A 47679-nucleotide genomic window follows, 5' to 3' on the forward strand; every position below is an offset into this window, starting at 1 on the left:
GCGTATGCGTGCGATGCTGGCGGATGCGGGCGATGTCGTCGTCATAAATTCTTGCGCGGTCACGTCAGAAGCCGTCCGTCAGACCCGCCAGGTTATTCGCAAGGCTCGCCGGTCGCGTCCAGAGGCGCGTCTCATCGTCACTGGCTGTGCTGCCGACATCGAACGCAATCAGATTGCGGAAATGGCCGAAGTCGACGGCTTGATCGCAAATAGGTCCAAACTCGACCCCAGAGCGTGGAATGTGCCGGCCGACGCAGCTCCGCTCGCACCGACCAAGACCCGCGCCTTCATCGCGGTGCAGAACGGCTGCGATCACGACTGCACTTTCTGCATCATTCCGCAGGGCCGCGGTAAAAGCCGCTCGCTCTCTGTTGCCGACGCTCTGAAGGAGATTGAGCAGCATCTCGATCTTGGCGCGAAGGAGGTGGTGCTGACCGGCGTCGACCTCACGTCCTGGGGTCACGATCTACCGAACACCCCCCAGCTCGGCGCACTCGTTGCTGCTATACTGGACGCGTTTCCCGCGCTCACCCGCCTGCGCCTTTCTTCGCTGGATGGAGTCGAAATCGACGAAGAACTGTCCGAGCTCTTCGCCAGCGACACGCGTGTCATGCCGCATCTGCATCTATCGCTTCAGCACGGCGCTGACCTCATCCTCAAGCGCATGAAGCGCCGCCACCGGCGCACCGATGCCGTCGACCTGGTCCGCGGCCTGAAAGCGCGCCGTCCAGACATCGCCGTCGGTGCAGACCTGATGGCGGGTTTCCCAACCGAAACCACCGGACATCACGCCGAGAACGTCTCGATTATTCGCGAGCTCGAAATCGTCCATGGTCATATTTTCCCCTTCTCCCCGCGCCCTGGCACACCGGCTGCACGTATGCCCCCGCATGACCGCGGATTGATCAAGGCCCGTGCCGCCGAATTGCGCCATGCCGTGAGCGAAGTTCGCGCGGAGTGGCTTGGCAGCCTCGTCGGACAAAAGCTGCCCATTCTGGCCGAGCGCGACGGTACCGGTTATTCGCCAAGCTATGCTCGCGCTACTGTGCCAGAGGGGGTAGAGGCAGGCGAAATAGTGAACATGAGGGTGCGCGGCATCCAAGAAGGGCAACTGCTATGAGCGATGCAGGATGGAGCGAGAAGCTGCTCGGCGGCTTCCGCAAAACGTCTGACCGCTTGTCCGAGAACCTCACCGGCATCACCGGAGGAGGAAAGCTCGACGACGCGACGCTTGACGAAATTGAAGATGCGCTCATCATCTCGGACCTTGGACCGTCGGCGGCGTCACGCATACGCGGGCGTCTGGCGGAGAAGCGGCTTGGAGCGCAGATAACCCAGATCGGGCTGAAAGAGGCTGTAGCCGAGGAAATCGCGGACATCCTGCGCCCGGTCGCGAAACCTTTAGAAGTGACGGCGTTCCCTCGTCCTCAGGTCATCCTTGTGATCGGGGTCAACGGATCCGGCAAAACGACCACGATCGCGAAACTCGCGCATCTTTTCACGGAAGATGACTACGGAGTGCTGTTGGCAGCGGGCGACACCTTCCGCGCCGCGGCCATCGGCCAGCTCGCGACATGGGCGGAGCGCGCGGGCGTCGATCTTGTCCGCGGTCCCGAAGGCGGCGATCCGGCAAGTATCGTTTTCGATGCGGTAAAGCAGGCAACCGACACGGGCATCGACGCGCTGATCGTCGACACCGCAGGACGCCTTCAAAACAAGCGTGAGCTGATGGACGAGCTTCAAAAAATCCGCCGCGTCCTTGGTCGCCTCAATCCCGAAGCACCGCATGATGTCGTACTGGTGCTGGATGCGACCAATGGGCAGAATGCGCTGTCGCAGATCGATGTTTTTAAAGAGGTCGCGGGCGTAACCGGCCTCATAATGACCAAGCTTGATGGAACAGCGCGCGGCGGCGTGCTTGTCGCGGCGGCCGAGCAATACGGCCTCCCGATCCACGCAATCGGCGTGGGCGAGAAAATGGAAGACTTGCGGGCCTTCGATCCAGATCTTGTGGCGCGTGTGATAGCAGGGGTGGCCTGATGGCAGATAGCGAAGCGAAAAAGGCCGGTTCGAGCTGGCTGAATGTAGCGGTCGATTACGGCCCGCTGCTGGTCTTCCTGGCTGTGTATCGCCTCAATGCGCCCGACAATCCCAATCCTGCAGGTGAGCTACTCGCCATCATGTATGGCACCGGTGCGTTCATGGTTGCCGCGGTCAGTGCGCTGATCATTTCGAAGTGGCGGCTGGGCAAGATTTCGCCAATGCTCTGGTTCTCGACCGCGTTAATCTTGGGCTTTGGCGCGCTGACGATATTCTTTGGCGATCCGCGCTTCGTGCAATTGAAGCCGACGATTATCTATGCGGTCTTTGGCGTCGCTCTTCTGGTCGGCTTCTTCGTGGGGCGTCCGCTGTTGAAAATCCTGCTTGAGGCAGCTTTCGAGGGGCTTTCTGACGCAGGCTGGCTCAAACTCTCGCGCAATTGGGGCGTATTTTTCCTGATCCTTGCAGGGTTGAACGAGGCCTTGGTCGCCAACATGACCTTCGAAGGCTGGCTTTGGGCCAAGCTATGGGTGTTTCTTCCGCTCACATTCCTCTTCACGTTCTCCCAGCTACCCATGCTGCTCAAACACGGTTTGGATGTCGGACAGGAGGAAGACGTGGTGAAGGACGAACCTCCAACAGCTTAGACGCGCTTAGTGGGCGACGATTTCCCAGCCGAGAGGTGCGCGGTCGCAATCGGCATAAAGAGCGCGGCGAGCGCGTTCCTGCAGCATCGCGGAAACCACCAGTTCCTGATTGTCTACTGTGCGGCAAGTACCCACGGGAGTCAGATAGCTGCGATGGCCATTGCTCTGCTCGGCGGGGCCTTGGGCGAATACTCGGAAAGAAGTCATTGCATAATCCCTCGTCACTAGGTTTCCGCTCCAAAAGGGAAAGGAGACCGATGCGAGGTGTTACGTTCCAAGTCGGGAATACGTTACAAATCGGGTATTTGCAGGACGGCGAAGCACAGGCCATGGTGGCGCGACCAGGCTTGCACCAGATCGGAGCGTGGTCAGAAGGCCGAGAGAAATTCGGCCGTGTTTTGCCCCAGCGTCTCGAGATCGTAACCACCCTCCATCACGATCACACTCGGCAGACCCAGCGCCGCAATATCGCTCCCGATCAAGCTGTAGTCGCCGGCTTGCAGCTCGAAGTGCGAAATCGGGTCCTGCGAAAATGTATCAGCGCCAAAACTGATGAGCAGCATCTCGGGCTTGAATTGCTCGATCCTTTCCAGCGCTTTACGCAAAGCTTCTTGATAGCCAGCGATTTTCGTCCCGCGTGGAAGGGGATAGTTCATCGTCGAGCCCGCACCCGCGCCCTCACCTTGTTCATCGGCATGACCCCAATAGAACGGGAAGTCGGTTGCTGGATCTGCGTGTAGCGAGGCGAACAGGACATCGCCCCTGTCCCAGAAGATGTCCTGCGTTCCGTTGCCGTGGTGGTAATCCACATCGAGGATCGCGACCCGCTTTCGCCCGTTATCCAGCGCGTGCTGGGCGGCAATCGCGACATTGTTGAGGTAGCAATACCCGCCGAGGTAGTCGCGCCCGGCATGGTGACCTGGCGGACGGCACAGTGCGAAAGCGGACTTGTCACCGGAAAGAACCGTGTTGGCGGCAGCAATCGCGCATTGCGCGTTCCAATACGCTGCTTCCCAAGTGCCCTCGGTGAGCGGTGTCGAGGCGTCCATGCTGTATTGCCCGAGATCAGCATCGATGCGCCCGAACTGGAGCGCGCGGCGCCGCACGACGGGCCAGACATACCCAATGGCATCGCCGCTCCGCCCGGCTTCGCGCCAGCGTGTCATGGCTGTCTTCAGGAATTGGATGTATTCTGGTGAATGCACGGACGCTATAGGTGCCTCACCGAAATCGCCAGGCGCGTCGGCCTTGCCAACAGTCGAGCCGATGGCGCGTGCCCGAGATGCGGATTCGAAATAATCGGTCCAATCGCCATTGTGGAGCTCGCGCTTGGGATCATGAAGGCACTGACGGTCGTCGAAAAAAATCTGCATCGGTCCAAACCAGGTTGCGCTGCTATCGGGCTAAATCTCGACCTGGCTACCCAGCTCCACAACACGGTTCGTCGGCAATTTGAAGAAATCCATCGCGCTTGCAGAGTTTCTGAGTAGCCACGCAAAAATCTTCTCTCGCCAGATGGGCATGCCCGGTTTGTCGCTGGCCAGCAGCGTCTGGCGCGAGAGGAAGAAACTGGTGTGCATCATGTCGAACTCACCGCCGCAGCGCTCCATTTTCTTGAGGCCGATGGGAACGTTGGTTTCCTCCATGAAGCCATAATGCAGCACAGCCCGGTAAAACCCGTCGCCCATGTCGGTATACTCACATCGCATGTCGGGATCGACGTACGGCACGTCCTGAATATCGACGGTTAAGATGACAACACGTTCATGCAGCACTTTGTTGTGCTTGATATTGTGAAGCAGCGCCGACGGAACACCCGAGCTGCTCGACGCCATGAAAATTGCGGTTCCGGGGACGCGGAGCGCGGAATTCTTGGCCGATTTCGCGAAAATTTCCATCGGCAGCGCGTGTTCGCTCATCCGTTCGCGCATCAACTTGCGTCCACGCGCCCAGGTTGTCAGCAACAGGAAGGCGACAAAGCCGACCATCAACGGGAACCACCCGCCTTGCGGCACCTTGGTCAGGTTTGCCGCGAAATATGCCCCATCGACGATCAGGAATACCAGCACGACCGGCAGCGCGTACCACCACTTCCACTTCCAGACACCGACGAACAGGACCGCCATCAATAACGTGTCGATCGTTACCGCTCCGGTCACGGCAATGCCGTATGCGCTCGCAAGGTTGGACGAATTCTGGAAAGTCAGGACGAGGATGATGACCGCAACCATCAGCGCCCAGTTGACTGCGGGGATGTAAATCTGGCCGCCCTCGGTCTCGCTCGTATGGCGGATATTGAGACGCGGTATATAACCCATCTGGATGGCCTGATGCGTGATCGAGAACGCACCGGAAATCACCGCCTGGCTTGCGATAAAAGTCGCCACGGTGGCCAGGAATACAAGCGGAAGGCGGTATTCCTCCGACGCCAGGAAGAAGAAGGGGCTCTGGATTGCCTCTGCCGCCTGCTCCGGCGGAAGGCTGATAATCATCGCTCCCTGCCCGAAATAATTGAGGAGCAGGCATGGCATGACGAAACCAAACCATGAAAGCCGCATCGGTCCGCGTCCAAAATGCCCCATGTCGGAATAAAGCGCCTCGGAACCTGTCACTGCAAGCACGACCGACCCGAGCGCGAGGAAAGCCAGCCAGCCATCGAGGAAGAAGAAGTTGATCGCGTAATAGGGATTAAGCGCCCACAGGATTTCCGGCATGTTGACGATCTGCCAAAGGCCCATGCCGGCGATGACCGTGAAGTAGATAATCATCACAGGCGCGAACAGCGCGCCGACTTTCGCCGTCCCGCGTCTTTGCAGGACAAAGAGGAACACCAGCAGCCCGAGTGCGATCGGGATCACGAACCGCTGCAGACCCGGATCGACAACCGTCAGTCCCTCGACCGCGGACAAGACCGAAATCGCAGGCGTAATCATGCTATCGCCATAAAAAAGCGATGTCGCGAACACCCCGAGGAGGATCGCGACCCAGCCGTATTTGGATTTTGAAATGCTGCGCGAAATCAGTGCGACAAGCGCGAGCGAGCCTCCCTGCCCCTTGTTGTCGGCGCGCATCAATATCGACACATACTGGATCGAAACGACAAGCGTCATCGACCAGAAAATGAGACTGATTACGCCGAGCACATGCGGAGTATCAAGCGCGAGAGGGTGCGGCCCGACAAACGTTTCGCGAAACGCGTAGAGCGGGCTGGTACCGATATCACCGAAGACAACGCCGATTGCGCCAACGGCCAATGCCTTCTTCGAAGCATTGTGGCTGTGCCCCCCTGTCGGAGGTTGATGGGCCGGGGACGCCGACGGTAATGCTGGTGTATCACTCATTCTATCTGGATTTCCCGAACCCGGTACTGCCCCTACGCGCCGCTATTGCCCGATGGCGCGCCATTCGAAATGCGGTGTTCCGCAAGGTGGCGGCCCCTAGCACCGCCTTTTCGCGCTCGCAACAATTCGCCTGCCCCCGACTGTGACACTATTGCAGCATCGGTGCGTTGGCGATCATCTGGTCGAGTTGTTCTACACGCGCCGCAAGGTCTGGGCGCCAAGGCGCATCTTCAGGTGATCTTTCCAGCAGATCGGACCAGACACTGCGCGCCTGACGAATCTGACCGCTCTGCAAATATGCAAAGCCTAGGAAAAAATCACTCGCGGGGTTCGCAGGATCAATCGCCCGCGCCCGATCATAAGCGTGCTCTGCGGCAGGAGTGATCGTTCCATCGGCATGACCGGTTAGCGCCATGGCGAGCGCTAGCCACCCTTCGAGATGATCGGGGTTTTCGGTGAGGCCGCGGCGGAGCATTCCGGCCGCATCATCGAACTGGCCGCGCCGTGCAAATGCATCAGAGGTTAAAAGGTAATTCGGTGTCCGCGCGTCGTCACCAAACAGGGTGCGTCGCGCTTCGACCATGCCTTCGCCTGAGCGCGGCTCCTGAACCTGTGCGGCTTTCGGACTGCCGGGCTGCTCGGGCGAGCCTTGCCACGCATAGCCGGCAAGGCCGAAAAGCAGGACAGAACCGAACAGCGCGTATCCCTCTCGGGGCAACCGCAAGGCTGTGGCAGCGAGCGTGAATGCAGCCAGTGCAAGCGCGAGAACGGCGATCCAGCCAGCCATTAGGCATCACCGTTCTTGTGCCGCCGACCCAGTCGGCCGAACAGCACCAAGAGTGCGAGCAGGATTAGCGCGATCGGAACAGCGAATAACGGCCAAGTCGTCGAGCTGACCTCGGGCTGATAGCTGACATAATCCCCGTAGCGCTCGATCAGCCACACGCGTACATCCTCGGGGTCTTCCCCCGCAAGAATGCGCGAGCGAACCTGATGCCGCATGTCACCCGCCATTGGCGCGTCGCTGTCGTTAATGCTCTGCGATTGGCACCTCAGGCAGCGGAGCGTCTCCATGAGAGCGGTTGCCTTCGCCTCAAGAGCAGGATCGTCCAGCTGCTTGTAAGCATAAGGGGCCGGCGGTAGGGCATCCTGCGCGAGAGCCGGGATCGCCTGCATTGCAAACAGAAATGCGATCAGCCATCGCATCAGCGCACGTCCTCCAGGATTTGCAGCAGCTTTGGCACATCGTTTTCGCGAATGTCGCCAATGTGTTGGTACCGGATGTTGCCGTCGCCATCGATCACGAAGGTTTCCGGCACACCCGCGGCGCCGATCTCTATCTGCAGCGCCGAAATATCATCCGCACCGATCCGGGTATAGGGATTGCCGTGGCGCGCGAGGAAATTCGCCACGTCCTCCGGCTTGTCGCGGATGGCGATGCCGATGATCTCCACTCCCCGCTCCTTGAGTGTCTCCAATTGCGGGGCCTCCGCGATGCAGGGCAGACACCAGCTGGCCCAAACGTTGAGCAACTTTGGCTCCCCGCCGATAAAGTCTCTCCGAGAGGCACCGGGGAGCCCATCATATGCAGGCTCCAGATTGAATTCGGGAAGTGACTTGTCGATCATCGCAGACGCGACTGTCTGGTCCTTTTCCTGCGTCAGCATGTATCCCGCTAGTCCCGCGAAGAACAGGAACAGCGCCAACGGGATGAAGAAAATGGTTCTCATCAGACAGGCTCCGGTTCTGCTTTGGGCGGAGAGGCAGTCTCTTCGAGCGCAGCCTGGTCAGCGCGGCGCTCGTTGCCCAGCTGCACGGCCCTGCGCCTTCGCAGATCGACGCGAACGCGGCCAATGATCGCCAATATACCGCCCAGCGAAATCAGCAGCCCACCATACCAGATGAATGTCACGAACGGTTTCCACCAGATACGCAGCTGCCAGCGCTGGTTACCCTCCGCATCGATGCCAGCTGTATCGCCGATGACCGCATAGAGCTGCCCGTCCCACCGAGTGATCAATGCGCTCTCGCTGGTGGCCTGGGAGGGTGCCCAGAAATTGCGCGCCTGCGGGGTAAGGCTAATCGCCTCTCCACCGTTTCTGCTGGCGGACAAGCGCGCTTCGATTGCAGTCCAATTCGGCCCAGCGACCGGATCCACGCTGTCGAGAGTGACCGTCCAGCCGGCGATTTCTTCAGTGGTCCCGGGCGCCACAGCTGCCAGGCGTTCCTGTGTGAATGCACTTTCGCTGGCCATGCCGAACAGCGACACCGCGACGCCGAGATGTGCCATTATCATGCCCCAGGTGGACAAAGGTGTTCGTCCTATCTTCCGGCCTCGCAGCGGCAGGAAGGCTGCCGCGCCGAGCGCAACGGACAGCGCGAGACCGAGGACCGCCAGGACTGAGTAATCACCAAGTACCGCAATGAGCACGACTGCTCCGATGAGGATGGAGGCAATGAGAACAAGCTCAACCTTGATGCGCGCAGGCTTGTCGTTTTTCCAACGCAGCAGCGGTCCGACGGCCATGACGAGAAACATCGGGACCGCGAAAATTGCACCTGCAGGGTTGAAATAGGGCGGGCCGACCGAAACCCGCACATCGAACGCTTCCGTTAGGAGCGGATAAAGTGTTCCGAGCAGGACGATGGCGAGGATAGCGGAAAGCATGACATTGTTGAACACGAGCGCGCCTTCACGGCTTGTCGCGGAAAATCGTTTACCTTCGGCAATCGAGCTCGCGCGCACGGCGAAGATTGCGAGGCTCCCGCCGATATAGAGCCCGAGCAGGACGAGAATGAATGTCCCACGCTCAGGATCGACGGCGAAAGCATGAACGCTGGTGAGAACGCCTGAGCGAACGAGAAACGTCCCGAGCATGCTCATCGAGAACGCCAGCACCCCAAGCATGATCGTCCATGTCCGCAAGGCATCGCGCGCCGCCAGAACGCTTACCGAATGGAGCAGCGCGGTAGCCGCCAGCCACGGCATGAGCGAGGCGTTTTCGACCGGGTCCCAGAACCACCAGCCGCCCCAGCCAAGCTCGTAATAGGCCCAGTATGACCCCGCCGTAATACCGAGCGTCAGGAAGACCCAAGCAAACAGCACCCAAGGCCGCATGACTTTGGCGAAATCGGGCGTCACCTGTTTTGTGGTCAATGCTCCCATGGCAAGACTGAATGCAACAGACAGACCGACATAGCCGACGTAAAGCGTGGGCGGATGGATGGCGAGGCCGATGTCCTGCAACAGCGGGTTGAGGCCCGACCCCTCGAATGCCGGTATCGGGAGCCGCTCGAATGGGTTCGATGAAAGCAAAAGAAACGCATAAAAACCCAGCGCGACGAAGCCCTGCACCGCGAGCGTCGCACTCATCGTGCGTTCTTGCAGACGGCGCTCCAACCCCGCTAGCAAACCGCCGGATAGGGCGAGGACCGCAACCCACAGCAGCATCGAACCTTCATGATTGCCCCAAGTTCCGGTGAGCTTGTAAATCAACGGCTTCATCGAATGCGAGTTGGTCGCGACCAATTTGATCGACAGGTCCGTGATCGCAAAAGCCCAGAGCAAGAGGCCGAACGACAGCACAGCGAGAAATGCCTGCACGACAGCCGCCTGGCGAGCATAAGTTGAAAACGCCGCCATTCGCGCATCGCTGGTTTTCAGGCCCAGAACACCCGCCACCAACTGCAGGATGGCAAGTGCGGTTGCGAGCCACAATGCGGCGAGGCCAACTTCGGCGATCATTGGCCGTCGGAACCTCTAATCGATGCCAACAGTGGTATCAGAGGCATAATCAGCAGCCTGATGACCTTCGAGACCTTCCAGCTCACGCGGAACGTAGTTCTCATCGTGCTTCGCCAGCAGATTGGTCGCTTGAAATACACCGTCCGGGCCAAGGCTGCCCTCGGCCACGACGCCCGATCCTTCAACAAACAGATCTGGGAGGATGCCGCTGTAGCGTACGGGGACCGAGCTTTCGGTGTTGCCAGTCACCGTGAAGTTGACCGTTATGCCATCCGGCAGGGTAGCAATCGATCCCGGCTGGACCATTCCGCCAAGACGGACTGCTTGGCCAACAGCAGGCGGCTGGGCCGTCATCTGTGCGGGAAGGTAGAAATAGTTCGCTTGATTCCGCAGCGTCCAGGCCGCCAACAATCCGGCCGCCACGATGGCGACCAAAGCGAAAACCACGAGGGTCATTCTCTGATGCTTAGCCTTCACCGCTGAGTCCTTTGACGCTTGGTTTCGTCGCGGCGCCGTTCGGCGCGCCGCATCGCCTGCCAGCTCCATGCAATCAGCAATCCGAGTGCGCCAACTCCGATTGCGTAGGCGGCGATCACGAAATCCCAATGATCCAGAGCTTCACGCATTTCGCACACCCATCATGAATTGACCATCGCTGGCGTGCCAGCATCGGGGACATCATCGGCGAGTGCACGGCGCCGAAGGCGGGCCTCGACCTGCTGTTCCGCTATTAATGCACGCATCCTCATCAGCACGATTCCGCCGAACAACAGCGAGAAGCCGACGACCGCGGCGAGCAGCGGCCACAGAAACACCCCGTCGATCGCGCTGTTTCCAGCAGTGATACTCGGGGGCTGGTGCAGAGAATTCCACCATACCACCGAGCGGTTGATGATGGGGATGTTCACGGCACCCACCAGACCGAAAATAGCGGCAATCTTTGCCGAGCCACCCTCGCGGACCGTAGCCTGGGCAAGCGCGATATAGCCAGCGTACAGGAACAACAGGACGAGCATCGACGTCAACCTGCCGTCCCATACCCACCATGTTCCCCAGGTAGGCCGCCCCCATATCGATCCGGTGATCAGACAAATGGCAGTAAAGGTCATTCCAGGCAACGCGATTGCTCTTGCGGCGATGCTTGCGAGGGGATGCTTCCAGATCAGCAGCATGGCGCTGGAAAGGGCGATCCCGGTCCACCCGCCCATGCCGAGCCAGGCGGCAGGCACGTGGATGAAGAGGATGCGGACGCTTTCACCCATTAGGCGGTCCGGAGGGACCATGAACATGCCCCACGCGATAGCAACGCCCGACAGCAGCAAGCCGCTCCAAAAAAGGAGCGGCAGCAGCCACTTTGCCAGCGACAGGAAGCGTTTGGGATTGGCGTAGATGTGCATGCGTTGGATCCCTGGGACTGTATTAGCCCGCCAGCCGCTCCCCGCAAGGTCGCAAATAATGCAATGACCTATCGCTTCGTTGCAATCGACGGCGCCAACCTCGCCAGATCAACCTCGACCGATCAGGTCCTGAGCCATCCTGTCAGCGACGATATCGGGCGGAGTGTTCGTGGAGTCGCTCGCGTCCCAGATCTGCTCCAGCCTTGCCGGAATTGTCGCAATCCGATCGTGAACCGCCTGCACGTTGGCCTCCTTGCCATCGCGGCGCGCGAGATATTCGGTAGCGACCGAGATGATCCCGCCGGCATTGATAACGTAGTCAGGCGCGAACAGAATGCCGCGATCGAACAGCGTCTTTCCGTGGTGCGCGCGCGCAAGCTGATTGTTGGCGCCGCCCGCAACGATGGCGGTGTCGAGTTTTGCGATGCTGTTCTCGTCAAGGATCGCGCCGAGAGCATTGGGACTCAGCACATCGCACGGTGTCGAGAGGATGGCGTCGGCATCAACCGAGCGTCCGCCGAGCTCTTCAGCGAGCGCAACAGCCCGGCTCTGGTCGATATCAGCAACAGTCAGTTTGGCACCGTCCTTGGCCAGCAGCTTCGCAACGCCGCCCCCGACACTCCCGATGCCCTGAACGGCAACATGGACACCCTCAACGCTATCCTTGCCAAGTTTGTGGCGCACAGCAGCTTTGATCCCGAGATAAATACCCATCGCCGTGAAGGGACCGGGATCACCGCCAGCGGCATCATCGCCAGTGACCGGAAGCCCGGACACATGGGCAGTACGCTTCGATACGGCCACCATGTCAGCTTCGCTGATCCCGACATCTTCGGCGGTCACGTATTTTCCGCCTAAACCTTCGACAGCGTCGCCAAATGCGGCGAGCAATTCCGGCGTTTTCGTCCGCTTATCGTCAGCAAGGATGACCGCCTTGCCTCCGCCGAGGGGCAGTCCGGCCATCGCATTCTTGTAACTCATCCCGCGAGACAGACGAAGGGCATCGCGCAGACCGTCTTTCGGATCGGGATAATGCCAAAACCGCGTTCCGCCAGCGCCCGGGCCGAGGTGCGAGGAATGAACCGCGATGATCGCCATCAGCCCGCGCTTGCGATCGCGCACGACATGGACGATCTCATGGTCGTCGTAATCAGGCTCGGTCCAGAATGCGGTCATATGCGAAAAATCCCCAACCTTCTGCGCATAAGGCGCTTTGCGAGCGGATGCCCGGCACACATCGAGAGACGGGGGAGATGGGGCGATCGAGGGGTCTCGAACCCCCGACCTCCGGTACCACAAACCGGCGCTCTAACCAACTGAGCTACGATCGCCACAAGCCCTTCTCAACGCAACCGTTCGGCCATTGCCAAGTCCGCGCAGGAGGGGCGGTTTACGCGTGTTGCGCCGCCGGTCAAGGCTACGCGAACGCGGCGCGAGCCTGTTGCACAAAGTGCCTCCCATTGGAAGCGAAAACTGTTTCTGCAGATCGATGACGCAACATTATTTCTCGCAGTGTCTCGTACCTTGGCCACGAAGTGGCGAGACGGTATCTCACTTTCATGGTCGGTCCCGGCGAATCCTCAATAGATTTCCTGCACGCGCAAGACGGCGTAAAACGAGTGCCGTCGTCCAAGGTCGAAATGATCGTTAAGTCGGATTTCCTTACCCCGGAACACTGCGAGGAGCTGGTCGAGCTGATCGATTTGGATCGGCGGCCATCCACCCTTGCCGATGCCAACGGCGATGCGGCATTCCGCACGAGCGAGACGTGCGACCTAAAACCAAGCGACGTCGCGGTGCGAAGGCTAGAAGAAAGGCTCCAACAATTCACGGGCATCGATCCTGTCTACGGCGAACCGTTGCAAGGGCAGCGATACGAGGTGGGACAGGAATTCAAGGATCATACCGACTGGTTCAATCCAGGAGGAGAGGATTGGGAAAAATACTGCGCCAAATCAGGTCAGCGCACGTGGACCTTCATGATCTACCTGAACGAAGTCGGCGCCGGAGGCGCAACGCGGTTCAAAGTCATCAACAAGAAGGTCCAGCCGGAGCTCGGAAAAATAATCGGTTGGAACAATCGCACTCCGGACGGCGGGGGCAACGTTTCGACCCTCCATCACGCGATGAAGGTGCGAAAAGGCACGAAATACGTCATCACCAAATGGTATCGCGAGAAGCCGTGGCGCGGATAAGCGTGCTGCGCGGCTGGGATGAGCCGCTCACTCAGCAGAACTAGGCTGATGACTGCGACGTCAGGTTGAGACCGACCGCCCCGATCAAGATCATTGCGATAAACACGAATTGCAGTCCGCTCAGACGCTCATCGAAGGCGTACAATCCGATGATGCTGGCTGCCACGATCCCGACGCCGGACCACACCGCGTAGACGATCCCGACCGGCAGCACTTTCATCGCCGGGGCAAGCACCCAGAAACACGCCGAGTAACAGGCAATCGACAACGCGCCCCAATGCCATTTCTCGAATCCGTCGGACAACTTGAGCAAGAATGTGCCGACAACTTCAAGAGCTATGGCAATGGCGAGATAGATCCAGGCGTTCATGCGAACAGGAATACGCTCACAATCGAAGGAAACAAAGAAAAAGGCGGCCCCGTCGGACCGCCCTTCCCTAGCAGCCCGAAGGCTGCAAACTGGTGTTTCGCTTACTTCTTGAGCGAAAGTCCGCCAAAGCGCTTGTTGAACGCGGCAACGCGGCCACCTTCCTGAAGCTGCTGCTTGCCACCGGTCCATGCCGGATGGCTGGTCGGGTCGATATCAAGCGACAGGGTGTCGCCTTCACTGCCCCAGGTCGAGCGGGTTTCAAACTCTGTACCATCGGTCATCTTGACCTTGATGGTGTGGTATTCGGGATGCCCTTCGGCTTTCATGACTAATTCCTTTGAAGCTTTCGCCGGTTCCGACCGGCGGCGCTATAAAATCCGGAAGCGGCGCAAATAGCGTCGTCGCAGCAAAATGCAAGCGATCTTCCGCTCAATTGTCCGGAGGATCGGCGATCATCGCGGTGAATTCAACCTCGCATGAAGTCTTGCCCTCGACGCTCGCTTTGCCTTTGAACTTATAGACCCGGCGGCGCTGCTGGAGAAACTCCACTTCGAGATCGAGCAGGCAGCCGGGCGTGACCTGACTGCGGAACTTCGCGTTGTCGATGCCCATGAAGATCACGAGCTTGCCTGTGCCCGCAAGCTCCAGCGTCTCGATCCCTAGGATAGCCGCGGCCTGCGCGAGCGCCTCGATCTGCAAGACGCCGGGCATTATGGGCGCTCCGGGGAAGTGACCCTGGAAGAATTCCTCATTCATGCTGACCGCTTTTACGGCGTGGATACGGTCACCCAGATGGATCGCTTTCACCCGGTCGACCAGCAACAATGGGTATCGGTGAGGCAGGGCATTGAGCACCTTGTGGATGTCGTAATCCACGATGGGTTCCGAAGATTTCGGTTCGTCGCTCATACCCTGCCTCTCTTACGGTTTACCGAACGACCTCAGCGGCCCTCTGGTGCCTGCGTGCTGCCCTGCTCTTGCTGAGCTTGTTGTTGCTGGCGCAGCTGAGCCGCGATCAGGGTCTGCTGGATTTCCTGAAATATCTGGGCGCCATTGCGGGTCGGGCGGTACCCATTCGGCGGGACGATGCCCACGGTCGGCACCTTGGTATTCAGCGATGTGGTGATTTGCGGCGTGATATCCGCGCCTTCACCTGCGTACTGGATCGCTTCGGGTTGAAACACCACCGCGATTTGTTGAGCGGCCGCAACTTCCTGAAGCGCGGTCGGGTACTGTGCAAGAATCTGCTCGACCGCAAAAATGCGGGCATTGTTCACCTGACCGTTGATCGTGGCAATCTCGCCTTCGAGCGTCTGAATTTGCGTGAAGCTCGGCGAGTTCTGCACCGCCGGCAGTTCCGCGTCGTCGAGCTGGCCGTTGCCGTTCTGGTCGAACGGCTGAAGCAGCGTCGCGAGCTCCTGCTGCTTCGTCGTGCGGGTTTCGATCTGGGCGGCGTACGTCGTGTTGACCTGCTGATAGGCAGTTTGCAGGGCGGTAGTACCGAGGATTGCGCGTGCGATGTTGGCCGTACCGATGCCGCCCTGGACCTGTGCAGTGGCCGGAACGGTGGCAGCGACCGCGGCGAGCGCGAGGCCTGCGGGTGCGAGGATTTTCATGATATTTTTCATTAGAACTGAGTTCCTACGTTGAACGTGAAGGTTCGGTCGTCATCTCCCTCGACCTTTCGGATCGTCTGGGAGAAATCGATACGGAACGGCCCGAATGGCGAGTTCCAGTTGACCCCGATGCCTGCGGTAATACGCGGGCTGGGTGTATCCCCGAGGAAGACCTCTCGGATGGCGCTGCCATTACGGATGCTGGGAATATTTGCCGTAACGCCATCGGCAGCGATGGGATTGATCGTTGCAATTTGTGTGGCGGTCACCGAACCGTCCGCATTGGTGACGAAAACAGTCTCGACAAAGAGCGGATTACCGCTCGCATCGAGGTTTTGAATTCCGTTGGGATTGTCCTGCAGAATCGGTTGCTCGACGCCCCAGAGCGCACCGACATCGACCCAGATCGACGGACGCAGACCAAGCTCGCGAGCCCCCGTTCCCAGAGGAATTTCGAGTTCGGCTCGCGCGAGGTAGTAATTGCGGCCGCCAAGAGCATCGTCGCGCACCGAATCGCGGTCGGTAATCACGATTGGATTCCCGTTCTCATCGAGATCGGTCATGCCCGTCGCCGGATTGAAGCTGAATGGCTGCGTCAGGATGCGCGGTCCGACCCCGCGAAGATCAAAGCCGCGGAATTGCGGTTCGCCGAGGAAGAAGCGGTCTGTGAGGAGAACGTCATCGACGCCTTCCCCTTCGCGCTCACGCAGCGGTATGATCGTGCCGCCTTCCGCAGAGACCGAGAAGATGAAGCCGCTATTGGCGACGTTCCAGAATTGCTGTGCACGCCCGCGGAACCTGAGGTATCGCTGATCGCCGCCCAGCCCTGCAAATTCTGTGCTGAGGGAGACGTTGCGGCCGCGCGTCGGGCGCAAGCGAGAATTGAGCGTATTGTAGCTCAAGCTCAGGCCAAGGATCGAACTGAGTCGATCGCCCAGAGCATCGCAGAGGAAACGGCCCGCAAGCAAGGGATCGCACTCGGCAATCCCATCCCCGTTGATGTCGGAGAAGAACAGGTTCTCATCGAGGCTGACCTGTTCGTAATTCAGCGTGTAGCTGCCGACGAGGGACATGAATTCAGTGAGCGGCACGCCAACCCGGACAGCACCGCCTGTCGTCGCCTGTTCGAAAGTCGTATTACGATCACCGCCGAAGCGGTTGAAGCTGTTGAAGTCGCGCCGATAAATATCGATGCCGGACGAAATATTGCGGTCGAACAGGTACGGTTCGGTGAAGCTGACCTGCGCGGACCGCGAGAATTGCGAATAGTTCAGGCTGAGGCCAATCGTCTGGCCGCGTCCGCGAAAGTTCCGTTGCCGGATGCTCCCCGCAAGAATGAATTGCTCGATCGAGGAGAAACCTGCCGAGAACTGCAATTCGCCGGTCGGTTGCTCTTCCACGTTAGCTTCGAGAACGATCCGGTCGGGCGCGCTGCCTTCGACCTGGTTGACCTCGAAATTCTCCTGGAAGTAGCCGAGCGAATTGATACGCGCGGTCGTCCGCTGAACACCCAGTGAGTTGAACGCATCGCCTTCGCTGATGCGGAATTCACGGCGAATGACCTTGTCCTGCGTCAGCGTGTTGCCATTCACGTCTACGCGCTCAACATACACGCGCGGCGCCTGGCGAAGGATGAATGTGATATCCATCGTCAGGTCGTCTTTGTTGCGATTGAAACGCGGCTGCACGTCGGCAAACGCATAACCGAAACGCCCGGCCAGCTCGGTCAGCTGCTCGACCGTATCTTCCACGGCTTTCGCGTCGTAGTAATCGCCGGTCTGCATCGCGAGATTGCCGCTCATGACATCGCTGTCGAAATCGCGGAGCTGGCTTTCGACGATCACATCGCCGAATTTGTAGCGCTCGCCTTCTTCCACCACGTAGGTGATGATGAAATCTTCCTGATCCGGCGTCAGCTCGGCAACGGCCGAAACCACGCGGAAATCGGCGTAACCTTCAGTCAGGTAAAACTGCCGAAGCTTCTGTTGGTCGAACGCCAAACGATCGGGGTCGTAGCTCGTATTGGAGCTGAAAAAGCGGTAGAAGCGCGATTGCTTCGTAACCATTTCGCCGCGAAGCTCACCGTCGGAAAACTTCTCATTCCCGATGATGTTGATCTGACGAACTTTGGATTTGGGCCCCTCGGTGATCTCGAATACGACATCGACACGGTTCTGCGGAAGTTGAACCATCTGCGGCTCTACTGTCGCAGCGAAACGGCCCTGACGCTTGTACAGCTCGATAATTCGAGCGACATCGGCGCGGACTTTCGACCGCGTGAAGATCTGTCGCGGCGACAGTTTGATCTCGGGCAGGATCTTGTCGGCATCGAGTCGCTTGTTGCCCTCCAGCACGATGCGGTTGATTACCGGGTTTTCGGTGACCGAGATAACGACATTGCCATCGTCATTTCGGATCGAGAAACTGGAAAACAATTCCGTCGCGCCAAGATCCTTGAGAGCCTCGTCAGCTGCGGCGGAGGTGTATTCATCTCCGACCCTCAAGCGAATGTAGCTCAGAATGGTGGTCGGCTCGAGGCGTTCCGATCCCGACACACTGATCGTGCGAATGACATCGGCACTCTGGGCCGGCGCTGGCGCAGCGGCCGGCTCCGTAGCAGGCTGGGTTTCTGTAACAGGCTGTGCGTCCACCGCTGGATCGGTTTCCGGTTCCGCATCTTGAGCGGAAGCGGCGAAGGGAACACCGGCCAGCATTGTCGCACCGGACAGCGCAATAGCCAGCCGCCCCGTGCGGGAAATAACCTTTGGAGTGACAGTAACACTGCCCGTCTCGCTGCATCGATTCATGGAGTAAAAAATCCCGTTCAACCCGTCTTTGCCACGCCCGAAAATTATGGGCACGCCATCCCCTTGGCGCTTAACTGGCGGTCCCAATCGGTCCGCATTCGCCTCTGCCCCATGCAGCCTTTGCAATCAAGCCGACTCCCCGGACAATCCCGGTTCGTCCGTTCCCTTTCCCCGGCTAACTGCCGAACAGCGATCCGAAGAACGCCAAAGAGGTGACATCGTTGACCGTCACGACGACCATAAACACCAGAACAACAGCGATGCCGGTGCGGTAAGCCCACTCTGTCGCGACAGGACCCACCGGCTTCCTGCGGACCGCTTCGGCTGCATAGAATGCCAGATGACCACCATCGAGAGCGGGGATTGGCAAGAAGTTGATGAATGCCAAGTTAAGCGAGATCAGTGCGGCAAAATTGACGAACGCCACCAGCCCCAAACTCATCTGTTCTCCGGAATATTTGGCAATCTTTACAGGGCCACCGAGCTCTTTGATCGAACGCTCCCCGGTCACGACCTGCTTTAGCCCCGTCAGCATCATCTCCAGCACGTCCCAGCTGTGAGCGAGCGCAAGCGGAACCGACTCAAACACGCCAACCGGTTCGATTACGTATTCACCGTCGGACGGTCCGACGCCAATCTGGCCGATAACGCTGGTGTTTCCGAAACTGTCGCTGACTTCGACGCGTTCGGTAGTCATGCTGAATTCGCGTTCGACACCGTCGCGCATCGCTGTGACGATTAAGTCCTTGGAGGGGTAGAGAGCGATCTCGCCCCTGATTTCGTCAAAATCCTCGACAGGCACACCGTCGATGGCGATGATCCTGTCACCAATCTCCATTCCGGCTGAGGCTGCGACGGAAGTTTCGGAGAACTGTCCAATGATCCGCGAATCTTCTGCTGCGACAATGGACGGCTTCCCATAGATAGCAAACAGCGACGCGAAGATCGCTATTGTAATCAAAAGGTTCGCAACCGGCCCTGCCGCGACGATGAGCGCACGTTTCCATAGCGCAGCGTCTTGGAAACTGCCGTGTTCCACCGATGCATTCGGGTCGGGGATCGATGCGGGATTCATATCTCCGCGAAATTGGACGTATCCTCCCAAAGGGAGCGCAGACAATTTCCAGCGAGTGCCGTGACGATCCGTGTATCCGGCAATTTCTTTCCCGAATCCGACCGAGAATGCCTCGGAGCGCACACCGAACCAGCGGGCGACCAGGTAATGACCAAGTTCATGGAGGGTAACGAGAGGCCCCAGCAACAGCAGGAACCCGACGAGATACATCCAGAAAGGGGGAGATTCAAACAAGAGCGCGGCTTTCCAGGGATTGTTTCGCGCGCATGCGGGCTTGCGCGTCGATGTGCAGCACGTCGTCTAACGTGCCGGGAGCTTTCGCAGCATATGTGCTTAGGGTGCTTTCCACCACTGCCGTGATGTCCATGAACCCAATCTGACCATTCAGAAACGCTGCGACCGCAATTTCGTTCGCAGCATTCAGGATTGCCGGGGCCGAACCGCCAGCTTCGATCGCTTCGCGGCAAATGCGCGTCGCCGGGAACAAGTCTTCATTTGTAGGTTCAAACGTCAGCTGGCCGATTTCCGCCAGATTCAATGGCTTAAGGTCGGTCTCCATCCGCTCGGGCCATGCAAGGCACGATGCGATCGGCACCCGCATATCCGAAGGGCCGAGTTGGGCGAGCGTCGAGCGATCGCGATATTCGACCATCGAATGGACGATGCTTTGCGGGTGGACCACGATCTCTATCCTGTCGAGACCGACCGGGAACAGATGATGTGCTTCGATGAATTCGAGGCCCTTGTTCATCATTGTTGCCGAATCAATAGTGATTTTCGCGCCCATGTCCCAGTTCGGATGCTTAAGAGCCTGCTCGCGAGTCACAGTCTTCAGCTGCTCTGCGCCAAACGTCCGGAATGGGCCGCCACTCGCCGTCAGGATGATACGCCGAACGTTCTCGATGCTATCGCCTGCAAGGCACTGAAAGATCGCGTTGTGCTCAGAATCAGTGGGTAGCAACGTCGCACCCGAGCGTTCCACCGCCGATTTGAGTATCTCGCCCGAGGAAACAAGTGCCTCCTTGTTCGCCAGCGCTATCGTTCCGCCGCGCTCGACAGCAGCCATAACAGGTTCGAGACCTGCGCAGCCGACAATGGCTGCAACAGTGACGTCCACCGGAATACGTGCCGCATCGCATAATGCCTGCGAACCGCCCGCTGCCTCAATTGCCGTGCCAGCGAGCGCTGCCTTCAGGTCTCCGAGGCAAGCCTCATCGCCGACGACCGCAAGCTTTGCGTCGAATTCCCGCGCGAGCCTGGCCAGGTCACCGGCAGAGCAATTGGCTGTCACTGCCTCCACGCGCCAGAGGTCCGGGTTGCTCCTGACCAGATCAAGAGTTGATGCTCCGATCGATCCGGTCGCGCCGAGTATGGTGATCGAACGGGTCATGTCACAGTCCCAGCGACGCGGGCACGACCGCGATCAAAAACACAACGAAATAGACTGCAAGGAAGCCATCGGCACGGTCGAACACACCGCCATGGCCCGGGATCAGATTGCTTGAATCCTTTACCCCGGCGCGCCGTTTCATCCAGCTTTCGAAGAAGTCGCCCGATTGCGCGAGTACTGCGACCAAAGCGCCTGCGGCGATTGCGGTCACAACGTTCAGCCAGGCGAAGCCTTCGAACGCCGCGGGACCGAAATCGGTAAGGTCGATACCGATACCAACAGCGCCGGCGGCGAGCGCGCCGCCAATTAGCCCGGCCCATGTCTTTGAAGGGCTTATCGATGGAGCGATCTTCGGTCCACCCACTGCGCGCCCCATGAAATATGCTCCGACATCGACTGCGACTACGGGCGCAAGGAAAACAAGCAGAACCTCCAACGGTCCGTAGCTCATGCGCACTTGCATCAAGGCATAGGCAGCGGCGCTGACATATGCCGCGCCGAAGAATGACCACGCCACCTCGCCAAGCGCGGTCAAACCGAAAGCGCGCACAAGCCTGTTCCATTCCCACAGCACGAGCCCCGCCAGCAAAGCCACGAAACCGACCCACCACCAGCCGCCCAGCCAAAGCGCTACGCTGACGATTCCTACCATCACGATGCCCGAAACAAACCGAACCGGAAGATCGGCCAAGCCCTTTACGGTATCCTTGGCACGCTGCCGTTTCGACATCGCCTTATCGTCCGCCATAGCGACGCTCCCGGCGGGCAAAGTCATCAAGTGCCTGTGCAAGGTGTTCCGGCTTGAAATCCGGCCAAAGGGTGTCAACGAAAAGCATTTCGGCATAGGCCGCCTGCCATAGCAGGAAGTTCGATAGGCGTATCTCTCCGCTTGTGCGGATGAGCAGGTCCAGCGGAGGCAAATCGCTGGTGTCCAGCTGCGCCTCGATCGTCGCGGCGGAAATTTCTCCCTTGGCGGCCGCCTTCGCTGCGGCGCGGGCGATTTCGTGCTGCGCTCCGTAATTCAGCGCTACAGCCAGTTTCTTTGTGCCATTCGCCGTCTGCGCAAGCGCATCCTCAAGCATGTCGACGATATCGGGCGCCAGCGACTGCCAATCGCCGATGATATGGAGCTTCACATCATTGGCGACGAATTCGGGCAAGTCGGATTTGATGAATTTGCGCATCAGGTTCATCAGATCGTCGACTTCGTCCTCCGAACGTTTCCAGTTCTCTGACGAAAAAGCGTACAGCGTCAGGCAGTCGAGATTGAGAGGTCCCAAGCCGCGCACGAGCCGACGCACGGCCTCTACACCGCGCTGGTGACCGACCGAGCGAGGCAAGCCGCGCTTTTTCGCCCAGCGACCATTGCCATCCATGATGATGGCTACGTGACGGGCGCCCGGACCATTGTCCTTGAGATGGGCGTGACCATCAGACTGAGCGGGCATATCGCCCATTGGCTGTCCCCCGCCCTACGCAAATCACTGCGTAAGGATTTCCTGTTCTTTCTTGGCTGCCGCGTCGTCGGCTTCGGCGACGTATTTGTCGGTCAGCTTCTGAACTTCGTCCTCCATTCGCTTGCGATCGTCTTCGGAGATGTCCTTTTTCTTCTCATCCGTCTTCAGGTCTTCCATGCCGTCCCGCCGCACGTTGCGGATGGCGATCTTGGCTTTCTCGGCATATTGCCCGGCGAGCTTCGCAAGTTCCTTGCGCCGTTCTTCCGTAAGGTCAGGCATTGGCAATCGCACCGTCTGGCCGTCCGTCATCGGGTTGAGACCGAGGTTCGCTTTGGTGATTCCCTTTTCGACCGCCGCCACGTTTGACTTGTCCCAAACCTGTACAGCCAACATGCGGGGCTCCGGAGCGTTCACTGTCGCGACCTGGTTGAGCGGCATCATCGCACCGTAAACCTCGACCTGAACCGGGTCGAGCAAGCTCGTATTGGCCCGTCCGGTGCGCAGGCCCGACAGGTCGCTTTTCAGCGCGTCGACCGCGCCGCTCATTCGGCGCTCGATATCTGCCTTGTCATATTGCGGCATGGATTACGCTTCCTTCTGTACTATCGTTTGCGTGCCCTTGCCCGAAAGGACAGTGGCGACGTTGCCTTTTTCACGGATCGAGAACACCACTATCGGAATGTCGTTCTCACGGCAAAGCGCTACCGCTGTCGCATCCATCACTTTAAGATTGGCGGACAGAACTTGGTCGTAGCTTATCGTATCGAATCGCGTCGCATCAGGGTTGTATTTCGGATCGCTGTCATACACCCCATCGACACTCGTACCCTTGAGCAAGGCGTCGCAGTTCATCTCGGCTGCCCGCAAAGCGGCGCCGGTATCGGTGGTGAAGAAAGGATTGCCGGTGCCGGCCGCGAAGATGACAATCCGGCCCTTTTCCAGATGACGCTCCGCTCGGCGGCGGATGTAGGGCTCGCATACGCTGCTCATCGGAATGGCCGATTGGACCCGCGTTGGGACACCCTGCTGCTCAAGCGCGTCCTGCATCGCGAGCGCGTTCATCACCGTGGCCAGCATGCCCATGTAGTCGCCGGTTGTTCGGTCGAGACCGCGCGCCGCCCCTGCAACCCCGCGAAATATGTTGCCCCCGCCGATGACGAGGCACACCTGAAGCCCTGTTTCCTGCGCGGCCTTCACTTCTTCGGCAAGGCGCGCCACGTAAGCTGGATCGATCCCGTATTCCTGCTCGCCCATAAGCACCTCGCCTGAAAGCTTCAGGAGGACGCGCTTGATTTCGGGTAAGGCCATGATCGGGAGTGTCTTTCGCTGAGAGACGGGACTGCGTTGCCCTTATCCGTGAGGGGCCGTGCTGCCAAGAGGGATAGCGCGCTCAGGGGAGAGATCATCGGCCCTCGCATGGTTATGGGTTGCTCCTACCAAACGCCCCATCTGGCCATTCAAGCGCGCATTTTCATCGATGGTTTTCAGACCGTTGGCTGCACATGGTTCACGCCGATCCAAAAGTCCTACACATCCAAAAACGGCCGCCGCAGCGTGTTTCGCTGCGGCGGCCGAGTGTTTCGAGTGAAGTCGGAAGACGCTTAGCCGCCGACCGCTGCTGCGACCTCTGCTGCAAAGTCGCTTTCTTCCTTTTCGATGCCTTCGCCGAGCTGGTAGCGAACATAATCCACCAGCTTGATCGACGCGCCAGCTTCGTTGGCGGTGCGCGCGACATATTCCTCGACAGTTGCCTTGCCGTCTTTCACGAAGATCTGGCTGAGCAGAGCGTTTTCCTTGGCGTACTTCTTGACGGCACCTTCGACCATCTTTTCCTGGACGTTTTCAGGCTTGCCGCTTTCGGCTGCCTTTTCCTGCGCGATGGCGCGTTCGCGCGCAATCACGTCAGCGTCGAGGCCATCGGCGTTGAGAGCCTGCGGGAACATCGCTGCTGCGTGCTGCGCGATATCTTTGCCCAGAGCGGCCAGAACATCCTCGCTTGCATCGCCTTCGAGAGCGACGATCACGCCGATCTTGCCAAGGCCATCCGCTGCGGCGTTGTGCACGTAAGGCACGACCGCACCTTTCTCTACCGACACGATCCGCATGCGGCGGATTTGCTGGTTTTCTCCGATGGTCGCGACATTTTCGGTCAGCTTGTCAGCAACAGTGCCGCCATCGGGATAGCCTGCGCTCTTGAGCGCATCGACATCATCATTGTCCAGTGTCAGGGCAACTTGTGTGGTCTTGCGTACGAAGTCTTGGAACTGGTCGTTCTTGGCGACAAAGTCGGTTTCCGAATTCACTTCGACGGCGACGCCCTTCGTGCCTTGAACGGCAACACCAACGAGGCCTTCGGCTGCGGTCCGGCTCGATTTCTTCTGAGCTGTGGCGAGGCCTTTCGCGCGGAGCGCGTCGACAGCGGCTTCGATATCGCCGCCCGCTTCGGTCAGCGCTTTCTTCGCGTCCATCATGCCTGCGCCGGTTTTTTCGCGCAGCGTTTTCACGTCGGCGACGGTGAAATCAGCCATTCTTGAATTCCTTTAAGGATTTGGGCGCCGGGCTCATAAGCGATGCCCGGCGCGATAGTATCGAATTGTGACGCGCATTGGAAACGCGTCGCTAAGGGGTGAAGTTTAGGCTTCGGCAGCCGCTTCGACGGGAGGTTCCGCCATCGCGCCAACGTCTTCGCCCGAATCCGCCTGCGCACCGCCCTTACCGGCATTCGCCGCATCGCTGATTGCCTGGCAATAAAGCCGGACAGCACGGCTCGCATCGTCATTGCCCGGAACGGGAAATGCGATGCCGCTGGGATCGACATTGGTGTCGAGCACGGCGATCACCGGAATACCGAGCACTGCGGCCTCCTTGATGGCGAGGTCTTCCTTGTTGGCGTCGATCACGAACATCACGTCGGGAATGCCGCCCATATCGCGAATGCCGCCAAGCGACATTTCAAGCTTGTCGCGCTCACGCGTGAGCTGAAGGACCTCCTTCTTGGTGAAGCCGCTGGTGTCACCCGAAAGCTGCTCTTCAAGGGTCTTGAGACGCTTGATCGAGCCGCTGATGGTCTTCCAGTTGGTGAGCATGCCGCCCAGCCAACGGTGGTTGACGAAGTGCTGGCCCGACTGGCGGGCTGCTTCTGCGATAGGCTCCTGTGCCTGGCGCTTGGTGCCGACGAACAGAACCTTGCCGCCGGACCGGACAGTTTGCTCGACGAAATCCAGAGCGCGCGCGAAGAGCGGCACAGTCTGTGACAGGTCGATGATGTGAACACCGTTGCGGTTGCCGAAGATATACGGCTTCATCCGCGGGTTCCAGCGGTGGGTCTGGTGGCCGAAATCCGCGCCGGCCTCGATCAATTGCTGCATTGTGACGGTGGTGCCCGCCATAAATAATTCCTTTCCGGTTGGTCCTCTGGAAGGCTTGGAACCGCTGGCGGAGATCCCGCTTGCGGCACCGGTATGAAGCGCCTTCCATGTGAATTTCGCCGATTCGCCAAGGCCAGGTGCCCGTAGAGAACAGCGAGGCCGCGCACTTAGCGATGCCTCGTCCAGAAATCCAGTCTTTTTCGGAAATTCGCCCCTGCGCCAATTTTTCTCTTGACCGAACGGAACAAATACGGAACATAGCCGTGAGAACAAAGATGGTACGCAATTCTACCGATATGGTCCACCTGTTTCGCGGTTCCGTGTCGTCAGCATGAGGGGAATGACCATGATTGCAGCAACGCTTTCCGTATTGATAACCGTGGTTGTCATTGCCACGATGCTTGCTCTGGCCGACTTCTGGCTGCGCGCCAGCAGCGCTTATGCTTCGCTTAAACGGCAGAGTGATCTGGTGAAAGCAGGGTTCGTTCCGCAGGTAGAGGCGCAAATAATAAGGCTTCGCCCTGTCGCACCCCGAACGTCACCTTCCGCTACGCGCCCGTTTGCTACGCGCCTTCCGCGCCGCGAGATGACGTCTTCTCGTTTGCACGGCGCCGCTTGATCCTGCCATATTTGATCAGCGCATATGGCATCAGCGCGAGATAGACTGCACTGATCGCAGTGAGTGACCACCATGGCTCCAGCAGCAACGCAGCGAAAGCCAGTGTCATCAACGCGATTAGCCAGAGCCTGATACCGCGACGCGGACGAATGGCAGCCCAGCTTAACGTGGCCATGTTGGAAATCAGCAGAACCGCCATCAGGCTGATCCAGATCGAAAGAATGATCGGATCGCGGAAGAATTCTATCCCTGTTTCCTGCCAGAGATAAAATGGAGCGAACGCGAGTCCTGCCCCCACAGGTGCCGGAACTCCGGTGAGGAAGCCTGCCGATTTGTGCGGTTGCTCATCGACATCGATCTGTGCGTTGAAACGAGCTAGGCGCAACGCACAGCAGATCGCAAATGCCAGCGCGGCAAACCAGCCGAAGCGGTCAAGTTCCTGCAGCGACCACATGTAGAGAATGAGCGCGGGGGCCATTCCGAAAGAGAGCGAATCCGCAAGGCTGTCCAACTCGGCCCCGAACCGGGATTGTGCGTTCAGCAATCGGGCAATGCGGCCGTCGAGACCATCGAGGACTCCGGCCAGAATGACTGCCAGAATTGCAAAGGACCATTGCCCTTCGACGGCGAACCGGATGCCTGTAAGCCCGGAGGACAGTGCCGCCGCAGTGATCGCGTTGGGTAGCATGGCACGCAAACTAAGAGGACGAGCCTCCCCGATGCGTTCCGCATCGTCGTCCTCTGCGGCTTTCGGGCCGAGCCTGGCGCCGGATTGAAGATTGTTTGCTCTGGCAGGCGGTTTGGTCAAGTCACATTCCCGGAAGGATGCGTCACTGCGAAATGCCTTCGAGCAAGCCTTGCGTTCCGAGCTCTGCCAAGATCGTTTCACCGGCGATGCAGCGCTGGCCGAGCAGGATTTTCGGATCTGTTCCTGCGGGAAGATACACATCGACACGGCTGCCGAACCGGATCAGGCCGACGCGCTGTCCCTTGGCCACGGTATCCCCCGGCTTCACCGAGGGAACGATGCGCCGTGCAATAAGACCCGCAATCTGCGTAAACCCGATCGCGATCCCGTCATTGCGCTCGACCAGGATGTGCTGGCGCTCATTTTCTTCGCTGGCCTTGTCCAGATCGGCGTTGACGAACTTGCCTGGAATGTAAACGAGCCGCCGGATCGTCCCGGCAATCGGCGCGCGGTTTATGTGAACATCGAATACACTCATGAAAATGGAGATGCGCGTAACCGGACCTTCGGGAAGACCTGCGTGACCCGATCCGTCATCGATCCGAAGCTCGGGCGGAGGCTCCACAGTCGTAATGAGCGATACGATCCCGTCCGCTGGCGCGACAATCGCGTTGTCAGCTTGCGGAACCACGCGCTCAGGATCCCTGAAGAACGCGAATACGCCCGCCGACAGCATCAGGAGCGGCCAGCCGATTATCTCCCAATCGAGAATCAGAAGCGGGACGAGACTGATTGCCACGGCGATCACGCCATATTTGCGGCCTTCGGGATGGATCGGCGGCCAGCTCCAGCCAGCATCGCCGCGACCTTGATTATCGAGAATTTCACCTGCCATGGCTTGCCAGATAGGCGGACCGGCCCAACCTCGCAAGCGATCTGAGCCTGAGTTTTCGGTCCGCGTCCGGTCAACCCACTGATTTTTTAGGGCTGAGCTCCGTCACGTTCACCGTGTGAGCATCGCAAATCGTCAATCAGGCAACTTTACGCACGAACACAGTTCCTGCTGAGTAACCAGCACCGAAACTGCAGATCAGGCCGGTATCCCCCTCTTTCAGGTCATCGCTATTCGAATGAAACGCGATAATCGAACCCGCGCTTGAGGTATTGCCATAGGTGTCGAGCACAGTCGGGCTTTCGTCATCATCCGCTTCGTGCCCCAGAACACGCTGCGCGATCAGTCTGTTCATCCCTGCATTAGCCTGGTGCAGCCAAAGCCGCCGAAGGGTCGTCGGGTCCATCTGCAGCTTCTCCGCCTCGTCGATGATCATTTGCGCGACCATGGGTACGACTTCCTTGAAGACCTTGCGGCCCTCCTGAACGAAAAGCTTGTCGGCCTTATCGGAAGTTTCGGGGTGCGCCCGATTGAGAAAGCCGAAATTGTTTCGAATGTTGTTGGAAAAGACGGTCTTGAGCTTGGTGCTTAGAATGTCCCAGTGCTGCGCCGGCGCTATCGCCGCGTCTTCAACCAGCACCGCTGTTGCCACGTCGCCGAAAATGAAATGACTGTCACGGTCGCGCCAGTTTAGGTGCCCGGACGTGATCTCCGGGCTCACGACCAGAACGCTTTTCGCATTGCCGGCGCGCACATAATCGGCGGCCGTCTGAATTCCGAATGTTGCAGAGGAACACGCGACATTCATATCGAAGCCGAAGCCGTCGATCCCCAGCGCTTGCTGGATCTCGATCGCCATCGCCGGATAGGCACGCTGCATGTTCGAGGCCGCACACAGCACTGCGTCCACATCCTTCGCGTCGCGCCCCGCTCGCTCAAGCGCCTCGCGAGCTGCGATCACGCCAATCTCAGCCATGATCGATAGCTCGTCATTGGTGCGCTCATCCCAACGCGGGCTCATGACGTCAGGATCGAGCACCGGCTCTTTCGCCAGCACGTGCCGCGATTTGATACCGCTCGCTTTCTCAATGAATTCGACCGAGGATTGCTGCAGCGGTTCGACATCGCCCGCTGCTATCGCATCGGAATTCTGCCGGTTGTAGCGATCAACATATTCGTTGAAGCTTTCGACAAGCTCCTCGTTCGAAATGGAGGCCTCAGGCGTAAACAGGCCGGTCGCGGAAATTACGGGACGATGGGTAAGCTGCACGTTCTGCCTGACCTTTTCTTATCGGGGGGTGCGGGCAATAATGCCCTGCCCCCCTGCTAGCAAGAGCGAGTGCATAAGCAGCCTGCCGATTGACAATGAAGGGCGGTGGTGGCAGGGCTTGAATCGAACCGGAAAAATAACGCTTTGATATCAATCCTGTTCTTGGAACAAAGACAGACTCTCCCCCACACTCTCCCCCACATTTTCGTTCATTTAACGGTGGTTTGGTTCAACGTTTTGGCCGAAAAGCTGAATAAATGGGCGGTTCGCGGAGCGCCTGATCGCAACATAATAGCACGTTCTGACACTGTCCAATTGCGGGTTAGCGGCCTAGTCAGTTCAATGCCCGATGCCGCTCAACCAGCCTATGCAAACTAGCGGTCGTGATGCGCGTTGCCTTGCCGATCTTGATCGTTTCGAGTTCGCCCCTGGAGATCAACTCGTAGAGCTTTGTGCGCCCGACGCCGATCATGCGTGCAGCATCATTCACCCTGACGCAGATCGGCTCGACGGATTGTTGATCACTCATTCCGCCGCTTCCTCTTCACGATAGTGAGCGGGATCAGCGATCCAGCGATTGATGGCTGATTCATGCCATCCTGCGCCATGTACGCTGATCTTTACCTGTGACGGGAAAGTGCCCTCGGCGATCTTGCGGTAGATGGTGGAGCGGGAAAGACCGGTGCGGTCGAGCACTGTCTTCAGTCGGATGATACGTTCGGTATTGGACATTGGGCGTTCCCTTTTCTGACACTAGCAGCCCCTCCGGGGAACATAATGAGAACTTTTCTGTAGCGCGCAAGGGCCAGATTCAGTTGAAACTCGGAGAATTCTTCAACGATTTGCACGATTTGAACCGTCTATGGACGGTTAGAGACTTTTGCGGACAAGCCGCTCCGATGCCCTCGGCGCGGAAGATTTTTTTGCTCCACCCGATTTTGCGGCAGACATGCGCTAATTTGAAGCGGCGAAGACGGATTTCCGCGCCAACGTTGCTCGATTCTGCGCGATTCCGGTTGAATATGTGCCGCTAGCCCGATCCTTGCTGATTTTCTAATTTGCATGGGCGAAAGAATTCTCTGCTGTCGAACCTAGCCGCGCGCAATGACGGAAATTGGGCCGAAAGCGGACGGTCGGATCTTGGTGCTGCGACCACAGAAGCGGACATACGACTTCGACCCAAGTGTGGACGCGAACCACTAACTCACTTGCGCTGAATAGAGACACCGAGCGCAAGCAGTCATTCAACAGGTGGCTGTTCGGCAAGCAGTGCCTCCTGACGCGCCATCGAGTCGTCTAGCAGCAGTCTTTTCGCTACGATTTGCACGTCCTCCACGGACGCCTGGGCCAAACTCGCACTAGCAGGCAATTTCAACTCACGCTTCATCGCGGCGATGACCCGCCGATTGGCAAAACTATGCGCATCGGACGGGTCGTCGCTCTGGTTGGCTTCGAAACGCGCTATTAAACGGTCACGGCTCTCGTACGCTATATTGAGCTCCACGAGCTTGGCTCGGTATTCAAGCTCCCAACCCATCAAGTCTGGAAACATCCTATAGTCGCGGAAATGCTGGCTTTCATGCGCCAGAAAGCTGACTTGGAAGCGTTCGTCTTCCAAGCTTTCCCAGCGAGGTACGACAACATAGAGAGCGTCTGGTTTGGCCCAGCCGCCCGTGCCAGCGCGATTGCAAGTGAAGTAGCTGCTCCAGCCACCGCTGACGAAGTCATCGAGATAGACTACACGCGTTGTCACCTGCCCCTCTGGCAGATCGACAGTGTGGGTCCGTTCCGCTTGGGAGCGCCAAATCATCAGCTCACGCAGTTTGCCCGTTCTTCCTTGGAGCGAGTGAAACCCTTCGGCAGTCAAGTGCGCTGCGATAGCTTCTTCAAGCATCACGATGTCATCGGGAGCCGTCAGGTTAAGGGTGCGAGAAACACTTTCAATCAGGCGCTCTCGTGCGTCATCTATAGGCATCGCGTGATTTAGGCTGTTCTTCCAGTATGCACGATAGTCGGCAAGAAGTGAGCGAACGAGTGGACTTGCTACTTCACGTGGGAATGACGATGGATTGCGCGATCTGAGTTTGTCGAGCGCACATGTTGCGAAAGCCTGATCATCTGCTGATAGATCCTCTAGCTCTAGGCCTGAGAGGATTCGAATTGCCTCGCCGCCATCGGCGCGAAGGATGGCCCCTCGCGCGCTCGACAAAGCGCGCTCTGCCTCCATATTTGTTTCGTCATGTGGTGCTGTTTGGAGACCAAGCAGCAGTGTTGCGGGCACAGCCCAGTCGAACGAATAGATCACGATACAGCACTCACCTTTGATCTGCCGAGGTGAGGTGATCTAGCTATGCTGCAGAAAGACGATCTTGAACGGTTTTGATTTTCCGCCATTTGCCCGGCGTGCGTCCGGTAAGCGCGGTAACGGCGCGAGACATATGAGCCTGATCCGAAAAGCCGGTCAGATAGGCTATGTCTGCCAGGCTCTCGTGACCGTTCAAGATGATACGCAGCGCCGAACGTGTTTGCGCCTCGCGCCGATAACGAGCTGGTGTCGTACCATACACCCTGCGAAACCCGCGGCTTACCGTTTCGAGTCTCAGGCCGGCTTTCTCGGCCCAATCCCCCAAATGGATCGGCGCGTTGAGCAGGTCATGGGCCAGCAAATCCGGCCAGTCTGTGATAAGTTGCTGTTTGATCTCGCTAGGAATGAGATGGCGCGCGATCGCTTCGCCATCGTTTGCCGCCGCCTTCAAAAGTTCGTCGGGTCTGTTGATCTTGAAAACCGCTGGAAGAGACAGATGCTGCGGAACATCAATGTTTATGATTGCGCATTCGGAGCCAATGAAGTTGCGATGCGCTTCGAACGCGGAATGGTACACGACATCACCCTCTTGGACTTGCCAATGACCGGCATCGCCTATTTCCTCATACTTGCCTGACAGTATGAAGGCCGCGTAGCCGATCTTATGCCGATGTCTCGGTCGCGCGCCACGCTCCAGATATTGATGCCACATGGAGAACGGCATATCATTGGATTAGAGGGCTGTCTGTATCGTGAAACGGACTCGCCCAGCGGCCTGACCTCTCCATCTCATTCTCGATCCTTGAGCATTCGCTGAAGTTGGGCCGTAAGCGGTCGGTCGGCTATTTGGCTATTGCTTATATGGAGCGGACATTCGGCTGGCTAATGAGACGCCAGACGTTGCCTTCACCGGTTTTGATGTTAGCTTCTGATAATGGAAAGCCTTCAAGCCGCGATTGAATTTGTCGGTGGACCCGGGACGCTCTGGGTTCTCGCCGGAGTCTATTTCGGGAGCGTCATCCTTGAACGCCTCTGGGCGATCCGGGGCAATCCCGAATATGATAACGCCGACGCGCTTTGCTCGATTGGGCTGAACCTCATTTCGAGCGTTCTCAATCTCGTGATCGCGATTCTGGTCCCGCTGGCGCTGTACGTACTGGTGTTCGACAACTTGCGGTTGGTAGGCGACCTTTCGCTGTGGCTAGCGATCCCGCTCGCCTTCATCATTCACGAGCTCGCGTATTATTGGGACCACCGCCTCGGCCATCGCGTTGGGCTGCTGTGGGCGTTTCACGCGATCCACCATTCTTCCAATGAATTCAATCATTCGACCGCGGCGCGCGGCTTCTTCCTCGATGGCCAGCTCAAGGGCCTGTTCGCGCTGCCTGCCGCCTTCATCGGCGTCGATCCGGTTGTCTTTATCGCGGTAAGCGTCCTCACAAATTCCTACGGTATCTGGAACCATGCGAGCTATGTACCGCGTCTGGGCTGGGTCGACCGAACCCTAATGACGCCTAAGATGCATAAGGTCCATCACGCCAATCAGCCGCAATATATCGATCGCAATTACAGCCAGGTGACGCTCATCTTCGACCGGTTGTTCGGAAGCATAGCGCATATCGAGGAAGAGCCTGATCCCGGCCTCGTCAAGCGCGTCTACGACAACAATCCGTTCACCGCGCAATTTGCCGGTCTCAAGCAGCTGAAAGACCGCATGGACACGGCCGGAGATTGGCGCGACAAACTCGCCTATCTATGGCGTCCGCCCGAATGGTCGCATGACGGCATTTGTCGATCAGACTGCGCCAAGTATGGGAACGTATCGCCTGCTTAAACCCTGTCGCAGGCTTCAAGATCCGCATTGGGGCGAGCACGCCGCACAAGTGGACGCGGCGCTTACCCGGTTGAAGCCTCTTTGGCTTCCGCGAGTTCGAACGCGCCCTCGATACCGACGCCGAAGTATCGCGCGGTCGTTTCTATGTTCGTTTGCCCCAACAAAATATGCACCACCCACAAATGACCGATCCCCTTTCTATATCTGCGCAGTTTTGGTCCACCTCAGATAGTGCTTGCCATAGTCTCACGGTCGCAGTCCTATGGCACTGACCCACTCATCAACGAGGCCCACGTACTGGCGCGGGCTTAGCGGCGAGAATGGTCGACACGGGTCGGGTAGCGTACTCGTCGACGCTACCTCCGCGCTCCTCCAGCCAATATTCGGGGCGCATAGTCAATCTGAGCCCAGCGACGGTTGACGCAATTCACGCACTTGTTGATCTCGCCTGGTCTCGCTTCATCAAAGAAAACGGGATCGGCAGGCCGGTCGATATCGCTCGAGGCGACTGTGTGACGGCAGGCGATCTCCCGGAGTGGCTTCGCGCGAATGGTCGATTGCAGGGCACCCACCAAGCGCACATTCGTTCTGACATCAGCTAGAAAACAAGCTCTAGTTTCGGCGACGGCGGGCGACATTTTTCACCAAATGGATGAAAAATCATCCGTTTGGATCGAAAATGATAGTTTCGGATAAACTCAACTAACCTAACATCAGTCCTGCACCACAAGGCGCGCCGGGGAAGCGGCTGTCTTTGCCCCTTCCTTAGAGCGCGCAGTGTGCAACCAAGGGAGAGGGCCATGGGTAAAATTAATACTTGCGCGAGGTCGCTGTATCGCGCTTCGCTACTTGTCACGGGGGCAGTGCTCGCATCGGTGATAGGCGCGGGTACAGCGCACGCTCAAAACCAGGAAATCATCGTTACAGCGCGTAAGGTCGATGAGAACATCCAGGACGTGCCGATTTCGATCACCGCGATCACCGGCGAGACATTCGAAGAAGCGGGCCTCACCGAATTCGCCGACATCGCACAGCTCACTCCGAACTTCGACGTCCGCCCGAATGGCGCAACAGGCGCGCTGTTTGCGACCTTACAGATCCGCGGTCAGGTCGGAGGCTTCCTGACGCTGAACGCCGACCAGGCCGTCGGCATCAATGTCAACGGCGCGCCCATCACGCGCGGCACCAGCCTCTTCACCAATCTGTTCGATATCGAGCGGATCGAAGTGCTTAAAGGTCCGCAAGGTACGCTGTTCGGCAAGAACACGACCGGCGGCGTGGTCAGCGTGGTGACGCGCGCTCCCGAGCTTAACGAATTCGGCGGCTATGCCGAGTTTACCTATGGCTCGTTCGAGCGCACCGATGCCGAATTCGTCGCCAATATCCCACTGGTCGACGATATCGCCGCTTTGCGTCTTGGCGCGGCCCTCACCCACCGCGACGGTTTCGGTGAAGGCGGACAGGGATCGACCTTCCTGACAGGTAACGAACTTGCAGATGACAACGAGGTGTTCCTGCGTGGATCGCTGCTGATAGAGCCAACGGGTAATGTCCGGATCAGGATCAACGCGGATTACCATGATGTCGACGAGACCGGTTCGATCTTCCGTTCGCTGCGTTCAGCAGGCGGCGGCTTCATCGCGCTCGAATCGACCAATCCCGATATCTTCGTCGGCAACGTCTTCCGCGATGAAGCCCCGTTCACCGTGGCCGAGGAATACAACATCAACGCTACGATCGAGATCGATTTCGACGCGGCCACGCTGACGTCGATCACGAGCTACCGTGACCAGAACAGCTTTACGCTGGTTCAGAGCGCGCCGAGTACGGCCATCGAGCTGGGCCAGGACGCGGATATTTTCGGGCAAGAAGTGCGCCTTAGCGGATTGACGCTTGGTGAGCGACTGCAATGGCAGGTCGGCGGGTTCTACTCGGAAGAGGAAGGCATCGATATCGATAGATTGCCAGGCTTCTTCCTCGACACCAGCACCTTCGCGCGTAACGAGACGATTTCCATCTTCGGACAGGCGACCTTTGCGCTGACCGAGCAGGTCTCTCTGACTGGCGGCATCCGCTATACCGATGAAAACCGCGAGGTTTCATCGCTGGTATTTCCGCTCGCGAACGAAGCCGAATTCGACGGTGTGTCCTGGCTTGCGAGCGTCGATTACCGTCCTTCCGATCTCGTACTTCTATATGCCAGCGTCTCACGCGGGTTCCGCAGCGGGGCGATCGACCAGGACAACATAATGACGGTTGTGGAGCCTGAATTTGTCACAAACTACGAAGTAGGTTTTAAAGCGGATGTATGGGACGATCGAATCCGCTGGAATTCCGCTTTCTTCTTCAGCGACTACACCGATATTCAACGTACCGCATTCGATCCGGATGCGCCGCTGCCCGTCACGGTGCTGCGCAACGCTGCAGAGGCGACAATCTGGGGCTTCGAAAGCGAGCTGCAGATTAATCCGGTCGAAGGCCTCTCTTTCGGCGGCACCATCGGTTATACCAATGGCGAATTCGACGAATTCCTCGATCAGGATGCCGCCGGCAATGTTATAGACCGGAGCGATGAGCCGCTGGCCGAACCTGAATTGCAAATCAGCATTAACGGCCGGTACGAGCGCGATTTCAGCGACAATCTGACAGTCGGCGCGCAGGCCAATTACTACTATGTGGGCGAGCAATTGCTCGTTGATCCTGCCTTTGCTGCGATACTCGGTCCTGGTGAGGACGTGGTCGATGCCTATGGCGTGCTTAACGCCCAGATCGATTTCGACATCCGCGATCTAGGCGGGAATCTAGGCGGGCTCAACGTCGCGCTGTTCGGCACGAACATCACCGATAACGAATATTTCGTCGGGGGTATCGTGCTGGGGCTGTTCGGCGGCGTCTCCAACCGTATTGTCGGGGAACCCCGGCAATGGGGCATCCGTGTAACCAAGGAGTTCTAGGGCCGCGATCGGCGGTTCCGCGAACTCCCATTATAAGGCTGAATTGATGACACCCGATCTCCAACTCGACACGCGATCAAAGCTGCTAAAAGCGGCGGTCACGGTGTTCGGCAAGAACGGCTTCGAGGCATCTTCGGTGCGTCAAATCGCCGATCTTGCAGGCGTCAATCATGGATCGATCAAGTATCACTATTCATCGAAAGGCGATCTGTGGCGGGCGAGCGTGTCTTACCTTTTCAGCCAGATGGAACAGGCGGTCCACACCAATGAGGCCGCCTGGTCAAAAATGACATCGCGCGAACGGCTCAAAGATAGCATCCGCTCATTCGTGCGCTATCATGCTGCGCACCCTGAACTGAACCGCATCCTGACGATCGAGGCTATCGCCGGAGGTGAACGTCACCAGTGGGTAACCGACAATTACACTCGGCCATTCGCCGATCGCGCCGTCGCCGGGATCGCGCTGGCTCAGGAAGATGGCATCTATCCCAAAGAATTGCCCGCGATGAACCTGCATTACATGCATGTCGCATCGGGTAGGATCATCTTTCTGATGGCGCAGGAAATCCAATCGATATTTGGTGTCGACGTGTTCGCCGCGGAAGAGGTCGAACGCCATATCGATACGATACTGACGCTGTTCATGGGCGCCAGCGATCTGAAGCCAGGGAGCGCCAAAGAAAGATCAGGCGAGCGCTTGGAAAACTAGGCAATCGCGCAGCGCTACAATTACAGTTTTATGAAGGGTTGGACAATGTTGGACGTGGTCATCAAGGGAGGAAAGCTGGTCGACGGTTTGGGCGGCAAGCCCTATGCCAGCGATATCGGCATAAAGGACGGTATGATCGCGGAAATTGCGGCAAATATCACGTCCGCTGCGCAGCAGAGCATCGATGCCAGTGGCGCCATTGTGACGCCGGGCTATGTCGATATTCACACGCATTATGATGGGCAAGTCTGCTGGGATGACACGCTCGACCCTTCTGCAAGCCATGGTGTCACGACGGTGATCATGGGCAATTGCGGTGTCGGTTTCGCTCCGGTTCCGCCGAGCGGGGAAAGCGATCTCATCAGCGTCATGGAAGGGGTCGAGGATATTCCCGGTACCGCCCTTTACGAAGGGATCGATTGGGGGCGCTGGGAGACCTTCCCGGAGTATCTCGACTATCTTGGTAGCCGCGAATACGCGCTCGATATCGGCGCACAGGTTCCGCACGCGGCGCTTCGCAATTACGTGATGGGCGAGCGCGGCCGTTCCAACGAGCCGGCTACCGAAGAGGACATGGCCGCCATGGCACGGCTCGTCGAGGAAAGCTTCGAGGCCGGTGCGGTCGGGTTCTCGACCTCGCGCACGATCGGGCACCGCGCGATGGATGGACAACCGATCCCCGGAACTTATGCCGCCGATGACGAAATCATGCATTTCGCCGAAGTTATGCGCAAAGCCGGAAAAGGTGTCTTCGAGCTGATCCCGGCTGGTTGCATCGGCGAACTCGAGGCGCTTGGCGGTGAGATCAACACTCCCGAGCAGGAAATCGCATTGATGGACCGGATAGCCCGGACCAGCGGGCAGCCCGTTACCTTCACCACCTTGCAGCACCGTGAGGAACCCGACGCCTGGAAAACGGTGCTGGCGAAATCCGCAGAGCTTAATGCGAGCGGCAGCCAGCTGTATCCGCAGGTTGCCTCGCGGCCCATCGGACTCGTCACGAGCCTTAAAACCTATCACATGTTCGAGCGGCGGGAGACGTTTCTCAAGCTTGCAGATTTGCCATTCGAGCAGATCGTCGCAGAGATGGAGAAACCCGAGGTGCGTAGCGCGATTCTCTCCGATCGCGACATCCCGTCGGGCCAAGCAGGTATGATGGGCAATGCGCACCTCATGTTCACTGGCGCTGCGCCGCTTCTGTTCGAACTGGAACAGCCGATCAATTACGAACCTAAGCCGGAAGAAAGCTTCTCCGCGCAGGCGCAGGCGAAAGGGCAGAGCGATGAGGAGTTCATGTACGATTTCCTCGTATCGAAAGGCGGCTCGCGGTTCGCCATCCTGCTCGGCAGCAATTTTGCCGATCACGATTTCAGCGCTATCCGCGACATGTTGATGCACCCCGAGACAGTTATCGGCCTCAGCGATGCAGGCGCACACGTAAATCTGATCTTCGACGGCGTCGCGCCAACTTACCAGATGACGCACTGGGGCAGGGACAGGACGCGCGGGGACAAAATCCCGATCGAATTCCTTGTGGCCAAACAGACGAAACGGAACGCCGATCTCTACGGCCTTTGCGATCGCGGCTCCCTGGAAGTGGGCAAACGCGCCGATATCAACGTCATCGATTTTGCCAACCTACACCTTGGCAACCTTGAGGTGCGGGACGATCTGCCCGCCGGCGGGCAACGCATCCTCCAGCCCGCGCGAGGCTATATCGCCACCTTCGTCAAAGGTGTGCAGACGCGCAGTAATGACCGCGATACCGGGCGCCGCCCCGGCCGATTGATCCGGGCCTGATGCTTAAATTCAGTCCCCTGCAATTGATCGGTCTGCTGGCCGTGATGCTCTCGTGTTTCACCGTCTCGATCACAGTTGCCTACAATATCGGCGCAATCGTATCGGGTTACGGCGCGTCTCCAGCGCAAGCCGGATTGGTAGCGACCGCCCAAGGCCTGGCCACCGCCGTTGCAGCGGTACTTGCATCTCGGTTTGCAGGCAACGTCGGCTCGCGTTGGTTCTTCCTAGCTGGGCTAGGAGTCCTGGTGATCGGCAACGGATTCTCGGCGCTTGCACCAAATGTCCAGCAACTGACGGCGTACCAAGCGCTCGGAGGTTTTGGAACCGGACTTGTGCTCTCGACCGTGATGTCGACTGCCGCTCGCACCGCCAATCCGGAAATGACCTACGGCATCATCAATGCCAGTATGGGCGGTTATATCGTGGCGCTCGGATTTCTTGTCCCGCGTGTCATTCTGGCGGGCGGGGTCGAGCAGCTGTTTTTGGTCTATGCCGCGATCGCAGCCGCCGGGTTCATTGCAGCTTTCGCCGCGCCAAACAGCAAGGCACCCGAAGACGCCGCCGCATGTGCGCAGCATGCTGGCGAAGGAGGCGATCAGGCCGACAAAACGAGGCGACAAGCAAAGCTCGTCGCTTTCATCGCACTTACCGGCTTCGGCGTGTTCTTCTTCGCACAAGCGGGCCTCGGCGCATTCGTCGAGCGGATCGGGGTCGGATCGGGCGTCCCGCTCACCGCGGTCGGGTACGTGTTTGCGCTCGGCGGAGTGCTTACCATTATCGGACCCTTGATCGCCGGGTGGATCGGCGCGCGTTTCGGCGCGACGCTGCCGCTTATAGTGGTAACGGCGGCGCTCGGCTGCGTGGTCTTCGCACTCGCAGTGATCGCGTCTCCCACGACGTTTTACACCGCGACACCGCTCTATACGGTGCTTCCGGCAATGCTCATGCCGTCTTTCCTCGGTGCGCTCGCAGTTGTCGACCCCAGTGGCAAAGCCGCCGGACTCCAGCCCGCGTTCGCGACGTTGGGCGGAGCTCTCGGTCCGGCAGCATCCGGCGTCATAGTACAGCAAAACGGATATGGCGCACTGGGCTGGTACGCCATTGCAGTGTTTGTCACAGGCGCAGCCTTGATGGCGGCTGCGACCATCGCGGCTGACCGCAAGCGTAAGGGTGCAACCGCGACAGCAAGCGCGAACGCTCTGCATGAAGGGATCGCGGCACCAGCAGCGCCCACAATTGCCGTGCCACCGTCGGCAGGCAGATAACCAGAAGAGGGGAATCGAGTTGGCAGGAACACTTGAAGGTAAGGTCGCGTTCGTCGCTGGCGGATCGAGCGGTATCAATCTTGGCGTCGCCCACGGGTTTGCCGAACAGGGCGCAAAGGTTGCGCTGATCAGTCGCTCGGAAGAACGGATCAGTGCAGCGGCAGTGGAGCTAACCGATCGCGGCTTCGATGCGATCGGCATGGCCGCCGATGTCCGGGATTACGCGGCAGTCGAACGAACGCTGGCGCAAACCGCCGAGAAATGGGGTCCGATCGACATCGTCCTATCGGGGGCGGCGGGAAACTTCCTGTGCGATGCAAAGGATCTGTCGGCCAATGGTTTCAAGACTGTGGTCGATATCGACCTGCTGGGCACGTTCAACGTGTTTCGGGCGAGTTACGACCATGTTCGCAAGCCCGGCGCATCGCTGATCGCGGTCACCGCTGGTCAGGGCGACCGCCAGATGAAGCAACAGATCCACGCCTGCGCAGCAAAAGCGGGCGTCAACATGGTGACGCGCTGCCTCGCGCTGGAATGGGGCAATAAAGGCATTCGCGTGAATGGCATTTCACCCGGACCGATCGCCAACACCGAAGGCGTGAAGCGCCTGACCACCCCCGAAGACCGAGAGGTAGACCATAGCCGGTTCATCCCGCTCGGTCGTTTCGGGGAGAAGCGAGAGATCGCGGACCTTGCCGTGTTCCTGTCCTCCCGCGGTGCAAAGTACATAACCGGCGCGATCGTCGAGTGCGATGGCGGAACCGGGCTGACCTGATGGGTCCTGCCGTATCTCGGATCAGGCGCGTGGCGGCACCATGCTAGACCTTGGCGGCGGGCTTATCCGTTATCCGATCCAGCAATACGGCTATGTCGTGAATGACCTCGAACAGGCAGCGGGCTATTGGACCAAATTCTTCAACGCCGGGCCGTTTCTCATCTCGAAGCATCACAAGTCCAAAGACGTGCGTTACCGGGGTGCGCCCTGCGACGCCGATCTCAGCTACGCTTTCGGACAGGCGGGACCAGCGCATATCCAGCTGATTCACCAGCACTGCGACACCCCATCCGTGTACCGCGATATCTTCGCGCCCGGCCAGCAGGGGTTTCATCATGTCGCGCTGTTGACCCCCCAATGGGAGGAAGAACGCGCCCGCTTCGAAGCGGAGGGTTGCCCTTCGGTCATGGAGTTGGTGTCAGGCGCGCGTGTTGCCTATATGGACGCGCGCGGCGCCATCGGCTGTTTCGTCGAGCTTTATGAAGACAGGGGGCTGGTGCAGGGTATTTTCGATGACTGGAAAGCCCTCCACGAAGGCTGGGACGGCCAGACCGATCCGCTTCGCCCGCTTTGAAAGGCCAGGGAGTAATCGAGCAGGAGACAGAATTCGAAGCTCTTGCGGGTACTGTCGGTGTGACGGGAACTCCTCCTCGTTCCCGCGAGGCCTGGAGTCCTTGTTCTGGTTCAGGCCATCAAGCATCGCCGCTCCATCAGAGCGGCGGAAAGGGCTTCGTACATCTGTCCATCGGTCAAATTGCGATTGAAGCTGAAGCGCTGCAGCACCTTGTTGCTTGTTCGCATGGGCAAGTGCGAGTTCACCACCCCGTTGTTGGCTCAGCAACCAATCTCATGCCGACCCCTGCCATTAAGCTCATCGTTTACAGTTTTCTAGCAAGTCAGCCGAATGGCCGGTTTCAGGCGTTTCAGAGGTGGCTGCGAATGACCGAAATTGGGCCGAAAGCGGTCCGTCCGGTTGTGGTCAGGTAAGAGTAAACCGGACATTTAGATCGCACTATACGGAACCGGACGAGTGGTAAGCGATAGCTGAATTGCCCTACCCCGACATCTTAAATCCGCAAAAGGTACAGTTAATCTGAAAATCCCATTTGTCGGATCACCTCGGGCGATGAATTGGAACGTTTGAAGCGGTTGACTGGTTTCGCTCGTGACCTGCGGCTCATACTTCGCCGCTGGCAGCGATCGGCCTCGCTTGCCATATTAGTCTGACAACACTCGGCCGACAATTAATCTCCAACTAGCGCAATAACTTCTCGCCGATGCACTTGGTCGAAGATTTGAGAGATTTAGTGGGGCCAGTTGGCTTGGCGCTCGACTTGCGGCTCATGAACTGCCGCAAGCAGCCGCTCGCGATATTGGTCTGACAAGTTCGTCTATTGTTGCTACAGTCCTCACAGATGAAAACGTCGACTTTGATGTACAGCAACTCCATTGCACTTACCCACCCTTAACCATCGTTCGCTATGAGTGCTCAATGATTAATGACATGACGATAGCGTCAGCGGAACGGCTTTGGGAATCTTCTGTTTCCACGGAACGCACCATCGCGGACGACTATCTAAGGCAACTTGGCGCGTCGCAGAACGTCAATTCCGTTCGATTCAATATCGCTTGCCAACCAACCAATTTTGCACGCGGGCGGAAATTTCCTGCTGCATTGTTCGGTTTCCGAAACATCAGAGGGGACCTACTGGGTGTCGAAAGGCATTTTCTCGATCCCGATACCGGGGAGGTTTTATCTCGTGATTATATCGGCCGAAGTTCCTTTGCATACTGGTTTACGGCGAGATTCGATGAGCCGCAGGGCTTTCCGTTTGTGGGAACGATGTGCGTTACTCAAGGCATCGAGCGCGCTCTCGAGCTTTCGAACCAAACGGGCTGCATTTGCGGAGCCGTCCTTGACATACCACTCTTGAACGACATGACAGCGCCGGCCGACATATATGAGGTGTGCTTCGACGATGAGAATATTGAGTCAGCTCTCTTGGCCAAGATCATGTTAGCGTTCCGCGGTCGGGCCTATGTTACGTCGACGATCAGTGAGCGCTTCTCTCAAGAGGCTCCGGCTGTCGCTTAATGCGAACGTCAAACCATCATTAACCACTATTTAGCGGAAGTCTGCGAGTTTTTCACAACGAGTTCGGGTGAAAAGCAAATGCGCTTAGATTTCTGGAACAGCAGCATAGTTCGGCGCATCCGCTACGTCTTTGTAGCTGGTGCGCTAGCGCTATTCGTTTCAGTTGGGAACTTGCTGAGCCCGATTGACCTCGTGTCATGGACTTTCCAGGCGAAAGTTGGCGATCACCCATTGTCAGGCGATATCGTTTTTGTCGAGGTGCCAGAGACTGTTCTAGAAGATCCTATAGAGAGCGATACGCTGCGTCGCTCGATCGACGCTCTCGATGATGCCGGCGCAGACGCAATCTACCTCGATTTGGCGAGGTTGGAGCCAAATACTCCGCACGTTTCCGAGCAGCTGATCGAGCGCATTTCTGCGAGTGATCGCGTTTTCTCCGTCGGTCGTCACTTCATAGACAGAAATCGGGACAGGATCATTTTCCCTTCGCGGAGCGTCTTGGGTGATGCAAAGCGAGTCGTTGCCGTTCACGAGCCTGATTTCCTGGGGTTTGTTTGGCGTGTTCCGACGTCAGTCATTGTTAACGGCGTAGAGTACGATTCCTTTTCGAGGAGTCTTGCGGGTCTCGAAAGCGAAGACTCAATTGAAATCGATTACCATTTCGATGCGAGTGACGTTCCTGTTTTGACAGCCGAGACGGTTCAGGATGCGTTGGAGACTGAAGGCTATGCTGTAGGGAAGGCCTTTGTTTTTGGGTATCCTCCTGGCGCCTCTGATGTTGCCATCGACTTGCCAGGATCGCTTGCAGCACCGCAAAGTTACGTGGCAATTTTTGCCGCAGAGACACTGAAAAGAGGTGGTATGTTGAGGGTGGGAGCGCACCTTCGGGACTACGTGCCGTTTTTATGTTTTTGCATAATCACGATATTGATCAGCATCCCTTTCGGCAAACGCTCACGGCGCATCGGTTATGCAATGGCTTTGGCTGGATCAATTTTTGTCGTCGTCGGTCCGATCTTTCTTCCATTCCGAACCGGTGGAGCGGCAGGTTACTTCTTTCTGTCCGCATATGCGCTTCAGTGCGCGATCCATAGTTGGCGGTCTCGCCTCAACCTTCAATCCGCTGAAACGGGTTTGCCTACGTTGCAGCGTTTGGAGAAAGATATCGAAGCGCTACCTCGAGCGTCTAGGAAGGTTCTGGTTGCTGCCAAGCTCCATAACTTTTCCGAGGTGATGGCGACGCTGCCTGCCTCGTCCAAGGTTGAGTATTTTCACACGGTCGTAAAGCGTCTTCGCGTTGCGGACACCAGTCTGACTGTCTATTCAAACGGTTCAGACAGGTTGCTTTGGCTGCAGGAATTTGAAACTCAGGAAACGGTCCGGTCGCACCTGGTTGCCCTCCTTTCAATCTTCAAAAGCCCTCTGAGGCTAGATGGGAAACCGATCGACATCTCGATCACCTGCGGTGCTGACTTCAATTTTGGTGGTGAAGGTCACCGGCGTATTAGCTTGGCTGAAGCCTTAACTGATAAGACATCTCTCTCCGCACAGCCTATCCTGTTTGGAGCCGAGCCGGACGGTGCTGATGAAGAGTGGCAAGTCTCCCTTCAATCGAAGATCGACGCAGCACTTGAGGCCAATGAGATCTATCCGGTCTTTCAGCCCCAGGTTGCAGTTGATGGCCGAAGAATTGTGGGCTTCGAAGGTTTGGTTCGTTGGAATGATTCCAAACGCGGTTTGATTAGCCCTTCCTATTTCGTCGAGCAGTGCGAACAGGCCGGGAGGATGGAGAAGCTGCAGCAGTTCATGCTTAGAGAGTGCATTCGTCGATTTATGAATTCCAGTGCGCTGCAGACTGATGCGTGGCTGTCTATCAACGTGTCTGCAACACTTCTTGCAGATACATGGCTTACTCAGTTGGTGAGCCACGTTTTGGACGAAACGGGGTTTCCCGCTCATCGGCTTGTTTTAGAGATCACAGAGACTGCAAAAATTCATGATTACCAAACCGCTTCCGCAGTGCTCGGTGCTTTAGCTGATCTTGGTGTCGAGCTTTCGCTCGATGACTTCGGGACTGGTTCAGCTGGTCTCGAGAACTTTTTCCGTCTGCCCTTCTCAGAGCTGAAAGTAGATCGATTGTTCACCGCATCGGTGACCGAGAGCAACAAAGCCAGAGAGATCGTTGGAAACGCTATTTCTCTGGGCAAGTCGCTTGGTGTTCGGGTGATCGTAGAAGGGGTTGAGGACGAGAGGACTTTATCGATCCTTTCCTCGATGGGATGCGAATATGCTCAAGGTTTCCTGTTCGGAAAGCCTGATTATGATCTCAGCGCCTTTGAAACCTGCGAGGTGCAATGGTTAAAGTCGTCCTAAGAAAAATCCTTTACAAATCATTAACCGCGTGCAAGCGTAACCTGTCCACCAAAACAGGAGATCGCACATGTTTGATTTTTGGAACTGGCTGTTCCGTTAATCGGAAGCCACTTTAACTAATTCTGGAAGGGGAGCTTTTGCTCCCCTTTTCTGTGTTTGGACGACCTGCAATTTGGGTAGGAAAAGCGTCTTGCCATCCGTGCAACCGCTCCACTTTTCCTCGAGGATTCTCAGTCTGACGGGAACTCGTCTCCGCTAGGCAAAGAGCGCCCTGCCCTAGGCCAAGTTCAGGCCATGAGGCCTTGCCACTCAGCCAGAGCGGCGGAGCGGGTGGTCTTGTAAATCTGTCTATCGTTGAGGTTGCGTTCGGAATTGAAGTGGTTGTGGAAGTCAGCGTGAACTGAGGCGAGTTTCTGTAGCCTCTTCATTCGCCAGAAGCGTTGCATAACAAGTTTTCTCAGTCGCAATGGTGATTGCGAATTTTCAGCTCGATTGCTCTTCCACCGCCCCATCTCTTGGCGATCTTCTATGCTAAGTTCGTCCAGAGCAGCAGGATATGATCGAAGGCCATCGGTTACGATTTGAGTAGGGCGACCGTTGTGCTTTAACGCCTTCTTAAAAAAGTTCAGAGCCGCGGATTTATCGAGCTTCTTGGTGACATAGCCCTCAAGCACCTGACCCTCGTGATCCACCGCACGCCCGAGGTAATGCATCTCTCCGTTGATCTTCACGAACATCTCATCAAGGTGCCAACGCCAGTGACGGAAATCGCGCATCCTGCTGATACGCTGCCGCTTGATGTCTGCTGCGAACATCGGACCGAACCGGTTCCACCAGTAGCGAGCCGTCTCATGGCAAATGTCCATCCCGGGCTCAGCCAGTAGGTCGTCTACGTTCCGCAAGCTTAGCGGAGAGCGGACATACATGATCACCACAAGACGAATGACCTCGGGCGACGAGTTGAGGCGTTTGAAGGGGCTCTCTGGTTTGCGACGTCTGGGCATTCAATCGCCCTAACCTCGCCGCCTCAATCCGCAACAGGTACACTTAGTCTGACAGGGCCGGGCGAGCTAGCCCACAACTTCATCTGCCATCGACCAATCAGCAGCGACTTGGCAATGGATTCGCGCCGTATCGTAGATCGGTAGGACATTCGCATCGACGTCGACAACAAGATCCAATTCCGTACATGCGAGAATCACCGCCTCCGCCCCCGCTTGTTGCCCCACCGTGATGGCCGTTCTTACAGTACGCTCTGCGTTTCGGGTGGCTTTGCCAAGTTTCAACTCCTCCACAATGGAACGGTGGATTTCCGCAGAAGCGGATGCGCTGACAGGCACCAGCTCGATCCCGCGCTGCTCAAAGCGATCCCGAAAATATCCTTCCTTAATCGTGGACCGCATACCCAAGAGCAATGCCTTGCCAATCCGATCGCCTTCCATCTTGTTCGCCGTACAATCCGCGATATGCAAAATCGGTGTGTCAACAGCGGCCGCTACTTCGTCATACACCCGGTGCATCACGTTGGCCGCGATCAAGATACGTTCCGCACCGCTCGCCTCAAGCAGCCTAGCCGCATCCACAAGTTGCGATGTGCCGGTATCCCATTCTTCTTCACTCTCAAGATTCGACAGCAATCTATAATCAAGGCTTTCGATTGCCATAGGGACACTGGCGTGCTTCCCAAGTTTTCTTTGCACGAGATGATTGATCTGCTCGTAATAGGTGCGCGTTGAGATCCAGCTCATGCCGCCAATCAGACCAAGCTTGCGCATCGGTGAACTCCCAATTCGTTTCCGTTTGTCGCAAGGTAGTTCGGGGCGAAAGGTCAGTCCACGGCCGAATTGTTTTCGGAAATCGAATTGCTTGATCCGATTTCTTCAACTGGGCCGGAAGGAGACTGTCCGGTTTTGGGAGTCAAATCCAGCAAAGCTGTCGTGCCACTTTCGACCCAAATTCTGAAACCACAATGCTTGAGGCCCAGCACCTTGTTGCCGAGCCCCTATCTGCATCAGTCGAGAGGTTGTGTTCTAGGCTGCCTGCGATTTGCCCGTCGCCATGTCATGCACATCGGACGCGAAAAGCATATGCCCACCGATGCCCCAGTTGCCTTGCTCGAATTCGTTGATCCGCACCCACGTGACCGACCGTAGCGCTTCACCTTCAAGCGCAACCATCGTTTCTGTCACCCTTTCGATCATCTCCGCTTTCTGAGCGGGCGTGAATACGTCTTTGATTACATCGATTGTTACCATTGGCATTGCACTTCTCCTGTCGTCTTCCGAACCATTCCGGCGATAGGAAAACAATGGGGGATCAGCGCGTTGAGGAGTAGTCCGCGAAGCAAAGCAGGGGACTACGCCGCGCGTAGAAACCCGCTACGTTTTGCGTAGTAACAGCTTTGGCCCTTCGTAAGTTGCAGCAGATCGCGTATCGTTGGTTCGCGCTTCAAGCCTGAAGGGGATATCGATGAGCACTGCCGGGAGCCTATGCCCTGCTATCAAGGCGGCTGACATGATCGGCGATCGCTGGGTCTTGCTTATCATGCGCGAGTTCCTTCTGGGCGCGACCCGCTTCACAAATTTTCAGCGCGCTTTTCCCAGGATCTCTCCCACTGTGTTGAGCAACAGATTGAAGCAGATGGAAGCAAAT

Annotated in this window: 48 protein-coding genes and 1 tRNA gene; 14 read left to right on the top strand and 35 right to left on the bottom strand. The window is 57.8% G+C overall.

Annotation, left to right across the window (positions count from 1 at the left end; translation table 11 throughout):
* The first annotated feature begins 4 nt into the window (after positions 1-4).
* From KCG45_RS14995 to KCG45_RS15005, 3 genes are read left to right on the top strand one after another with little or no spacing between them, the layout of a single operon-like run.
* Positions 5-1120, top strand: coding sequence for a MiaB/RimO family radical SAM methylthiotransferase (locus KCG45_RS14995; RefSeq protein WP_439648938.1), 1116 nt, complete (start codon positions 5-7; stop codon positions 1118-1120).
* Entirely contained in the window at positions 1117-2040 is a 924-nt protein-coding gene (gene ftsY, locus KCG45_RS15000; protein WP_218318005.1) for a signal recognition particle-docking protein FtsY, read from the top strand. Before KCG45_RS14995 ends, ftsY begins: the two co-directional genes overlap by 4 nt.
* Entirely contained in the window at positions 2040-2687 is a 648-nt protein-coding gene (locus KCG45_RS15005) for an inner membrane-spanning protein YciB (RefSeq protein WP_218318006.1), read from the top strand. Before ftsY ends, KCG45_RS15005 begins: the two co-directional genes overlap by 1 nt.
* A 6-nt stretch (positions 2688-2693) precedes the next feature.
* On the opposite strand, the gene KCG45_RS15010 is transcribed toward KCG45_RS15005, so the two are convergent.
* The 12 genes from KCG45_RS15010 to KCG45_RS15065 all read right to left on the bottom strand — a co-directional run bounded on the left by KCG45_RS15010 (position 2694) and on the right by KCG45_RS15065 (position 12501).
* Entirely contained in the window at positions 2694-2894 is a 201-nt protein-coding gene (locus KCG45_RS15010; RefSeq protein ID WP_218318007.1) for a hypothetical protein, read from the bottom strand.
* Positions 2895-3055: 161 nt separating this feature from the next.
* On the bottom strand, positions 3056-4060 hold the full coding sequence (locus tag KCG45_RS15015; RefSeq protein WP_218318008.1) for a histone deacetylase family protein: 1005 nt from the start codon (positions 4058-4060) through the stop codon (positions 3056-3058).
* Positions 4061-4090: 30 nt separating this feature from the next.
* Complete coding sequence (locus KCG45_RS15020) at positions 4091-6028, bottom strand: potassium transporter Kup (protein ID WP_218318009.1); 1938 nt, start codon at positions 6026-6028, stop codon at positions 4091-4093.
* A gap of 148 nt (positions 6029-6176) precedes the next feature.
* Complete coding sequence (locus KCG45_RS15025) at positions 6177-6815, bottom strand: tetratricopeptide repeat protein (protein WP_218318010.1); 639 nt, start codon at positions 6813-6815, stop codon at positions 6177-6179.
* A complete protein-coding gene (locus tag KCG45_RS15030) occupies positions 6815-7234 on the bottom strand; it encodes a cytochrome c-type biogenesis protein (RefSeq protein WP_218318011.1) in 420 nt (139 codons plus the stop codon). The genes KCG45_RS15025 and KCG45_RS15030 overlap by 1 nt, the downstream gene beginning before the upstream one ends.
* A complete protein-coding gene (locus tag KCG45_RS15035) occupies positions 7234-7758 on the bottom strand; it encodes a DsbE family thiol:disulfide interchange protein (protein ID WP_218318012.1) in 525 nt (174 codons plus the stop codon). The genes KCG45_RS15030 and KCG45_RS15035 overlap by 1 nt, the downstream gene beginning before the upstream one ends.
* Positions 7758-9773: a heme lyase CcmF/NrfE family subunit gene (locus KCG45_RS15040; protein ID WP_218318013.1), complete on the bottom strand. Its 2016-nt coding sequence runs from the start codon at positions 9771-9773 to the stop codon at positions 7758-7760. The genes KCG45_RS15035 and KCG45_RS15040 overlap by 1 nt, the downstream gene beginning before the upstream one ends.
* 15 nt (positions 9774-9788) lie before the next feature.
* On the bottom strand, positions 9789-10250 hold the full coding sequence (gene ccmE, locus KCG45_RS15045) for a cytochrome c maturation protein CcmE (protein ID WP_369410803.1): 462 nt from the start codon (positions 10248-10250) through the stop codon (positions 9789-9791).
* Positions 10247-10399 (bottom strand): heme exporter protein CcmD, encoded by a 153-nt coding sequence (ccmD, locus tag KCG45_RS15050; RefSeq protein ID WP_218318015.1) that lies wholly within the window; start codon positions 10397-10399, stop codon positions 10247-10249. Before ccmD ends, ccmE begins: the two co-directional genes overlap by 4 nt.
* A 12-nt stretch (positions 10400-10411) precedes the next feature.
* On the bottom strand, positions 10412-11170 hold the full coding sequence (gene ccmC, locus KCG45_RS15055) for a heme ABC transporter permease CcmC (protein ID WP_218318016.1): 759 nt from the start codon (positions 11168-11170) through the stop codon (positions 10412-10414).
* 108 nt (positions 11171-11278) lie between these two features.
* Positions 11279-12346, bottom strand: a complete 1068-nt coding sequence (locus tag KCG45_RS15060; RefSeq protein WP_218318017.1) for a Leu/Phe/Val dehydrogenase — start codon at positions 12344-12346, stop codon at positions 11279-11281.
* 78 nt (positions 12347-12424) lie between these two features.
* Positions 12425-12501: transfer RNA gene (locus KCG45_RS15065), tRNA-His, on the bottom strand.
* Between the two features lie 228 nt (positions 12502-12729).
* Between KCG45_RS15065 and KCG45_RS15070 the strand changes: the two genes are divergently transcribed.
* Positions 12730-13365, top strand: a complete 636-nt coding sequence (locus KCG45_RS15070) for a prolyl hydroxylase family protein (RefSeq protein ID WP_218318071.1) — start codon at positions 12730-12732, stop codon at positions 13363-13365.
* Between the two features lie 40 nt (positions 13366-13405).
* Here the strand turns inward: KCG45_RS15070 and KCG45_RS15075 are convergent, their stop codons facing one another.
* The 20 genes from KCG45_RS15075 to KCG45_RS15170 form a co-directional block, all read right to left on the bottom strand.
* Positions 13406-13735 carry a DMT family transporter gene (locus KCG45_RS15075; protein WP_218318018.1) on the bottom strand — a complete coding sequence of 110 codons (330 nt, stop codon included), beginning with the start codon at positions 13733-13735 and terminating at the stop codon, positions 13406-13408.
* Positions 13736-13836: 101 nt separating this feature from the next.
* Positions 13837-14061, bottom strand: coding sequence for a 50S ribosomal protein L31 (gene rpmE, locus KCG45_RS15080; protein WP_218318019.1), 225 nt, complete (start codon positions 14059-14061; stop codon positions 13837-13839).
* A gap of 103 nt (positions 14062-14164) precedes the next feature.
* Positions 14165-14644 (bottom strand): 3-hydroxyacyl-ACP dehydratase FabZ, encoded by a 480-nt coding sequence (fabZ, locus tag KCG45_RS15085; protein WP_218318020.1) that lies wholly within the window; start codon positions 14642-14644, stop codon positions 14165-14167.
* Between the two features lie 32 nt (positions 14645-14676).
* On the bottom strand, positions 14677-15351 hold the full coding sequence (locus tag KCG45_RS15090) for an OmpH family outer membrane protein (protein ID WP_255548254.1): 675 nt from the start codon (positions 15349-15351) through the stop codon (positions 14677-14679).
* A gap of 11 nt (positions 15352-15362) precedes the next feature.
* A complete protein-coding gene (bamA, locus tag KCG45_RS15095; RefSeq protein ID WP_218318022.1) occupies positions 15363-18158 on the bottom strand; it encodes an outer membrane protein assembly factor BamA in 2796 nt (931 codons plus the stop codon).
* Between the two features lie 175 nt (positions 18159-18333).
* Positions 18334-19467, bottom strand: a complete 1134-nt coding sequence (rseP, locus tag KCG45_RS15100; RefSeq protein WP_369410804.1) for an RIP metalloprotease RseP — start codon at positions 19465-19467, stop codon at positions 18334-18336.
* The gene (dxr, locus tag KCG45_RS15105; RefSeq protein WP_218318023.1) at positions 19460-20623 is read right to left on the bottom strand and encodes a 1-deoxy-D-xylulose-5-phosphate reductoisomerase; all 1164 of its coding nucleotides are present in this window, start codon (positions 20621-20623) and stop codon (positions 19460-19462) included. Before dxr ends, rseP begins: the two co-directional genes overlap by 8 nt.
* Before the next feature lies 1 nt (position 20624).
* Positions 20625-21371: a phosphatidate cytidylyltransferase gene (locus KCG45_RS15110; RefSeq protein ID WP_255548255.1), complete on the bottom strand. Its 747-nt coding sequence runs from the start codon at positions 21369-21371 to the stop codon at positions 20625-20627.
* The gene (gene uppS / locus KCG45_RS15115) at positions 21358-22080 is read right to left on the bottom strand and encodes a polyprenyl diphosphate synthase (protein ID WP_218318024.1); all 723 of its coding nucleotides are present in this window, start codon (positions 22078-22080) and stop codon (positions 21358-21360) included. The genes KCG45_RS15110 and uppS overlap by 14 nt, the downstream gene beginning before the upstream one ends.
* A gap of 24 nt (positions 22081-22104) precedes the next feature.
* Complete coding sequence (gene frr, locus KCG45_RS15120; protein WP_218318025.1) at positions 22105-22662, bottom strand: ribosome recycling factor; 558 nt, start codon at positions 22660-22662, stop codon at positions 22105-22107.
* A 3-nt stretch (positions 22663-22665) separates the two neighbouring features.
* On the bottom strand, positions 22666-23388 hold the full coding sequence (gene pyrH, locus KCG45_RS15125) for a UMP kinase (RefSeq protein ID WP_218318026.1): 723 nt from the start codon (positions 23386-23388) through the stop codon (positions 22666-22668).
* A gap of 293 nt (positions 23389-23681) precedes the next feature.
* A complete protein-coding gene (gene tsf / locus KCG45_RS15130) occupies positions 23682-24608 on the bottom strand; it encodes a translation elongation factor Ts (RefSeq protein WP_218318027.1) in 927 nt (308 codons plus the stop codon).
* Positions 24609-24713: 105 nt separating this feature from the next.
* Positions 24714-25469 (bottom strand): 30S ribosomal protein S2, encoded by a 756-nt coding sequence (gene rpsB, locus KCG45_RS15135; protein ID WP_218318028.1) that lies wholly within the window; start codon positions 25467-25469, stop codon positions 24714-24716.
* A 542-nt stretch (positions 25470-26011) separates the two neighbouring features.
* Positions 26012-26875, bottom strand: coding sequence for a CDP-alcohol phosphatidyltransferase family protein (locus tag KCG45_RS15140; protein WP_255548256.1), 864 nt, complete (start codon positions 26873-26875; stop codon positions 26012-26014).
* A 22-nt stretch (positions 26876-26897) separates the two neighbouring features.
* Positions 26898-27650: a phosphatidylserine decarboxylase gene (locus KCG45_RS15145; protein ID WP_218318029.1), complete on the bottom strand. Its 753-nt coding sequence runs from the start codon at positions 27648-27650 to the stop codon at positions 26898-26900.
* 136 nt (positions 27651-27786) lie between these two features.
* Positions 27787-28917 (bottom strand): beta-ketoacyl-ACP synthase III, encoded by a 1131-nt coding sequence (locus KCG45_RS15150; protein WP_218318030.1) that lies wholly within the window; start codon positions 28915-28917, stop codon positions 27787-27789.
* A gap of 334 nt (positions 28918-29251) precedes the next feature.
* Entirely contained in the window at positions 29252-29446 is a 195-nt protein-coding gene (locus tag KCG45_RS15155) for a helix-turn-helix domain-containing protein (RefSeq protein WP_218318031.1), read from the bottom strand.
* A complete protein-coding gene (locus tag KCG45_RS15160) occupies positions 29443-29649 on the bottom strand; it encodes a helix-turn-helix transcriptional regulator (protein WP_047821402.1) in 207 nt (68 codons plus the stop codon). The genes KCG45_RS15155 and KCG45_RS15160 overlap by 4 nt, the downstream gene beginning before the upstream one ends.
* Positions 29650-30157: 508 nt before the next feature.
* Positions 30158-30892 (bottom strand): hypothetical protein, encoded by a 735-nt coding sequence (locus KCG45_RS15165; RefSeq protein ID WP_218318032.1) that lies wholly within the window; start codon positions 30890-30892, stop codon positions 30158-30160.
* A 373-nt stretch (positions 30893-31265) separates the two neighbouring features.
* Positions 31266-31799 carry a helix-turn-helix transcriptional regulator gene (locus KCG45_RS15170; RefSeq protein ID WP_218318033.1) on the bottom strand — a complete coding sequence of 178 codons (534 nt, stop codon included), beginning with the start codon at positions 31797-31799 and terminating at the stop codon, positions 31266-31268.
* Positions 31800-32156: 357 nt separating this feature from the next.
* On the opposite strand from KCG45_RS15170, the gene KCG45_RS15175 reads away from it, so the two are divergent.
* The 9 genes from KCG45_RS15175 (at position 32157) to KCG45_RS15215 (ending at position 45027) form a co-directional block, all read left to right on the top strand.
* A complete protein-coding gene (locus tag KCG45_RS15175) occupies positions 32157-33056 on the top strand; it encodes a sterol desaturase family protein (RefSeq protein WP_218318034.1) in 900 nt (299 codons plus the stop codon).
* An 800-nt stretch (positions 33057-33856) separates the two neighbouring features.
* On the top strand, positions 33857-36010 hold the full coding sequence (locus KCG45_RS15180; RefSeq protein WP_218318035.1) for a TonB-dependent receptor: 2154 nt from the start codon (positions 33857-33859) through the stop codon (positions 36008-36010).
* 46 nt (positions 36011-36056) lie between these two features.
* The gene (locus tag KCG45_RS15185) at positions 36057-36719 is read left to right on the top strand and encodes a TetR/AcrR family transcriptional regulator (protein WP_218318036.1); all 663 of its coding nucleotides are present in this window, start codon (positions 36057-36059) and stop codon (positions 36717-36719) included.
* A 45-nt stretch (positions 36720-36764) separates the two neighbouring features.
* Positions 36765-38519, top strand: coding sequence for an N-acyl-D-amino-acid deacylase family protein (locus KCG45_RS15190; protein WP_218318037.1), 1755 nt, complete (start codon positions 36765-36767; stop codon positions 38517-38519).
* Positions 38519-39784, top strand: a complete 1266-nt coding sequence (locus KCG45_RS15195) for an MFS transporter (protein ID WP_218318038.1) — start codon at positions 38519-38521, stop codon at positions 39782-39784. Before KCG45_RS15190 ends, KCG45_RS15195 begins: the two co-directional genes overlap by 1 nt.
* A 19-nt stretch (positions 39785-39803) precedes the next feature.
* Positions 39804-40559, top strand: coding sequence for an SDR family oxidoreductase (locus KCG45_RS15200; RefSeq protein WP_255548258.1), 756 nt, complete (start codon positions 39804-39806; stop codon positions 40557-40559).
* Between the two features lie 40 nt (positions 40560-40599).
* Entirely contained in the window at positions 40600-41133 is a 534-nt protein-coding gene (locus KCG45_RS15205; protein ID WP_218318040.1) for a VOC family protein, read from the top strand.
* A gap of 918 nt (positions 41134-42051) precedes the next feature.
* The gene (locus KCG45_RS15210; RefSeq protein ID WP_218318041.1) at positions 42052-42654 is read left to right on the top strand and encodes a DUF7146 domain-containing protein; all 603 of its coding nucleotides are present in this window, start codon (positions 42052-42054) and stop codon (positions 42652-42654) included.
* A 78-nt stretch (positions 42655-42732) separates the two neighbouring features.
* Complete coding sequence (locus KCG45_RS15215; RefSeq protein WP_218318042.1) at positions 42733-45027, top strand: EAL domain-containing protein; 2295 nt, start codon at positions 42733-42735, stop codon at positions 45025-45027.
* Between the two features lie 287 nt (positions 45028-45314).
* Here KCG45_RS15215 and KCG45_RS15220 read toward each other — a convergent pair whose 3' ends face one another.
* The 3 genes from KCG45_RS15220 to KCG45_RS15230 all read right to left on the bottom strand — a co-directional run bounded on the left by KCG45_RS15220 (position 45315) and on the right by KCG45_RS15230 (position 47288).
* Entirely contained in the window at positions 45315-46031 is a 717-nt protein-coding gene (locus tag KCG45_RS15220; protein ID WP_218318043.1) for an IS6 family transposase, read from the bottom strand.
* Between the two features lie 66 nt (positions 46032-46097).
* The gene (locus KCG45_RS15225; RefSeq protein ID WP_218318044.1) at positions 46098-46802 is read right to left on the bottom strand and encodes an aspartate/glutamate racemase family protein; all 705 of its coding nucleotides are present in this window, start codon (positions 46800-46802) and stop codon (positions 46098-46100) included.
* A gap of 255 nt (positions 46803-47057) precedes the next feature.
* Positions 47058-47288 (bottom strand): tautomerase family protein, encoded by a 231-nt coding sequence (locus KCG45_RS15230; RefSeq protein ID WP_218318045.1) that lies wholly within the window; start codon positions 47286-47288, stop codon positions 47058-47060.
* Between the two features lie 253 nt (positions 47289-47541).
* On the opposite strand from KCG45_RS15230, the gene KCG45_RS15630 reads away from it, so the two are divergent.
* Positions 47542-47679, top strand: a 138-nt coding sequence (locus tag KCG45_RS15630; RefSeq protein WP_369410809.1) for a winged helix-turn-helix transcriptional regulator, incomplete at its 3' end; no start/stop codon positions are given.

Source organism: Erythrobacter ani (genome assembly GCF_019204025.1).
GTDB lineage: Bacteria > Pseudomonadota > Alphaproteobacteria > Sphingomonadales > Sphingomonadaceae > Erythrobacter > Erythrobacter ani.

Coding starts and splice junctions, on each gene's coding strand:
- KCG45_RS14995 (WP_439648938.1), top strand. CDS start 5: ATGCGTGCGATGCTGGCGGATGCGGGCGATGTCGTCGTCATAAATTCT.
- ftsY (WP_218318005.1), top strand. CDS start 1,117: ATGAGCGATGCAGGATGGAGCGAGAAGCTGCTCGGCGGCTTCCGCAAA.
- KCG45_RS15005 (WP_218318006.1), top strand. CDS start 2,040: ATGGCAGATAGCGAAGCGAAAAAGGCCGGTTCGAGCTGGCTGAATGTA.
- KCG45_RS15010 (WP_218318007.1), bottom strand. CDS start 2,894: ATGACTTCTTTCCGAGTATTCGCCCAAGGCCCCGCCGAGCAGAGCAAT.
- KCG45_RS15015 (WP_218318008.1), bottom strand. CDS start 4,060: ATGCAGATTTTTTTCGACGACCGTCAGTGCCTTCATGATCCCAAGCGC.
- KCG45_RS15020 (WP_218318009.1), bottom strand. CDS start 6,028: ATGAGTGATACACCAGCATTACCGTCGGCGTCCCCGGCCCATCAACCT.
- KCG45_RS15025 (WP_218318010.1), bottom strand. CDS start 6,815: ATGGCTGGCTGGATCGCCGTTCTCGCGCTTGCACTGGCTGCATTCACG.
- KCG45_RS15030 (WP_218318011.1), bottom strand. CDS start 7,234: ATGCGATGGCTGATCGCATTTCTGTTTGCAATGCAGGCGATCCCGGCT.
- KCG45_RS15035 (WP_218318012.1), bottom strand. CDS start 7,758: ATGAGAACCATTTTCTTCATCCCGTTGGCGCTGTTCCTGTTCTTCGCG.
- KCG45_RS15040 (WP_218318013.1), bottom strand. CDS start 9,773: ATGATCGCCGAAGTTGGCCTCGCCGCATTGTGGCTCGCAACCGCACTT.
- ccmD (WP_218318015.1), bottom strand. CDS start 10,399: ATGCGTGAAGCTCTGGATCATTGGGATTTCGTGATCGCCGCCTACGCA.
- ccmC (WP_218318016.1), bottom strand. CDS start 11,170: ATGCACATCTACGCCAATCCCAAACGCTTCCTGTCGCTGGCAAAGTGG.
- KCG45_RS15060 (WP_218318017.1), bottom strand. CDS start 12,346: ATGACCGCATTCTGGACCGAGCCTGATTACGACGACCATGAGATCGTC.
- KCG45_RS15070 (WP_218318071.1), top strand. CDS start 12,730: ATGGTCGGTCCCGGCGAATCCTCAATAGATTTCCTGCACGCGCAAGAC.
- KCG45_RS15075 (WP_218318018.1), bottom strand. CDS start 13,735: ATGAACGCCTGGATCTATCTCGCCATTGCCATAGCTCTTGAAGTTGTC.
- rpmE (WP_218318019.1), bottom strand. CDS start 14,061: ATGAAAGCCGAAGGGCATCCCGAATACCACACCATCAAGGTCAAGATG.
- fabZ (WP_218318020.1), bottom strand. CDS start 14,644: ATGAGCGACGAACCGAAATCTTCGGAACCCATCGTGGATTACGACATC.
- KCG45_RS15090 (WP_255548254.1), bottom strand. CDS start 15,351: ATGAAAATCCTCGCACCCGCAGGCCTCGCGCTCGCCGCGGTCGCTGCC.
- bamA (WP_218318022.1), bottom strand. CDS start 18,158: ATGAATCGATGCAGCGAGACGGGCAGTGTTACTGTCACTCCAAAGGTT.
- dxr (WP_218318023.1), bottom strand. CDS start 20,623: ATGACCCGTTCGATCACCATACTCGGCGCGACCGGATCGATCGGAGCA.
- KCG45_RS15110 (WP_255548255.1), bottom strand. CDS start 21,371: ATGGCGGACGATAAGGCGATGTCGAAACGGCAGCGTGCCAAGGATACC.
- uppS (WP_218318024.1), bottom strand. CDS start 22,080: ATGGGCGATATGCCCGCTCAGTCTGATGGTCACGCCCATCTCAAGGAC.
- frr (WP_218318025.1), bottom strand. CDS start 22,662: ATGCCGCAATATGACAAGGCAGATATCGAGCGCCGAATGAGCGGCGCG.
- pyrH (WP_218318026.1), bottom strand. CDS start 23,388: ATGGCCTTACCCGAAATCAAGCGCGTCCTCCTGAAGCTTTCAGGCGAG.
- tsf (WP_218318027.1), bottom strand. CDS start 24,608: ATGGCTGATTTCACCGTCGCCGACGTGAAAACGCTGCGCGAAAAAACC.
- rpsB (WP_218318028.1), bottom strand. CDS start 25,469: ATGGCGGGCACCACCGTCACAATGCAGCAATTGATCGAGGCCGGCGCG.
- KCG45_RS15145 (WP_218318029.1), bottom strand. CDS start 27,650: ATGGCAGGTGAAATTCTCGATAATCAAGGTCGCGGCGATGCTGGCTGG.
- KCG45_RS15155 (WP_218318031.1), bottom strand. CDS start 29,446: ATGAGTGATCAACAATCCGTCGAGCCGATCTGCGTCAGGGTGAATGAT.
- KCG45_RS15160 (WP_047821402.1), bottom strand. CDS start 29,649: ATGTCCAATACCGAACGTATCATCCGACTGAAGACAGTGCTCGACCGC.
- KCG45_RS15165 (WP_218318032.1), bottom strand. CDS start 30,892: ATGCCTATAGATGACGCACGAGAGCGCCTGATTGAAAGTGTTTCTCGC.
- KCG45_RS15175 (WP_218318034.1), top strand. CDS start 32,157: ATGGAAAGCCTTCAAGCCGCGATTGAATTTGTCGGTGGACCCGGGACG.
- KCG45_RS15180 (WP_218318035.1), top strand. CDS start 33,857: ATGGGTAAAATTAATACTTGCGCGAGGTCGCTGTATCGCGCTTCGCTA.
- KCG45_RS15185 (WP_218318036.1), top strand. CDS start 36,057: ATGACACCCGATCTCCAACTCGACACGCGATCAAAGCTGCTAAAAGCG.
- KCG45_RS15190 (WP_218318037.1), top strand. CDS start 36,765: ATGTTGGACGTGGTCATCAAGGGAGGAAAGCTGGTCGACGGTTTGGGC.
- KCG45_RS15195 (WP_218318038.1), top strand. CDS start 38,519: ATGCTTAAATTCAGTCCCCTGCAATTGATCGGTCTGCTGGCCGTGATG.
- KCG45_RS15205 (WP_218318040.1), top strand. CDS start 40,600: ATGCTAGACCTTGGCGGCGGGCTTATCCGTTATCCGATCCAGCAATAC.
- KCG45_RS15210 (WP_218318041.1), top strand. CDS start 42,052: ATGATTAATGACATGACGATAGCGTCAGCGGAACGGCTTTGGGAATCT.
- KCG45_RS15215 (WP_218318042.1), top strand. CDS start 42,733: ATGCGCTTAGATTTCTGGAACAGCAGCATAGTTCGGCGCATCCGCTAC.
- KCG45_RS15220 (WP_218318043.1), bottom strand. CDS start 46,031: ATGCCCAGACGTCGCAAACCAGAGAGCCCCTTCAAACGCCTCAACTCG.
- KCG45_RS15225 (WP_218318044.1), bottom strand. CDS start 46,802: ATGCGCAAGCTTGGTCTGATTGGCGGCATGAGCTGGATCTCAACGCGC.
- KCG45_RS15230 (WP_218318045.1), bottom strand. CDS start 47,288: ATGCCAATGGTAACAATCGATGTAATCAAAGACGTATTCACGCCCGCT.